The following is a 56,209-nucleotide window of genomic DNA, read 5'->3' as shown; positions in this document are numbered from 1 at the left end:
CGGGCCGAGGCCGCGCGCGAGGAGGCCGAACGGCCCACCGGGCAGCTGATCACCGTGTTCTCGACGAAGGGCGGGGTGGGCAAGAGCCTGATGGCTGCCAACATCGCCGTGTCTCTGGCCGACCAGGAGAACTCGGTGTGCATCGTCGATCTCGACGTGAACAACGGCGACATAGCGATCATGCTCCAGCTCACACCGATGCGAACGTTGAACGACCTGGCGGCCTTCCATGGCGAGATCGACGTCGATGCCGTCGAGACGCTGGTGACGCCCTACTCCAAGACGCTGGCTGTGGTCGCTGCTCCGGTCCACCTCGACGCCCCCGACCAGGCCACCAACGACGACATCGGCAAGCTCCTAGACCTCCTCGTGCGTTTGTACGACTACGTCGTGGTGGACACGTCGGGAGTGTTCGACGACCACGCGCTGACCGCGCTCGACCGCACGGACACGCTCGTCCTCGTCGGGACGCTCGACATCCCGGCGCTCAAGGGCCTCAAGCTCGCGACCCAGACTCTGGACCTGCTGAACTTCCCCCGAGAGAAGTGGCGCTTCGTGCTCAATCGCGCCGACGCCAAGGTGGGGCTGTCCGCCAACGAGTACGAGTCCACGCTAGGCCTCAAAGCCGACTGCACGCTCGTGTCCAGCCGCGAGGTGCTCACCGCGGTAAACCGCGGCGAGCCCCTGGTCCGTGCCTACGCAAGCCACCCCAACAGCAAGGCCATCAAGGGTTTTGCCAGCTCGATCGCGGGCGCGGCCCGCGCCGCCCAGGCGGAGCCGGACGCGGACGACAAGTCCCGTTCCTCCGCCAGCCGTTTCCGACTGAGGAAGGCCTGACATGGGTCTCACCGACCGACTGGCGGCTGCCCAGCGGGCCCGCTCCGAGAGCCACGAGCCCACCACGACGGAGAAGGTGCCGGCCACCGCCAGCGCCGCGCCCGCCAAGCCGACGAAGGCGAGCGTCCGCGACCCCTTCGACGACGTCAAGCGAGCCGTGCACGCCCAGCTGGTCGCGTCGCTCGGTCCGAAGCTCTACGACGTGCACATGACGCAGAGCGAGCTGGAGAGCAACGTACGACTGGCGCTCCAGGGAGCGGTGGCGGCGACCGACGTGGTCATGTCAGGGGCCGACCGCACACGGATCACTCAAGAGATCTCCGACGACATCCTCGGCTACGGCCCGCTCGAGCCGCTGCTGCGCGACTCCGAGCTCTCCGAGGTCATGGTCAATGCCTACGACAGCATCTACATCGAGCGCAGCGGCAAGCTTGTCAAGACGGGCACGAGCTTCTCCGACGAGGCGCACCTGCGCCGCACGATCGACAAGATCGTCGGCAAGATCGGCCGACGAGTCGACGAGGCGAGCCCCATGGTGGATGCTCGCCTCCCCGACGGCTCGCGTGTCAACGCGATCATTCCGCCCCTGGCGCTCGACGGGTCGAAGCTCACCATCCGCAAGTTCTCCGAGGACCCGTACACGGTCCAGGACCTCATCAACTTCGGCAGCCTCACCCAGTCCTCGGCCAACCTCCTCGAGGGGTGCGTCAAAGGACGCCTGAACATCCTGGTCTCCGGCGGCACCGGCGCAGGCAAGACGACGACGCTCAACGTGCTGTCCTCCTTCATCCCGGACGATGAGCGCATCGTCACCATCGAGGACGCGGCCGAGCTCCGGCTGGGCCAGGACCACGTGCTGCGACTGGAGTCACGCCCTCCGAACATCGAGGGCAAGGGCGCGGTGCTCATCCGCGACCTGGTCAAGAACTCCCTGCGAATGCGCCCCGACCGCATCGTCGTCGGTGAGATCCGTGACGCGGCCGCCCTGGACATGCTGCAAGCGATGAACACCGGTCACGACGGCTCCATCTCAACGCTGCACGCCAACACGCCGCGCGACGCGCTGGCCCGTCTCGAGACCATGGTGCTGATGGCAGGGATGGATCTCCCGGTGCGCGCCATTCGCGAGCAGGTGTCCAGCGCCGTCGACCTCATCATCCAGCAGACGCGCCTGAAGGACGGCACGCGCCGCATCACCGCGATCACCGAGATCGTCGGCATGGAGGGCGACATCATCACGACGCAGGACGTGTTCCTCTTCGACTACTCAGCCGGCGTGAATGACCAAGGCAAATTCCAGGGAGAGCTGGTCTCCACCGGGCTGCGCCCCCGCTTCCTGGAGCGCCTGTCCGACCACGGCGTCCACGTCGACCCGGCCGTCTTCGCCACCCGTGGTGGCGTGCTATGAGGTTCCTTCCAGTGATCACGAGCGGCGCCCTGGTCCTCGGGTTCGTCGCATTTGGGACGGCTGCAGCCGCCGCCGACGAGATCGCCATCGACCACGTCCAGTCAGAGGACGCCAAGGTCTCGCTCCTGCTCGGCGTGGACGGTGTTCCGGTGGGCGCCGTGCCTGACCTCGACAGCGTGAGGGCATCAATCGACGGCGAGGAGCTGGACGCCTCGGCGGAGACGATCCAGGGCGGACAGGTCGAGCGCACCACCGTGCTGGTGCTGGATGCCAGCAATAGCATGAAGGGGAAGAAGATTGCTTCCGCGACGAGCGCGATCGACGCCTTTCTGACGGCCGCTCCCGCGGACGTTCAGATCGGCCTCGTGACCTTCGCGGGCGCCGTCCAGCAGACCATCTCCCCCACCACCGACCATCAGTCGATCGTCGACGAGCTGGCCGGTGTCGAGCTCAAGCCCGGCACCAAGATGTACGACGCCGTCGCGGCAGGCGCGGAGCTCGCCGGCGACGAGGGAGCGCGCTCGCTCCTCGTGCTCTCCGACGGTGCGGACACCGGCAGCACCACCGCGATCGACGAGCTCACGACCGCGGCGAGCGACGCGGGTGTCGTCATCGACGTCGTCGCCCTCGGGCAGTCGCCCGAGCAGCAGGCGACTCTGGACGGGCTCGCCTCCGCGGCGGGCGGTCAGGTCATCCCTGCAGACGCCTCGGCGCTGAGCTCCGTCTTCTCTGCCCAGGCCGAGGCGTTGGCCTCGCAGGTGCTGGTCACGTTCGACCTCCCGGAGGGGGTCTCGGGCGAGCAGACCGTGCAGGTATCGCTGACGGCCGACGGTGCGACGTACACGGACTCCGCCTTCGTCTCCCTGGCGGCGAGCTCGACCTCGGGCTCGGACTCGGCCGGGTCTCCCCAGGTGGTCGCGTCCGGGACCCCACTCATCGGACCCAGGGGATTTCTGATGGGGGCGCTCGCCTTCGGGCTGGGCCTGGCGGGCGTGCTCGCCTTCGCCCTTGGCGGAGGAGCGAGCAAGTCGCGCAGTGAGCAGCGCCTGGGGAGCTACTTCGCCCAGGGCGGCGGCGTCAACGCCACGTCCGGGGGCGGTCGTCGCCACCAGGCAAAGGCCGAGGGAAGCATCAAGGACGCCGCCGTCGACCTCGCCGGGCAGATGGTCAAGGGCGACTTCGAGGACCGGCTCTCCAAGCGTCTTGCGGGCGCGGGATCCTCCCTGAAGCCGGCCGAGTGGCTCCTGCTGCACGCGGCCATCGCGCTGGGCGCCGCGTTCGTCGGCCTGGTGCTCAAGGGTGGAGCCCTGATGGTCATCCTCTTCGTGGCCGGCGTGCTGGTCCCGTGGTGGTGGCTCAAGCGCAAGCACTCCAAGCGGCTGGCTGCCTTCAACGCCCAGCTCGCCGAGACGTTGACGCTCATGGCGGGAGGCCTGTCAGCCGGGCTCTCGCTCCCGCAGTCCATCGACACCGTCGTGCGTGAGGGACACCAGCCGATGGCCGGCGAGCTCGGACGCGCACTCGTCGAGCAGCGCTTGGGCATCCCGATCGAGGAGACGCTCGAGAACGTCGCCGAGCGCATGGAGTCCGAGGACTTCTCATGGGTCGTGATGGCCATCCGCATCCAGCGTGAGGTCGGCGGAAACCTGGCCGAGCTGCTCAACACGGTCTCGGACACCCTCCGGGACCGTGAGTACCTGCGCCGACAGGTGCGGGTCCTCAGCGCGGAGGGCCGGTTCTCGGGCTACGTCCTCACGGGGCTCCCGATCGCACTGTTCTGCTACATGCTCGTGTTCAAGCGCGACTTCATCGATCCCATGCTGACCACGGGGACCGGGTACATCATGCTCGGTATCGCCGTGTGCATGCTCGTCGGTGGCGGCTTCGTGATGTCCCGACTCACCAAGATCAAGGTGTGACCAACATGCTGTTGCTGCTGGGAGCGGGTCTCCTCTTCGCCGCGCTGGTGCTGTGCTTCTCCATCATGGGGGTCCTCACCAACGAACGACGCGCAGTCGCGCGGTCGGTCGCCGCCGTGAACGCCATGAACGCAGCGCCGAGCGTCATCACGGCTGAGCTCGAGCGACCGTTCACCGAACGAGTCATCGCGCCCCTCGGGGGACGTCTCGTCGGAATCGGTCGTAAGATCACGCGCGCCGACACGGCCGTCAAGATCGCCCACCGCCTCGACATCGCGGGCAACCCGCCCGCCTGGGACGTGAACCGCATCATCGGCCTCAAGGTCCTCGGCATCGGCGCCCTGGGTGGGCTCGGGTTCTTGTTCTGCCTCTCCCGCGACTACTCGTTAAGCCGGGTCGCGCTCCTCACCGCCGGCTTCGCCGCGTTCGGCTACGTCCTTCCCAACCTCCTGCTCAAGAACGCTGGCGACAAGCGCGAGTCGCTCATGCGCAACGCCCTTCCCGACGCCATCGACCTGCTGACCATCTCCGTGGAGGCCGGCCTGGGCTTCGACGCAGCCGTGGCCCGGGTCGCCAAGAACACCACGGGACCCCTCGCCGGTGAGTTCGCCCGTCTGCTCCAGGAGATGCAGCTGGGCATGGGCCGCGCGGCGGCCATGCGGGCCATGGGCGAGCGCACCAGCTTGCCCGACCTCAAGTCCTTCTGCCTAGCCATGGTGCAGGCCGACAGCCTCGGCATCCCGATCGCGCGTGTCCTTCGCATCCAGAGCCACGAGATGCGCACCAAGCGACGCCAACGCGCTGAGGAGGCCGCTCAGAAGGTCCCCGTCAAGATCCTCTTTCCCGTCATCTTCTTCATCCTTCCAACCATCTTCATCGTCGTCATCGGACCCGTGTTCCTGTCGATGGGCGACCTGTTCGGCAGCCAGTGATCCTCGACATGATCGCCTCGGCCGAGCCCACCCGCTCGGCACAGCGCACGTGGCGTATTACGACGGCAGTCCGAGTCTTCGCCATAGCGTTGGTCATGGGGCGCGCCCTGTCCGTCGGGGGGCTCGGTCGCGTCGCGGTCCTGCTCATGGTGCTCAGCCTGCTCGCCACGCTTGCCAGCGTGGTGGAAGCAATGAGCGCCGACGGCGTGCAGGGGTGGGTTCCGGTCATCGAGGCGCTGCTGGTTGGCGCCGTCGTGGCGGCGGACCCTTCCCGGGACGAGTCGATCCTTCTCTACTTGGCCGTGCCTCCCCTGGTGGCCGGCATCCGGCACGGGTGGTTGTCCACGGCCAACTCCTTCCTCGCGTCGGCCGCCGCCGTGCTCGTCGGGAGCTGGCTCTCCCAGGTTCCGCCGTCGCGCGACATGCTGCAGTCCGCCGGCTTCTGGCTCGTCACCGGGCTCGGCATCGGCATCCTCGCTGGTGTCCAGACCCGCAGCATCCGTACCCTCGAGCAGAGCCAGGCGCCCTACGTCGCCACGCACCAGCTCATGAGCCAGCTCCACGATCTCACGAGCCGGGGCGAAGTCGGTCTCGACAGTGTGAAGCTCTCCACCGAGCTCGTGGGCAGACTTCAGGAGGGAACCGGCGCCTCCGGCGTGGCGGTCTACGGGCACGCGTGGGGCCAGCCCCTCGTGCAGCTCGCCAGTAACGGCGACACGACGTGCCTGGCCAGCCACGCCCTCGGCGCCAATCACCAGAGGGTCGCGGACGTGCTCGTGGTGGGCATGCGAGGCGCCGGGCACCAGCTCGGCAGTGTCGTCCTGCGTCGACCCGATGGCTGGACCGCGGACTCCCGGTCCGTCGCCCAGTCCGTGGCCGACGAGTTCGCCCTCCGCCTGGACACCGCAGTCCTCTTCGACGAGGTACGACGGCTCGCCACCGCCGAGGAACGCAAGCGCATCGCCCGCGAGATGCATGACGGTGTCGCGCAGGAGCTCGTGGCGCTCGGCTACCTCGTGGACGAGATCACGTCGGTCTCCAGCGAGGACGAGACGCTCGCCCTGGCCGCTGGCCTACGGGAGGAGATCAGCCGCATCGTCGCCGAGATCCGCTACTCGATCCTGGACCTCCGCCACCATGTCGCGGAGCACCGGCTCTCCGGAGCGCTGGCTGACTACGTCCACCAGGTCACGCAGGACATGGAGCTGCGAGTCAACCTGGTGCTCGACGAGTCGGGTCCTGCGCTCCCTCCGCGCACCGAAACCGAGCTCCTGCGTGTGGCCCAGGAGGCCATCGGCAACGTCCGCAAGCATGCACGAGCCGACAACCTGTGGGTGACCCTCGTTTCGGACGGCTCGACGCTCCTCCTGGAGGTCGAGGATGACGGGGTGGGCAACGCCAGGCCCAAGGATCGGCACTGGGGACTCCAGAGCATGCAGGAACGGGCCTCCGACATCGACGCGTCCCTCGAGGTCACGTCACGAGAGGGCGGCGGAACCATCGTCCGTCTGCAGTCCCCGCCACTGATGACCGCAACGAAGGAGCTCGCATGACCACACGGGTACTGCTCATAGACGACCACGAGCTGATCAGGCAAGGCCTTGCCCGAGCGTTCGAGCGCGATGCCGAGATGACGGTGGTCGGCCAGGCCGGCTCGGTAGCCGACGGCGTCACGAGCTTCCGAGAGCTCGACCCCGACGTTGTCGTGACCGACCTTGAGCTCCCTGACGGTCACGGGCTCGAAGTGGTGCGACAGGTGCGGGAGGTGCGCGATACCACCGGTGTCGTCGTACTCACCATGCATGCGGGCGACGACCAGATCTTCGCTGCGATGGAGGCAGGCGCGTCCGCTTTCGTCGGGAAGGACAGTAAGGCGACGGACGTGGTGAGTGCTGCTCGCCACGCGGCCGTGGCGCCGCGCACCTTCCTGTGCTCGGGCCTGAGCGCGGCGATGATGCGCCGGGCCACTGCTCCCCCTCCGCCCAAGCTCTCCGGTCGCGAGGAGCAGGTTCTCACGCTGCTGGCTGACGGCCTGGGCACCGGCGAGATCGCCGGAAACCTCTACATGAGCGAATCGACCGCCAAGACGCACATCACGCACATCTACCAGAAGCTGGGCGCCGTCAACCGTGCCCAGGCGCTGGTCTCCGCGATGCGTCTGGGCCTGCTCGACCACGCCTCCCCCCACCGGTTCTGAGCAGGTGCCAACCAGGCCATCCAGAGGTTCGGCGAGGTGGCTGGGAGATAGTCACAAGGGACTATGCATCGCGAGCCGATCACCCGATTCGACAACACGCGGATCTTGGCAGAGTTCTCATCGACGGGTCCTTGTGGGGGCTCGGAACCAAAGACTCATCACACAGACAAAGGGGAATCCCATGCTTGAGAAGTTCGTCGCATTCCAGCTGTTCATGATGACGCCGCGCAAGGATGAGAAGGGCGCCACCGCCACCGAGTACGGCCTGCTGGTCGGCCTCATCGCCCTCATCATCGTCATCGGTGTCGGCCTGTTCGGAAAGTCGCTCAACACGTTCTTCAGCGGTCTCAGCACCACCGTTGGCGGCTGGACCACGAACTGACCCATCCTGGGCGTCAAGAAGGCCGGCCATCCCGACCGGGATGGCCGGCCTTCTGCAACCCGAAAGGCGAACTCCATGGATACAGGAACCATCACCCGGCCTCGTGACGAGCGGGGCGCAACCGCCACCGAGTACGGCCTTCTCGTCGGTTTCATCGCCATTGTGATCGTTGTCGGCGTCGGCCTCTTCGGCAGCTCCCTCAACACCTACTTCAGCGGCCTGGCCACCTGGCTCGACGCCGTCATCTGACATCAGCTTCAGGGCCCGAGCGGCCTTGTACTCGGGACGAGGTACCGTGCCGATCCAAGCACCCACCACAACCGAAGACACCCCAGTGGGGATCAAGCCAACCTCGGTCATACCGGGTTGGCTTCCTACTGCGTTGATGGGGCTCTTCCTCGTGGCCGTGGCACGTCAAGGTGCCCGGGCCGTCTCCGACCCGGATGCCTTCTGGCACCTACGGCTCGGGCACGACATCGTGCGCGCCCACTCGGTGACGACCGTCACCGCTCAGTGGAGCGACCTCTCCGATCAGCACTGGGTGCCCACCCAGTGGCTTACCGAGGTGGTTCTCGCCGCTGCGGAGTCAGTGGGCGGGCTTCCCGCCGTCGCATGGTTGTTCACCCTCAGCCTCCTTGCTCTGGTCCTGGTCCTCCACCGCATCGCCCGTCACGTGGCCGATCCGATTCCTGCCGCCTTTGCCACAGGACTCGCCGTGGCCGCCATGGGGGCGAGCCTGTCCCCGCGCCCGCACATGGTGACGTACCTGTTCCTGGCCTTGACCGTTCTTGCCTGGCACGACACCGCGGACGACCTCCGCCCTCGCTGGTGGCTCGTCCCCCTGACCTGGGTGTGGGCGATGAGCCACGGGATGTGGTTCATCTCACCCGTTGTGGGTCTGGCGGTCTTGGCGGGCCTCGGACTCGACGGTCGCCTAAATCGCGTCGTCGGGCTGCGACTGGCCGCTGTCCCCGTTGGCAGCCTGCTCGTGGCCGCCCTCACACCCGTAGGACCTGCACTCCTCCAGGCGCCATTCGCAGTCGCGGGCATCGGCGCCTTCATCACTGAGTGGCAGCCACCATCGTTCCGCTCCCCGGCCCCTGCGGCGGCCGCTCTGATGGTGGCCATCGTGGTGGTGACCTGGGCGCGGTCCACGCGCCGGGTGCCGTGGAGTTACATCGCTCTCCTCGTTCTGGCCACGGGCTGGATCCTGCTCGCTACGCGCACGGTGGCGATCGGCGCTGTGATGGTCACCCCGCTGCTCGCTGCCGCTCTGCAAGGCGCACTGCGCCGGGATGCGCAGCCCGAGCTCCGTCGCGAGAGGTGGACCCTCCGGCTCGCTGCCCTCGCTGCCGCCGTGGGAGTGGGTCTCGTTGTGCCGTACACGGCCGCGGAGCCGGCCGAAGTCCCGAGGGGACTGGACGCGTCGCTGGACTCCCTAGGTCCCACCGTGGTCTTCAACTCGTACGAGGTCGGCGGCTGGCTCCGTTGGCAGCACCCTGACCTGGAGCCGGTGGTGGACGGGATGACGGAGGCCTACCCCGTGCAGCACCTGCAGGCGTACGCCGTCGTGCAAGCAGCCGCACCTGGCTGGGACGAGGCGTTCGAGGAGTGGTCGCCCGGAGCGGCGCTCCTTCCCGAGGCATCGCCGCTCGCCCTTGCGCTCCGTGAACAATGGGGGTGGGTGGAGCTCGACAAGGACGCCGGCTACCAGCTGCTCGTCCCGCCTGGCGCCGCGTCGTGACTGTGTAGTGCTAGTCACAACGACCCATGCGTTACGTCCGGATGCCGGATGCGACGGAGACCGAGATGTGGGGAGGATCATCCAGGTCTCGGACGATTCTGATCTAAGGGGATTTCCATGCTCGAGAAGCTCATCACGTTCATGATCACCGGCCGCGAGGACGACAAAGGCGCCACAGCCACGGAGTACGGACTGCTGGTGGGGCTGATCGCCCTTATCATCGTCATTGGCGTCGGACTGTTCGGCAACTCACTCAACACCTTCTTCGCAGGCTTGGCGACGTCGGTCGGCAGCTGGAACTGACGGTTCGGCAGGCGAGGGTGTGTGACCGCGAACCTGTCCAAGCACCATCCGCTCCACTCGGAAGGCAACCGGTTCCCCGGTTGCCTTCCGCTCGTTCCGGGGCCTCACCTGACCAGGTCGCGCAAGCGGTTCCGCCACGCTCGGGTGAGAAGCTCGCGCGACAGCGCCGACCTACTGAGCGCACTGCCGACGGACTCACCTCCGGCGACCGCGTCGTGAACGGACGTCAGCGCCCGCTCCCCCCGTCGCTCGGCTATGACCCGGCACGCCAGCCAGGCGAGCTCGTAGCTCGCCTGGAGGTCGTGGGCCCGGGTGTCGAAGTCCGCAGCGCCCGGCAAGGCCTCCGGTACGCCGTCGCGCCTGGCTGCCGCGATGGCACGTCCCAGGGTGACGCGGTCCGGCAGGCGCGTGCCGCGGAGCGCGACGTAGTCCGCGAAGCCCTCGAGCAGCCACGGCTCGACCGGCTTGCGCACCGCACGGGTCGCGACATGGACCAGCTCGTGGCTCATGACCACCTGCGCTCCTACGTGCCTCATCCCGTCCGTGACGTCAGGATTCACGAACACGTGTACGGGACCGTCGCCGTCCGAGGCTCGTCCGACCGCGGCCGTCACCGCGGCGATCCCGGCGTACGTCCCTGGTCGTGCGCCCAGGGTCTCGTCGAGCGCGGCTGCGGTGGCGGGCACCTCCACCACCACGGGCGAGCTCCATTCCGGCAGGACGCGTCGTACGACGTCGATGCCCCGCGCCGTGCGTGCCGCCGTGGCCTCGGCGACGCTCGAGGAGCCGTCCGCCATCACGAGGACGCCGTCCGACCGGGAGACCGCGAGGCGGCCACGGAGCCACAGCGGCAGGCGAGCCCCCGCTGCTTCGGACGACGCGAACTCCACGATGCCCAGTCCCCCGCCACTCGGCGCGAAGCTCACGACCACGTCGGTGCGCGCCGGCGCCGCGTCGAAGCCGCGCACGCGCCACGTCAGCTCGGCCACGCCGCTCCACGAGCCGTCGGGGGCGACAGCGCCCAGCTGGTCGACGTAGCGCGCGTCCACGGCCGCGAGGTCGAGCGAGCGGACGTTGGCCGCGATGCCCGACAACAGCTCGTCCGCTGCCGGCACCTGGGGGGGCGCCAGCCGCGCCAGGGCCTGCCCGTCACGTTCCTCGACGGCCTCGACGAACGCGGTCAGCGCGGCCGCCGCCTCCGCCGGACTCGCCCGCGGCGCCTCGGTCGGCTGAGGGGGCGCCACCTCCTGCCGGCCGTCCATGGTGAGGACGACGACCAGGACCACCACGAGGAACAGCGAAAGGCCGGCCGCCCACAGGAGTGGACGACCGGCCTTCGATGTCTGCTGGTCAGCCAGGGCGGACCGCGCCGACGAAGGGCATCGAGTAGAGGCCCGAGACGGCGACGCCCGTGCCGGGGTTGGCAGCGTGGACGATCATGCCGTTGCCGATGTACATGCCGACGTGGCTGATCGGGCTGTAATAGAAGACCAGGTCGCCGGGCTGCAGGTCGCTGGCGGCGATGCGCGGGCCGGAGCTGAACTGGGCGCTGGACGAGTGCGGGAGCGACACGCCGGCCTGGGCCCAGGCGCGCATGGTCAGGCCGCTGCAGTCGAAGGCGTTCTCGCCCATGGCGCCGTAGACGTAGGCGTCGCCCACCTGTGCCATCGCGTACTGCACGGCCGCGGCGGCACGGCCGGACGCGGGGACTGAGACCGAGCTGGGCGCGCGGGTCGTGGTGCCGCGCGAGGCGAGCACGCGCTCGCGCTCCTCGGCCTCGAGGTCGGCGAGCAGGTCCTTGGCCTCGGCGAGCTTGTCGTCGACCGTGTCCTTCTCGTCGCTCAGCTGCTCGGTGATCTCAGCGATCTCCTTGGTGCGGGACGCGGTGGCCTCGCGACGGATCTCGAGGGCCTCGAGCTCGGTGTCGTAGTCGGAGAGCAGCGACGCCTGGAGGTCGTTGAACGACGACATCGTCGAGAGCGAGTCGAGGAACGCCCCCGGGTCGTCGGAGACGACGATCTGACCGACGGTCGAAATGCCCTCTCCCTCGAGCTGGCGCACGACGGCGTCGGAGACCTGGTCGCGCACGGCGCCGAGGCGCTCGTCCTGGCGATCCTGGTCGGCCTTCAGACCGTCGAGGTCGCTTCGCAGGTCGGCGAGGTCGAGCTTGGCGTCGTGGAGGCGCTCCTGCGCCGCCTCGGCCTCGTGGTAGAGGCGGTCGACGCGAACCTTGACGTCCTTGATGTCGGGGTCGGCCTGCGCGGGGGTTGCAGGCACGAAAGCGATGGCAGCGATCGCGGTGAGACCAAGAACGGTCGCGCCAACTCGCTTGCGGGTGTGAGCCACGAGCGGGGGAACTCCTCGGGGTGTCGTACGCCTACCAGGTGAGCTGACGGGTTCGGCACGACTGGCCTACTCCTGCTCCTCGTGCCGCTCGCGCAGCACGCCTCACAGGCGATTCACCCCAGGGGGAAGTGTGGTTCCCCGGCTCGTCGACCACGGATGATGCGGGGGTGTGGTCCACGACTCGGCGCGACGTCCGCGCGGGCCTGGTGACCCACTGCCACGGACGTCAGCCCACACCCTAAACCGCTCGAGGAGCCGTCGCCAATCTTCGGCACAAGATCTCGCGATTTGCCCCAGCCGTGTCGCACCGACCGCCGGGCGCTAGTCGCCGAATCGCCTGCACAGCTCTCCAGCGCGGCGATACGGTGCCCGCACGTCCGACAGGTCTGGAGCTATGACACAACCCCTGCTAACCGCCGAGGGCACCGACCGGATGGTCGCTCCCATGCGGTGGTTCGCGCGCACGTACGCGCTGGCCGTCATCGCTCACCTCATCGGAAACCCGGTGGGCTGGCGCGGCGACCTGTACGGCGGGACGCCGTCGCTGACGATCGTCTCGGCACTGCTCGGGGCATCCGCGCTCGTGCTGCTCGTCCGTCCCGCCGCGAGGCTGCTCGGGGCAACCGCCGCACTGACAGTCGTGTCGTTGTGGCTGGAGCTGCCGATGACGGGCAACCACTGGCTACTCATGGGATTCGTAGCGTTGGCGGTGCTCGTGGCCCTCACCCGGCCCGATCCCTGGGCTTGGCTCGCCGTCACCGGCCGGTGGATCCTGCTCGGCTTCTACGGCTTCGCCGCGTTCGCCAAGCTCAACAGCGGCTTCCTCGATCCCGCGGTGTCGTGCGGAGTCTTCTACGCCAACCAGTCCCTCAGCTCGTTCGGGCTACCGACCTTCGTGAGCGACGGACCCCTCGCTCCATTCACCATCGCCGGTCCCGTGCTGGCCGAGCTGTCAGTGCCCGTGCTGCTGGCCTTCACCAAGACCCGGCGCGTCGGCGTTCTGCTCGCGATGGTCTTCCACACGCTCATCTCGATCGACCTCGACCAACACTTCTACGACTTCACCTCCGTCCTGATCGTGCTGCTCTGCCTGTTCCTGCCGGACGCGACCACGTCGGACCTGGAGGCTCGCGCCACCCGACCGTCGCGAGCCCGGACGGCGGCCCTCGGCCTCGCTCCCGTCCTCGTGGTGTCGTCTTTGCTGCCCCCGACGCTGGTGACTGCGGTGGTGCTCAAGCTGATCCCATTCTTGGTGTGGGTGCCGCTCGCCACGTGGCTGATCGTGCGCACAACTGGGCATGGGCTGGGCCCAGCTCCTCGTCCGATGCGGTTGCCCGGCGTCGCCGCCGTCTTGCTTGTGGCCCTCGTCGTCGGCAACGCGCTCACGCCGTACCTGGAGGTGAAGACGAGCACGAGCTTCAACATGTACGCCAACCTCGTCACGGTCGCCGGGCAGAGCAACCATCTGATCGTCCCGAGGACGCTGCACCTGAGCCACGTCCAGGACGACCTCGTCGAGGTCGTCGGCTCGGAGGACGAGGGGCTCGCGCTGTACGCGACCGAGGGCTACCTCGTCCCGGAGCTCAACCTCCTCGACTACCTCGAACGGCACCCGGACGCCACAGTCGTGGTGCGGGACGGTGACGGCGAGCGCACGCTGGACGGCAGCGACGGCATCCGCATGCCGCTCGTGGTCAGGAAGCTGCTCGCCTTCCGCGCCGTCGACACACAACGCCCGTCGCGGTGCCAGTCGCGGTGGTTCCCCGCGCTCTGAGCGATACCGTCAGGCCGACTCGATGACCGGACCGTTCACCGGCTCCACGAGCCGTAGAGGCGGCACCAGGCCACCTGAGGCCAGCACGTCGAGCGCGGCCATCTCGTCGTCGTCGATGGTCAGCTCGGGTGGTGGGCCGAGGAGCACCGTCACCACGCAGTCGTGGCAGTGCAGCCCACGCACCACGCAGGTGTCGCAATCGATCCGTGTCGTCATGTCCCGAACGGTGACAGGGGCCACCGACAACGCCTCCGCGGCGTGTCGCGCGCCGGCGTGTCGCGCTAGTAGCCGGCGATCACGCCGATCAGCGCCGCCACGGGAACGGTTCTCGCTCCGTCACGTGCCACGTCGCGCGCGACTGCTTGGTCTCCGGTCACCACGACGACCACTCTCCCCCGTGGCTCGGCAGCCACCAGCTGACGGATCACGTCGTCGGCGATGACGCCCTCCGGGCTGAACACCACGCGGACGCCGCGGGGCGCCGGCATCGCCGTGCGCACCGTGGACTCCGCTGCGTCGAACACCACGGTCGTCTCCGCCCCCGTCCTCGCCACCAGCGGCCCCAGTGCAGCGACCAGTCGGCTGCGCTGCGCCTCGAGGCTCGCGCTGGGCCAGCGTTGCTTGGTGACGTTGTATCCGTCGATCACGAGTCGGGCCCGCGGCAGCGCGAGGGTCTGCTCGAGCAGCGCGGGTGTGGCCGGTGCGCTGGAGGAGGGCGCTGCCTCGACACCTGCCAGGGCGGCCTCCACGGCGTCGCCGGGAGCACCACTGACAGCGGGGAGGGCGAGCTCGCGCCGCAGTCCCGTCGCGGCGTCGACGACCGCGTCGAGCAGGAGCCGCGCCCGGATGCTGGCGGCGTCGCGCTCGGACCGCGTCTCGCGTCGGCTGGCGGCGAGGCCGGCCTCGGCCTCCTCCAGCTGGGCGCGCAGTCGTCGTACGTCTGCCTCGGCGGTGCGGGTCGCAGCCGCCGCCGCAGCCAGGGCCTCGTCCCGCGCGGCGTGGGCCTCGTCCCTCGACTGCTCGGCGGCACGCAGCACACCGCGCGCCTCGCCCAGCCTCTGGCGCAGCACCTTGTGGTCGGCCTTCGCACGCTCGAGCTCCCCGCGGTGCTCCGCGCGTACGGCACCGAGCTCGGCCTGCAGCGCTGCCACCTGCGCGGTCAGGCGGGCGTGCTCGGCGTTGGCCTGCTCGTCGCGCTCCTCGTGCTCGCCCAGGGAGCCGGCGACCTCCGCGACGACGGCCTCCCAGCCCTCGTCCCTGGCCAGCCAGGCGCGAGCGGCGGCGTCGACCGGGTCGTCCGCGGAGGCCGGCACGACCGCGACCTGCACCGCCGCGTGCTCGCGGAACGCGGCGTCGTCGAGGGCGGCCCAGATCGCCGAGCCGCCGAGCCGGGCACGGCGTGCCGGCGCGAAGCCGGCGACCTTGCGGAGGGACGGCGGCATCGGTGCGACCGACGGCAGGACCGCCGAGACCAGTGCGACCACCCGCAGGCGCAGCCGCTCCGGGAGGGCCGCTGGGTCGGTCACCGACGTCCCGTCATCCGGCGGCCGGGTCGGCGGACGTGTCCGCCGAGGCGCGATCCACGACCTCGATGGCGTCGTTGCGTCCGCACCAGCGGCAGGAGACCGACTCGACCGCCTCGGAGCGCACCGTCTCCTCCTCGACCTGGTGCTCGCCCGCGAGGTCGAAGTGCCAGTACTCCGTCGTACGACGGGTGCGGGTGACGTCGAAGCGGGTGAGGTTGCCGCAGCCGGCACAACGCCACCGCTCGCCGTCGCCGGGAACGCGGAGGTCGCTGGTCTGCTCGGGCACGGAGGTCTCCTCGGTCGTCGGGCCGCCGCCACTGGTGGGCGGGCGCGGTCAGCGTAGTCCGCGCGCCGCGGCCCCGATGTCGGATCCCACGTCTAGCGTCGTCGGACATGAGCACCACCGCCCACCGTCCGACGCGGGAGAGGTCCCGCTGGGAGGCGCAGCGCAGCTTCGACGAGCTGGGGCGGCCGCTGCGGGACCTGACCTTCTGTGTGGTCGACCTCGAGACGACGGGCGGTTCCGCTGCGGCCGGATCGATGATCACGGAGATCGGCGCGGTGAAGGTCCGGGGCGGCGAGGTGCTCGGTGAGTTCCAGACGCTGGTCGACCCCCACACGGAGATCCCGGCGTTCATCGCGGTGCTGACCGGCATCAGCAACTCCATGGTCCGCGACGCCCCACCGATCGAGACCGCGTTGCCCGCGTTCCTGGACTTCGCGGCGGGGTGCGTCCTCGTCGCGCACAACGCGCCGTTCGACGTCGGGTTCCTCCAGCACTTCGCGCGCGAGCAGGGACGCCCGTGGCCGAAGTTCGAGGTGCTCGACACGGCCAAGCTCGCACGGCGCGTGATCACCCGCGACGAAGCCCCCAACTGCAAGCTGTCGTCGCTGGCCAAGGTGTTCAGCTCGACCACGACGCCCAACCACCGTGCGCTCTCGGACGCCCGGGCCACGGTGGACGTCCTGCACGGCCTGATGGAACGGCTCGGCGGCCTCGGCGTCCACACCCTCGAGGAGCTCCAGACGTTCTCGGCCCGGGTCAGCACCGCCCAGCGCCGCAAGCGCCACCTCGCCGAGGGCCTGCCCCACTCCCCCGGCGTCTACCTCTTCCGCGACGACCGGGCGCGCGTCCTCTACGTCGGGACCTCCAAGGACCTCCGCACCCGCGTGCGCACCTACTTCACGTCCTCGGAGACCCGGACCCGGATGGGCGAGATGGTCGGCCTCGCGGAGTCCGTGACGGGCATCGAGTGCGCGACGCCGCTCGAGGCCGAGGTGCGGGAGCTGCGGCTGATCGCTGAGCACAAGCCGAAGTACAACCGCCGTTCCCGCTTCCCCGAGAAGGTGCACTTCCTCAAGCTCACCCGCGAGGCCTGGCCGCGTCTCTCCCTCGTGCGCAAGGTGCTCGACGACGACGCGGACTACCTCGGTCCGTTCTCCTCGAAGAAGACGGCCGAGAAGTGCCTGGCCGCCCTCCACGAGACCTTCCCCGTCCGGCAGTGCAGCGGACGGCTTCCCCTGGCGCCCTCCCGGTCGGCCTGCGTCCTCGCCGAGATGGGACGGTGCCTGTCTCCCTGCGACGGCTCCACCGACGCCTCGACCTACGCAGCGATCGTCCGTCAACTGCGCGACACGCTGCTGCGCAGCCCCCACGAGGTCGTCGAGGCCATCAACCAGCGCATGACCGCACTGGCCGATCGCGAGCGCTTCGAGGAGGCCGGCATCCACCGAGACCGTCTGGCCACCTTCGTCCGCGCCGCCGCCCGCACCCAGCGGCTGTCGGCGCTCACCGGCTGCCAGGAGATCGTCGCCGCCCGGCGGGAGGACAGCGGCCGCTGGTCGGTGCACGTCGTGCGCCACGGACGCCTCGCCGCGGCCGGTGTGATCCCGCCGGGTGCCGACGCCCACCAGTACGTCCGCGAGCTCACCGCGAGCGCGGAGACCGTCAGCGGGGCGCCCGGTCCGGTGCCGGCCGCAACCGCGGAGGAGTCGGAGAAGATCCTGCGCTGGCTGGAGTCACCGGGCGTGCGCCTCGTCGACGTCGACGGCGAGTGGGTCTGTCCCCTCGGCGGCGCGGCACGCCACCTCGCGGTCTACGACGCCGCCAACCAGTCCCGTCTCTCGCTGGTGCCGTTCGACGAGCAGCGCCTGCCGTCGCCGGTGCACCGGCCCATCCGCTGAACGACACAGCACGATCTTCGCGTTACGGCGGTGTGACGCGGGGCTGCCCCGTACGATCGCGGCTCGTCTTCACCACGATCGCAACGCGCGCGAAAGCGAGTCATGCCCTCCAATCGCCTCCTTGAGCGCCGCTGGGTCCTCACGCCTCTGCTGATCTTCGTGGTGTCGCGACTGGTCTCCGGTGTCATGCTGGCGATCGGGGCAGGTCGACAGGCTGCCATCGGCGCCGGCACCGCCGGCTACCACGTCACGACCCCGACACCATCGTCGCCGGGATACCTCGGCGTCGTCTCGAACTGGGACGGCCAGTGGTATCGCGGCATCGCGGAGCAGGGCTATCCATCGGTCCTGCCGCAGGTCGACGGAGACGTCGTGCCCAACGAGTGGGCGTTCTCGGCCGGGTACCCGTTCGTCGTCAGGTTCTTCATGGCGGTGCTCAGGATCGACTTCCCACTCGCAGCCACGATCGTGAGCCTGGCGTGCGCCGCAGCCGCCGTGGTCCTCCTCTACGCACTCGTCCGTGACCGAATGGATGAATACGCGGCGGTGACGTTGACTCTGGCCCTGTGCTGCTTCCCCTCGGCCCCTGTGCTGCAGGTCGCGTACACCGAGTCGATGTCCCTGCTCCTCGTCGTACTGGCCCTGCGCGCGCTCTCGCACCGCTCTTACGGGTGGCTGCTCGTCTGGGCGGCCCTCCTGTCGGTCACGCGCCCGGTGTCGCTGCCCCTTGCGCTGCTCTGCTCAGTCGTGTGGCTCATTCGGTGGCGCAACCGCGACGACGAGGAGTTCCCGGTCCGCGAGCGGTGGGTCGCCGCGGCGTCTGCCGCCGCCTGCTTCGCCATGGTGGGGATCTGGCCGGCGATCGCAGCCGTCGCCACCCGCAACCCGACGGCGTTCACGGAGACCATGGCTGCGTGGCCGGTCAACAAGTCCCTCGGCGGACCTGCGGTCAACTGGCTGACGCTGGCCGCCATGCACACACTGGCCGTAGGCGCCTTCGTGTTCCCTGTGCTTGCCCTGGTCCTCTACAGCGCGATCAGAAGGCCCACGCGCCTCCTCCCCGCGGCGTGGCGCTGGTGGGCACCCGTCTACATGGTCTACATACTGGCCGCGACCAAGCCCAGTGCCGGCATCCTGCGCTACGTGCTTATCGCGGTCTTTCCCCTGGTGCCCCTGCTCGAACCGCGCTCGAGCACCACCAGCCGCGCCGACGCGATGATGCAGTGGCTGGTCCCGTGCCTCTTCGCGCTGGCCGGCCTGGTGGGCCAGTACTACTGGGTGACCAAGATCTTCACGATCGACGAGGCACCGACGCTGCAACCTTTTCCCTGAGTCTAGGACGGGTCGTCCCGAGCCCAGGAGCGCTCAGTCGAGCCCGATGCTGAAGGCCGACTCGAGGTCGTGCTGCGAGTACGTCCGGAACGCGATGTGCGTCTCCGTCTCCGTCACGCCCTCGACCTTGTTCAGCCGGTCAGCCACGACCGACGCGACGTCCTCGTGCTCACGTACCCGGACGAGCGCGATGAGGTCGATCTGGCCGGTCACCGAGTAGACCTCGCTGACTCCGTCAAGCGACGCGATGGCTTCGGCCACCTCGGGGATGCGCGCAACGTCGGCCTTCACGAACACGATGGCGGTGATCATGTGGTCACCGTAGCGCCACGTGTGCCCCGTTCCCCACCCACGCAGCCTGCTGCGGCCGGCGACCGATCAGTCGGACTGCCTAGTCATTTGTGACCAGACACGGATGTTTCGGCAGCGGCCCTCGTCTGACCCGACCTAGCGTGAGCCGTCACTTACACACGAGGGGAAGTTGTCGGGATGTCGCACGGTCACTCTCGGCGCGGAGGCTGGCGCCTCGGCTCCGTTGCCTACGCTGGTCTCATCGCAGGTCTCGTCGCCGCTCTGCTCACAGTGGGCCTGGCCGGAGTCGCCTCAGCTACGCCTCCCGATACCCCCGGCAACCTCAAGGCCAGCCGGGGCAACAACACGACCGTCACCTTGATGTGGGACAAGGTGTCCGGAGCAGCGGCGTACGACGTCGTAGTCGGCTCGGAGTCCGTCCGCACCGTCAACACCTCCTACGTCCCTATCAAGACGCTGCCCAACTCGGTACAGACTTGGACCGTCCGGGCCATCGGCGCCACCAACGAGACCTCGGGCTGGGCCCAGGCGCAGCTGTCGCCGGGGAACGTGGCCGGTCCGCAGTTGCTGTCCCCCGCTGGCGGCGCCCCCCTTCAGCAGCCCGACGACCCGCCGCTGCTGGCGTGGGAGCCCGTCTCGGGCGCCGTGGCCTACACGGTGACCATCGATGCCGACGACGACTTCGTCGGAGCAACCGAGTTGCGCACGCGCTCGTCCTCCCTCGTCGTGCCCAACGTGCTGACCGCCGGCGACTGGTACTGGAAGGTGGCAGCCGACCTCGGCAACGGCATCTCGTCCGCATCCAGCGACGAGCGCCGCTTCGACGTGCTTCCCCTCGCGGACCCCGCGATGGTCGGCCCCCAAGGCAACGTCGAGGTCCAGGACGTGGTCCTGGACTGGAACCCCGTGGTCGGGGCCAAGTACTACGAGGTGCAGGTCGCACGCAACAACGACTTCACCAACATCATCGAGAGCCGCACGGGCATCCAGGGAACCAACTACTCCCCCGTGGTGACCTATGACAACGCGCAGTACTTCTGGCGGGTCCGCTCCATTGACGTCAACGAGCAGTCAACTCCGTGGAGCGCCGCACGCTCGGTGTTCACGCGCACCTACCCCGACGCCCCGGCGCTTCGGCACCCGGCCAGCGGCTCCATCGTGGGCGCGCCGCTCTACCTCCAGTGGGACCCGGTCCCGCACGCGTCCGAGTACGAGCTCCAGATGGGCAGCAACGAAAACTTTTCAAACGGCACTTTCAAGATCTGTCGCATCGCTGGCACCACCTACGTGCCGTTCGAGTTCGCGATCAACCCGTCGGCGCAGTACACCAGCATCAGGAGCAACGAGGCCTGTCGCCCGGCCGTCAACCAGACGACGTACTGGCGGGTCCGCCCGTTGGACCGGCCCTACAGCAAGCCGGGTGACAACCCGGGCGTCCAGGGCCAGTACTCACCCACCCGGTCCTTCACCTACCGACCGCTGAACATCACCGGGATGCAACCCACGGCCGGAGCTACTGTCGACGTGCCGACGATGTCGTGGAACCCCATGCGCGGCGCCGACACCTACACGCTGCAGATCACGGGCCCCAGCACGAGCTTCAGCGTGACCACGGCCGCCACGTCGTTCACCCCGAGCCGCCGCCTCGCCGAGGGGTCCTACACGTGGACCATCCGCGGGACGACGGTGGACGGCCAGACGTCGATCATCTATCCCAACTCGTTCGTCGTGTCCGGCTCGACCCCGGCCGTCGCGGGCACGCCGCTGACGCCCTTGTCCGGGCGCGCCACCGACCCCGAGACGCCAAGCGCCCCCAACCTGACGTGGGTCCCGCTCACGACGGCCGACCACTACCGCATCTACATCGGTGCGGCGGGGCAGTACACCGAGGACGGCCAGCCCGTCTTCTACGAGCCGACCTTCGCCGACTACTCCTACAACAACCTGGACTACCCGGCCTTCGCCGAGACCAATCCGCGCTACCTGCGTCCGGGGGACTACCACTGGATCGTCATGGCCTATGACGCGAGCAACACCCCGATCGCACAGGGTCCGTTGACGACGTTCTCCGTGTCCGACATCAATACCGTCACCGGTCAGTCGCTCGCCATCGACGGCTCGATCCTCGTGGCAGGCGGCGGCTGCACCGCCCACCTGACCGACGGCGTCAACGGGCCACGGTGCGAGGGCGTCCCCACCACACCGGTCCTCTCCTGGGACCCGGTGCCGGGGGCCAACTTATACATGGTCTACGTCAGCCGGGACCGGTCGTTCACGAACCTCCTCGAGCCGACCAGCTCGATTCCGGCGACGAGCAACACGATGTATGCGCCTACGCTCGACAACGACGCCCACACCTATCCCGACGTCGAGGGTGACCGCCCGCTCTACTGGTTCATTCGTCCGTGCCGCACTGTGGGTGAGTGTGGACCCTCGCCGGTGTCGACCTCCGGGTTGGCCACGAACGCTTTCGTCAAGACGTCCCCCGCCGTGGACCAGCTGCAGAGCGGCGACCGCTCGATGAGCGAGCTCAACTTCTCCTGGCGCGACTATCACCTCACCAACCAAGCCACGACATGGCCGTCGACCGGTGAAAAGAGCACGCAGAGCGCCATGCAGTACCGCATCCAGATCGACACCGACACCGCCTTCCAGGCGCCGTTCGTAGACCAGCAGATCGTGGACCAGGCCACCTACACCGCCTTCGACCGGATCTACCCCGAGGGCGAGCTCTACTGGCGGGTGCAGGCGATTGACTCCGACAACAACGGACTCACGTGGTCCAAGGCGGTGGCGATCGACAAGTCCAGCACCCCGGTCGAGATCGTGTCTCCTGCCGCGGACGGCACCGTCGACGGGACGGCTCCGCTGCGCTGGAAGGCGCAGGCGTTCCTCGGGTCGTACGACGTCGAGGTCTACCGCGGCGACGACTCCAACTTTTCCTCGGGCAACCGTGTCATCAGCGCCACTCGGGTCAAGACCAACGCCTACGTCACCGAAGCGCCGCTGACTCCCTCCTCGTCGGCATACCGCTGGCGCGTGCGGCGCCGGGACGCCACCGACAACGCAGGCCCGTGGACGACCGGGCGCTTCTTCGTGCGTTCCAGGGTGCCGGCCCTGCTCCTGCCGGCGCCCGGGGCAAGCCAGCCCGCCAACGCTCCGACGATGTCGTGGGAGCCAACCCTCGGTGCGGCGAGCTACCAGATGAGCGTTGTCTCATCGACCGGCCGTAGCCTCGCGCAGGTGGAGACCGTGGCGACGTCGTACGCCGTGCCCTCGTCCGCACCGACCGGTCTCTACACATGGGAGGTGACGGCCCTCGACAACGACCGCAAGATCATCGGCGTCGCGCGCTCGACCTTCACCGTCGACGCGGGGATCAAGGTGGTGCGACCGGTCGAGATCCAGGCACCCTCGGGCACCGGTGTCGGTGCGACGGTGACCAGCACCGCACCGCTGTGGGACCCCTCGGATGCCACGATGACCTACCAGTGGCTGCGCGGCGGGACACCGATCTATGGCGCCAACGAAGCGTCGTACGTGCTCACGGCGACGGACTTCGGCGCCGGCATCTCGCTCCGCGTTACCGCCAAGCGCTCCGGCTTCGACGACGCCACGAGCGTGAGCAACATCATCGGGACCACGGCGGGCGGGGCGCTCCAGCCCATGGTCCCGCCCAGCTTGAACGGGGAGCCGGTGCCCGGCTCCACGCTCATCGCGAGCGGCGGGACGTGGAGCCAGCCGGGTCCGACCCTCAAGTACCAGTGGCTCAGGACCGGGACCCCCATCCCGGGAGCGACGAGCAGCTTCTACACGCTCACCCCCGAAGACGCCGGGAAGGACGTCGCCGTCACGGTGCTCGCGTCCAAGCTCGGCTTTACCGACGGCTCCTCGACGACGCCATCGGTCTCGGTGGCCAAGCTCGTGTCAACGACGACGTCCACCCTTTCCGCCACCCGGATCAAGAAGGGCAAGACCGTCAAGGTCGGCGTCACCGTCGCCGTCCAGGGAGTGGCGGCGCCATCGGGCACCGTGAAGATCCAGGACGGCATAAAGACGCTCAAGACCTTCACAGTCGACCCCTTCCGCAAGGGCGTCATGACGGTGAAGCTGTCGAGCAAGAAGCTCAAGGCCGGCCGACACAAGATCAAGCTCGTATACGTCGGCAATGCCTCGACCGCGTCCTCGCACGCCAAGGTGATCCGACTAATCGTCTTCACCAAAGGACGATCCGGCGGGAAGTCGCGGCGGGGGATAGTTTCCTCGCCGTGACCTGGCTCGCCGACCACTGGCTCGACGTCCTAGGGTGGGGCGGGAGCGCCCTGCTCGTCTACTCCCTGTTGCAGGCGAGCGTCCTCCGGCTGCGCGTGCTCAACGCGATCGCGTGCGTGATCCTGATCGTGTTCAACGCCGCGCTCGAGGTCTGGCCGATGGTCGGCATGAACACCGTGCTCGTCGCCATCAACGCCTGGTTCATCGTCCGGCTCCTGCGTGACCGTCACGACGAGACCGCCTTCGAGGTGCTCGAGGTCGGCCCCGCCGACGAGTACCTGCGCCACACCCTCCGCGTGCACGGAGCGGACATCCTGAAGTTCAACCCGACGTTCGTCCACGACCCCTCTGACGACCAGGACGCGTTCCTCGTGCAGAAGGGCGACGAGACCGTGGGGGTCGTGCTCCTGCGCGAGACCGGGGAGACGGCGGACGTGCTGCTCGACTACGTCACGCCCCGGTACCGCGACTTCTCCCCCGGCGAGTTCGTGTGGCGCAAGAGCGGACTGCTCGCCGACCGTGGGATCCGGCTCGTGGTGACGCCGCCCGGCATGGTCGGCGCCTACTACGACCGGCTCGGCTTCCGGCGCGAGGGCGACTCGTACGTCCTCGAGATCGCCTGACGCACCTTTTGTCGTTCCCCTTCACGGAGCGCTGCCCGCCACTAGATTGGCGGCCATATCCGATCGAAGGAGCTAGCCGTGCGCACGATCGCCCTGATGTGCCTCGCCGCGCTGGTGAGTGTGGGAGGCAACCCCGCCCAGGCCGACACCCCTGGCTGCGTGTCACGCCACGAGTTCAACCGTGTGGTCAAGGGAATGACGATGACCAGGGCGCACCGGATCTTCGACATCGAGGGCGTCGTCACCGGCCTCGGCACCCCCAATGAGTTGCGCTACTACGGGACGTGCACCGGTCGGGGAATGGTCCAGGTCGTCTTCAGCCCGCGCGACCGCGTGGTCAGCAAGGACGCCCGCTTCTTCTGAGCCAGGCCTAGGCCGAGGTCGCCGCCACCCACCGCTCGAGCGCGGCCTTCGCCGCACCGGAGTCGATCGCGTCCGCCGCCTTCGACACCCCGGCGGCGAGCGAGGAGTCGACATCGGAGTCCGGCGAGTCGTAGACGGCCAGGGCGGCGCCCGCGTTGAGCAGCACGGCGTCCCGGACCGGGCCCTGCTCCCCCGCCAGGAGACGTCGTACGACGTCGGCGTTGTGCGCGGCGTCGCCGCCACGCAGGTCCTCGGTGGTCGCCCGGGCGATGCCGAGGGACGCCGGGTCGAGCGACGACTCGGTGACCTCGCCCTCGTGGACGCGCCAGAGGGTCGAGGTGGTGGTGGTCGTGAGCTCGTCGAGGCCGTCGTCGCCGCGGAAGACCCAGGCGTCGACGCCGCGACCCGCGAGCACGCCGGCCATCACCGGGGCCATCCGGATGTCGGCGCAACCGATGGCCTGCGCCTGCGGCCGCGCGGGGTTGGTGAGCGGACCGAGGATGTTGAACGTCGTGGCGATGCCGAGCTCACGCCGCGGCACGGCCGCGTGGCGCATCGCAGGGTGGAACGCGGCGGAGAAGCAGAACGTGATGCCGGCCTCGTCGGCTACCTCGGCGACGCGCGCCGGCGGCAGGTCCAGCCGGATGCCGAGCGCCTCGAGCACGTCGGCGGACCCGGACTTCGAGGACGCCGAGCGGTTGCCGTGCTTGACGACGCGCGCGCCGGCGCCCGCGGCGACGATCGCGGACATCGTGGAGATGTTGACCGACATGGACCGGTCGCCGCCCGTTCCGACGACGTCGAGCAGTCGGCCGGGCACCGAGATCGGGTTGGCCGCGGCGAGCATCGCGTCGGCGATGCCCGTGACCTCGTCCACCGTCTCGCCCTTGGCACGCAGCGCCACGACGAGTCCGGTCAGCTGGACGGGTGTCGCGGCGCCCGCGAAGACCTCGTCCATGGCCCATCGCGCCTGCTCGGTCGTCAGGTCGTCACCGGCGACCAGCGTGGAGAGGACGTCGGGCCAGGTGTGGGACATGGGGATCAGGCTAGTGCCGCGGCCGTCCCGCGCCCGAGGGGTGTCAGGAGGTGGCCGGCACCGACGGTCGGAGCAGGCCGATGACGGCCTCGGCGAGCTGGATCGGGTCGATGGGGTGTGGGACGGCAGCCTCGGCGCGCGACCAGGTCGCGAGCCAGGCGTCCTGCGGCCGGCCGGTCAGCACCACGACGGGCGGGCACTGGTAGATCTCGTCCTTGAGCTGCTTGGCGATGCCCATGCCGCCGGCGGGGACCGCCTCGCCGTCGAGGATGGCGAGGGCGATGTCGCCGCGGTCCATGTTCTGAAGGACGACCGGCTCCGTGGCCACCTCGACGTACTCGAGCTCGGGGAGGTCGGGATGCGGACGGCGGCCAAGCGCGAGGATGACCTGCTGGCGGGTGTTCACGTCGTCGCTGTAGACGAGGACCTTCAGGGCACGGTCGGGGGCGGCATCAGTCACGAGAGGCATCGTAACCGTCGTCATCGGCGCCGCGTGCCGAGGCATGCGTCACAGCACCGGGCGGCCGCGTACGCCGCTCCGCAAGGTCCAGTCGCCGGTCCTCCCGGGCAGCTTCCTTCATCGACGAGCGCACCCACTGGATGAAGATGACCCCGAAGAACAGCACGCCGATGAGGTCGCCGCTGGCCCAGAGGATCCCGCCGGCCAGGTGCTGGTCCTCGAGCATTGGCGGCAGCCAGACGCCCATCGGTCCCTCCCGCAGCTCGAGGTAGTGCTCCTCGCCGATGAGCGTCGTCTGGCCCATGATCGTGACGCCCAGGAACGCGTGGAAGGGGAGCGTCATGAGCGTGAGGAGCACGCGGAACGGGGGGCTCACCCGGCCGGGCACCGGGTCGACGCCCACCAGGGGCCAGAAGAACAGCGTCCCGACCACCACCAGGTGGATGTGCATCATCTGGTGGACGAACGAGGAGCCCAGGCTGGCGTCGTACCAGGGGCTGAAGTAGAGCGCCCACGGGGAGGCGACGTAGAGGGCGAAGGCCAGGGGCGGGAAGGACAGCACCTTCGCCACCCGGGAGTGGAGCACCACCAACAGCCACCGCCGCGGCGTCGCCGGCAGCGTCCGGAGGGCGAGCGTGACCGGCGCGCCGAGCGCCAGGGCGAGCGGCACGACCATCGACAGCACCATGTGCTGGACCATGTGGACGCTCAGCAGCGTCGTGTCGTAGATGCCCAGCCCCGACATGGTGGCAAAGGCGAACGAGCCCATCCCCAGCACCACGAACGACAGCGTCCGGCCGATGGGCCAGCGGTCGCCGCGGCGGTGCAGGACGGCCACCCCGAGGCTGTAGAGCCCGACCGCCCAGACGGTGACCACGAAGGGGATCGGGTCGATCCCCCAGTCCGTGAGCACGCGTCCGGGCGTGAATCTCGGGAGGACCTCGGCGGCGTCCGCGGAGAGGGCGAGGAGGGCGTTGTGCACGCTGTGAACTTTATGACGGGACAACACAGGGGGTCGGGGTGCCCCTCGTCCCCACCAACGGCCATAATGGCTCCGTGGCGACAGCAACTGCGACGATTCCGGCCTCCCGTCTGCACGGGCACCACGACCGACCCAGCATGGTCAGCGTGGGCACGATCATCTGGCTCTCGAGCGAGCTGATGTTCTTCGCGGCGCTGTTCGCGTCCTACTTCACCATCCGGGCGGTGAGCCCCGAGCTGTGGGCGCAGGAGACCGCCAAGCTCAACGTCCCCTTCTCCACCGCCAACACCGCGATCCTGGTCGCGTCGTCCTTCGCCTGCCAGTGGGGCGTCTTCGCCGCCGAGCGCGGCCAGGTCGGGCGCACCGGGGGCCTGCTCAACTTCGCCAAGTGGGGCCTGCGCGAGTGGTTCATCCTCACCTACGTCATGGGCGCCGTGTTCATCGGCGGCCAGGCCCTGGAGTACGCCGAGCTGATCGAGCACGGCGTGACCATCCCGAGCTCCGCCTACGGCTCGATGTTCTACCTGACCACCGGCTTCCACGGCATCCACGTGGCCGGCGGACTGATCGCCTTCCTGTTCGTCCTGGGCCGCACCTACCTGGCCCGACGCTTCACCCACGAGCAAGCCGTCACCGCGATCGTCGTGTCCTACTACTGGCACTTCGTCGACGTGGTCTGGATCGGCCTGTTCTTCACGATCTACGTCATCCAGTAAGCACCGCCCAGACAGCCAACACCGTCGCAACCGGCAAGGACTCATCGTGCGTTTGCTCAACCGAACCGCTGGACGCCTCTCCCGGCACCGTCGGGGACCGCTTGCGGGTCTCGCCGTGCTGCTGCTGGGACTGTTGATCAGCGGCTCCCTCTACGCGGTCTTCTCCCCCGCCCAGGCTGACTCGCAGGCGAGCGAGACCGAGCAGGTCGCGAAGGGCAAGGAGCTCTTCATCGCCAGCTGCTCGTTCTGCCACGGCCAGAACGGCGAGGGCGTGCCCACCGTCCGCGACGGCTACCAGCTCGGCCCGTCGCTCGTGGGCGTGGGCGCCGCTGCCGTCGACTTCCAGGTCGGCACCGGCCGCATGCCGATGGCGAGCCCCGGCCAGCAGGCGCCGCGCAAGCAGGTCGCGTTCAACGACGAAGAGGTCGCCGCGCTCGCCGCCTACGTCGCATCGCTGGGCCCCGGCCCGGCCATCCCCAACGAGGCCGACTACTCGGTCGACGACCTGTCGGAGGAGGAGCGCCAGGAGGCGATCTCCCGCGGCGGCCAGATCTTCCTCACCAACTGCACCGCGTGCCACAACTTCAACGGCGCCGGCGGCGCGATGCCCCGTGGCGGCTACGCCCCCACGCTCCACGGCGTCGAGCCGAAGTACATCTTCGAGGCGATGCTCACCGGCCCCCAGCAGATGCCCAACTTCAGCAACGGCAACCTCTCCCCCGAGGAGAAGCGGGACGTCATTGCCTACCTCGGTAGCCTCGAGGAGACCCCCGAGTACGCCGGCTTCACCCTGGGCGGGCTGGGCCCGGTCTCCGAGGGTCTGTTCGCCTGGGTCATCGGCATCGGCGGTCTGGTGGGCGCAGCGGTCTGGATCGCCTCGCACACGACCCGCAGCAAGAAGAGCAAGGTGAACGCGTGAGCAACGACAACTCCTCGACCCCGGAGCACCCAGTCAACGCGCCTGACGGCACTCCCGTGCCCTACGCGACGCACGTGCCCACGCACCGCGACGCCGAGCCGATCTCCGACCCGGGGCTGCCGGCCCACACCTGGCGTCCCACCGACGTCGACCCCAAGGCCGAGAAGCGCGCCGAGCGCCAGATCGCGGCCATGTTCATCGCCGCGATGCTCTTCGCCGTCCTCTTCGTGGTCGCCTACTTCTCCTTCGAGGTCGGCGACAACTGGGACACCTTCGCCGGCCTCGGCGCGTCGACGATCACCCTGGGTCTCACCCTCGGCCTCAGCCTGCTGCTCATCGGCACCGGCATCATCCACCTGGCCCGCAAGCTGATGGCCGACCACGAGATGGTCGAGATGCGCCACCCGGCCGCGTCGCCGCAGGAGGACCGCGACCTCACCGTCCAGGCCCTCAACGACGGGCTCGCGGAGGCCGGCATCGGCCGCCGCCCGCTGGTGCGCAACACCATGCTCGGCGCCATCGGCGTGCTCGGCCTGCCCACGATCGTGCTGCTGCGCGACCTGGCCCCCGGCAACGCGCTCGACGTCGACAAGCTCGGGCAGACCATCTGGGAGCCGGGCATGCGCCTGGTGCGTGACGTCGTCGGCACGCCCATCCTCGCCAGCGAGATCGAGATGGGCGACCTGATCAACGCCGCCCCCGAGGCGATGTTCCCGACCGAGGAGAACGGCTACCCCGAGCTGCACGGCGCGGAGGAGCAGGCCGAGAAGGCCAAGGGCGCCATCATCATCGTCCGGATGGACCCCGACGACATCATCCCGCTCCCGGGCCGCGAGAAGTGGACCGTCGACGGGATCATCTCCTACTCGAAGATCTGCACCCACGTGGGTTGCCCGATCTCCCTCTACGAGCGCACCACCCACCACGTGCTGTGCCCGTGCCACCAGTCGACCTTCGACCTCGCGGACCACGCGAAGGTCATCTTCGGTCCGGCTGCCCGCCCCCTCCCCCAGCTGCCCATCGCGGTGGATGACGAGGGCTACCTGGTCGCTCAGAGCGACTTCAACGAGCCCATCGGGGCTAGCTTTTGGGAGCGTGAGAAGCTGTGAGCGTCGACACCAGCAAGGTCGCGACGAGCAATCGCACGGACGCCGCAACCGCATCGAAGCCCGGCCCTGCCGGCTCGCTGGCCTCCTGGGCCGACGACCGCCTGGGTCTGGCCACGGCGATGAAGAAGAACCTGCGCAAGGTCTTCCCCGACCACTGGTCGTTCATGCTGGGCGAGATCGCCCTGTGGAGCTTCGTGGTCCTGCTGCTCACGGGTGTCTTCCTGACCCTGTGGTTCAACCCCTCCATGGGTCACATCACCTACGAGGGCTCCTACGACCAGCTGCGCGGCGTCGGGATGTCGGAGTCGATGGCCTCGACCCTGCACATCTCCTTCGACGTGCGCGGCGGCCTGCTGATGCGCCAGATGCACCACTGGGCGGCCGCGATCTTCATCGCCTCGATGATGGTCCACCTGCTCCGTGTCGCCTTCACCGGCGCCTACCGCAAGCCGCGCGAGCTCAACTGGGTCATCGGCTGCCTCCTGCTGCTCCTCGGCACGCTCGAGGGCTTCACCGGCTACTCGCTCCCCGACGACCTGCTCTCGGGCACCGGCGTCCGGGCGGCTGACGGCTTCCTCAAGGCGACCCCGGTCGCCGGCAGCTACATGTCGTTCCTGCTCTTCGGCGGCGAGTTCCCCGGCGAGTCGATCATCCCGCGCCTCTACATCATCCACGTGCTGCTGATCCCGGGCATCCTGCTCGCCCTGATCGCGGCCCACATGCTGCTGCTCGTCTACCACAAGCACACGCAGTGGCCCGGCCCCGGCCGCACCGAGCAGAACGTCGTCGGCTTCCCGATGCTCCCGGTGTACGCCGCCAAGGCCGGTGGCTTCTTCTTCATGGTCTTCGGTGTCATCGCCATCATGGGCGGCCTGCTGTCGATCAACCCGGTGTGGAAGTTCGGCCCCTACGACCCGACCAAGGTGACGGCCGGCTCGCAGCCCGACTGGTACATGGGCTGGCCCGACGGCCTCCTGCGCATCATCCCGACCGGCTGGGAGTCGGTGATCTTCGGCTACACGATCTCGTGGAACGTGATGCTGCCGATCCTCATCGTGCCCCCGATGATGCTGGTCATCCTGATGCTCCTGCCGTTCATCGAAGGCTGGATCACCGGCGACAAGCGGGACCACCACCTGCTCCAGCGTCCGCGCAACGCGCCGACGCGCACGGCGGTCATGGTGTCCCTGATGACCTTCTACGGCCTCGCCTGGGCCGCGGGCGGCAACGACATCATCGCCATCAAGCTGCACCTCAGCATCAACCAGATCACCTACTTCATGCGGGTCGCGATCTTCCTCGGTCCGCTCCTGGCGTTCTGGATCACCCGCCGCTGGTGCATCTCGCTGCAGCGTCACGACAACGAGAAGCTGCTGCACGGCTACGAGACGGGCATCATCACCCGCTCCCCGGAGGGGCAGTACGCCGAGCGGCACCTGCCGATCAACGAGACGTCCGCCTACACCCTCACCGCGCGCGACCGCGACGAGGTCTACACGGTCGGGAGCGACACCGACGCCTCCGGCGTGGCCGCACCCAACTCGCGCTCGGAGAAGCTGCGGGCCAGGCTCTCGTCGTGGATGTACAGCCACAACGTGCAGAAACCCACCCGGACCGAGCTCGAGGAGGCGCACCACCACGCCGAGCACGAGGCCGAGCTCCAGGCGGGCCTCGACCACCCGGTCGACGGTCACCAGTTCGACGACCACCGCCTGCGCGACACCGACGACGTGCCGCTTCGCGACCACTGATCGTCGTACGACATGCACGAGGGCCCGCCGGGATGACTCCCGGCGGGCCCTCTGCTCGTCCGCGGTGGCTCAGCCGGCGGCCGCGCCCGTGGCTCAGTCTCCCTTGACGTTGACCAGCTGCCGCAGCACGTGGCGCACCTCCACCAGGTCGGCCGCGTCGGCCATCACCCGGTCGATGTCCTTGTAGGCCGCCGGGATCTCGTCGATGAACGCGTCGGTGTCGCGGTACTCGATCCCCGCCATCGCCGCCCGCAGGTCGTCGCCGGTGAAGGTCTTCCGCGCCCGGGTCCGGGAGTACTCCCGGCCGGCCCCGTGGGGTGCGGAGCAGAGCGATGCCGGGTCGCCCTTCCCGACGACGACGTAGGACGCCGTACCCATCGACCCCGGGATCAGGCCGGGCCGGCCCGCCTCGGCGTTGATCGCGCCCTTGCGGGACAGCCACACGTCGCGGCCGTAGTGGTGCTCGGGCTCGGTGTAGTTGTGGTGGCAGTTGATCTCCTCCACCCGCTCCACGTCACCGTCCACCCACTCGCCGAACTGGCGCACGACCCGGTCCATCATCTCCTCACGGTTGAGCAGCGCGTAGGTCTGCGCCCACCGCATCTCGCGGATGTAGGCATCGAACTGCTCCGTGCCCTCGGTGAGGTGGGCCAGGTCACGGTCGGGCAGGTACTCGCCGGCGCAGAGCTCGCGGGCGACCGCGATGTGCTTCTGCGCGATCCGGTTGCCGACCCCTCGCGATCCCGAGTGCAGGAACAGCCACACTCCCCCGGTCTCGTCGGCGGTGACCTCGATGAAGTGGTTGCCCGACCCGAGGGTGCCCAGCTGCAGGTCCCACCGCTTGGCGTACGACGCCGGGTCGAAACCAGCCTCGGCCGCCAGGGCCCGCAGCTGCTCGAGCCGCTGCTCGGTGTGCTCGCGGCTGACCGTGCGGTTCGCGGCACCGGCGTTGAGCGGGACGGCCCGCTCGATCGCCTGGCGCACCGGCTTGCGGTCGCTGGGCAGGTCGCCGGTGGCGTACTGGGTCCGCACGGCGATCATGCCGCAGCCGATGTCCACGCCGACGGCGGCGGGGATGATCGCACCGAGGGTCGGGATGACCGACCCGACGGTGGCACCCAGGCCGAGGTGTGCGTCAGGCATCAGCGCGACGTGCGGGTGGATGAACGGCATCGTGGCCGTCCGCTCCGCCTGCGCGCGCGTGTTGTCCTCGAGGATCGACGCCCAGCTGATGAGCGTCGGGGTCAGGTTCTCCATCGTCCTTCCTTCTCTGGGAGGGTCCCGCACATTGCGGGCCGACCCAGGACCGTACGCACCCGGAAACGGCTTGCACCGTCCATTTCCGGTGCCGTAGGGGCGACGGCGGAGAGGTGGCGTCAGCTGAGCGCGGAGCCCTGCTTCCAGGCGGCCGGAGCGAGGTTCCAGTCGCCGTAGCCGTTCTCGAGCGTCATCGGACGGTCGGTGCCGGTGTACTCCACGACGTCGCCACGCCGGGTCATGGCGTAGAGCCAGCCGGCGTCGGCGGTCGACATGCCCGTGCAGCCGTGGGAGACGTTGGCGTAGCCCTGGGAGCCGACCGACCACGGTGCGGCGTGGATGAACTCGCCCGAGTAGGTGACCCGCATCGCCCAGCGCACGTCGTCGATGTCGTAGGCCTCGGGGCTGTTGCGGTTGATGCCGACCGTCTCGGAGTTCATCCGGCGGGTCTCGAACTTCTCCATGATCACCTTGACCCCGGAGCGGGTGGTGAAGCCCGGCTTGCCGGTGGTGATCGGCAGCGTGCGGAGCAGCTCGCCGTTGCTGAAGACCTGCATCTGGTGGGTCTGGGCGTTGACCTTGTAGACATGGGCGTCGCCGACGTGGAAGGACAGTTGACGGTCCTCCTGGCCGTAGATGCCGTTGCCGGCGGGCAGGCTGTTGAGGTCGAGGTCGACCGAGACGTCGGTGCCGGCCTTCCAGTAGCGGGCGGGGCGGAAGTGCGCCTCGCTGTCACTCAGCCAGTACCACGAGCCCTTCTGGGCGGGGGTGCTGGTGACGTTCATGTGCTTCTCGAACATCGCCCGGTCGGTGACCGGGATGTCGAACGTGACCACGACGGGCATGCCGACGCCGACGGTCTCGCCATCGAGCGGGGCGATCGAGGGGTAGGTCTGCTGGTCGAGGGTCAGGTCGATGGTGTGGAATGCACGGGTGCGCTCGACCGCCTCGCCGTCGGAGCGGGTCGCCGAGGCGGAGATCCGGTAGTCGGTGCCCGGCTCGAGCAGGGACGTGGAGGTCCACGTGCCGCCCTCGACGCGGCCCTGGACCGGTCCGGCCGCGGACGTGACGCGTACGTCGGACAGGTCGCCGCCGTCGGCCGACACGGTCACCGGCGCGTCGATCGGCACCGACCCGGGGTCGGCGAAGCTGGTGGTCAACCGGACGGGGTCGACCTGGGCGGCCTCCGAGGCACCCGGGGTGTCGCCGGGAGCGGCCGGGGAGCCGTCATCGGACGTGGGGCTGCTGCTGCACGCGGCGAGGCCGGCGGAGAGCATCAGCAGCGCCGCCGCGGCCGCCGTACGACGGTGCGCGGGACGCGTGGACCTGAGCGCGCGAGTGCGCATGCGACGTGACCCCCATGGAGAGCCCGCCCCGGACGGGCGGGGCGGTGGAACAGAAGAACCCGTCCAGCGTACGTCGCGGACGGGCTCTTCCAGAATTCCCACTCAGGGGCGCGGCTCAGTGGGCGTGCTCGCCCCGGTAGTACTCGAAGACGAAGCCACACGTGACGACGGCACCGGTGGTGAAGCCGATGATGACCAGCCACCAGGCCGACATCGCGACGCCGTAGACCATGACACCGAGGGCGAGGGCGCACCACAGCGGCCACCAGGAGTAGGGCGGGAAGAAGCCCAGCTCTCCGGCCCCGTCAGCGATCTCGCCCTCCTTGCGGTCCTCAGGCCGCGGGTCCATGCGCGAGGCGTGGAACCCGAGGTAGAGGGTGATCATCGCGGTGAGGAGGGCGGTCATCACCAGCGCGGACGTGCCGGTCCAGTCCCCGGAGAGGAACCAGTAGCCGGGAGCCACCACCGCCACGAACACGGTGGTGATCCCGAAGATCCATGCCTCGGCCTTCATCGGTCCCTCTCCTCGTGGGTGCCGTCGACCGGAAGGTCGGCGCGGTCGCGCAACATCTCCTCGCGGCCGTGCACCTCGGGCGCGTCAGCCACCTGGCCGTCGCGCTCGGCGTCGTTGTCGGCCAGCTCGAGCAGCGCGATCTCCGGGTGGTGCAGGTCGAAGGCGGGCGACTCGGAACGGATGCGCGGCAGCGTGTGGAAGTTGTGGCGCGGCGGCGGGCAGCTGGTCGCCCACTCGAGCGAGCGGCCCCAGCCCCACGGGTCGTCCACCACCACCTTCGGCGCCTTGGCCGAGAGGTAGACGTTGAGCAGGAAGGGCAGCGTCGAGGCGGCCAGCAGGAACGAGCCCACCGTGGAGATCTGGTTGAGCGTCGTGAAGCCGTCCTGCGGGAGGTAGTCGGCGTAGCGACGCGGCATGCCCTCGACACCCAACCAGTGCTGGACCAGGAACGTGGTGTGGAAGCCGACGAACAGGATCCAGAAGTGCAGCTTGCCGAGACGCTCGTCGAGCATCCGGCCGGTCATCTTGGGCCACCAGAAGTAGAAGCCGGCGAACATGGCGAACACCACCGTGCCGAAGACGACGTAGTGGAAGTGCGCCACCACGAAGTAGGAGTCGGACACGTGGAAGTCCAGCGGCGGGCTGGCCAGGATGACGCCGGTGAGGCCACCGAAGAGGAAGGTCACCAGGAAGCCGATCGACCACAGCATCGGGGTGTCGAAGGACAGAGATCCCCCCCACATCGTGCCGATCCAGTTGAAGAACTTCACTCCTGTCGGGACCGCGATCAGGAAGGTCATGCCGGAGAAGAACGGCAGGTCCACGGCGCCGGTGACGAACATGTGGTGCGCCCACACCGCCACCGACAGCATCGCGATGCCGAGGGTCGCGGCGACCAGGCCGACATAGCCGAAGATCGGCTTGCGGCTGAAGACCGGGAGGATCTCCGACACGATGCCGAAGAACGGCAACGCGATGATGTAGACCTCCGGGTGGCCGAAGAACCAGAACAGGTGCTGCCACAGGATCGGACCGCCGTGCGACGGGTCGAACACGTGGGCGCCGAGGATCCGGTCGGCCTCCAGCGAGAGCAGCGCCCCCGCGAGGATCGGGAACACCATGATCACGAGCATGCTGGTGATCAGCGTGTTCCACACGAAGATCGGCATCCGGAACATCGTCATGCCGGGCGCGCGCATGCAGATGATGGTGGTGATGAAGTTGACGCCACCGAGGATCGAGCCGAGACCGGCCATCCAGAGGCCCATGATCCAGAGGTCGCCACCCACGCCCGGACTGCGTACGGCGTCGGAGAGCGGCGTGTAGGCGAACCAGCCGAAGTCGGCGGCGCCCGAGGGCGTGAGGAAGCCGGACGCGGCGATGAGGCCACCGAACAGGAACAGCCAGTAGCTGAACATGTTGAGGCGCGGGAACGCCACGTCGGGCGCACCGATCTGCAGCGGCATGATCACGTTGGCGAAGCCGAAGAACAGCGGCGTCGCGAACAGCAGCAGCATGATCGTGCCGTGCATCGTGAACAGCTGGTTGTAGAGCTGGTCGTTGACGATCTGCTGGCCCGGGTAGGCGAGCTCGGAACGGATCAGCATGGCCATCAGGCCGGCGACGAGGAACCACCCGAACGAGGTGATCAGGTACATCTTGCCGATCAGCTTGTGATCGGTCGTCGTCAGCAGGCGCACCGCCTGCTCACCGAGCGGCTTCTTGCGCTCCGGCGGAGGTGCCGCGGCGTGCGGGGTGGCTGTGGTTGCAGCGCTCACTGGCTGTGTCCTTCCGAGTCGTCGTCGAGACCCGCCTGTTCCCGGACGAAGTCGCCACCGAGCACGGGCTGCTCGGCGGTGTTGCCGGCGTCGGCCAGCTCGAGGAGGTACGCGTCGTACTCCTCCTGGCCGACGACCTCGACGTTGAAGAGCATCCGCGAGTGGGAGACACCGCAGAGCTCGTAGCACTTGCCGGCGTAGGTGCCCTCGACGGTCGGGGTGACCTGGAGCCTGTTGACCCGGCCGGGGATGACGTCCATCTTCACGAGGAACGACGGGACGCCGAAGTCGTGGATGACGTCAGGAGAGTGGAGGTTGAACTGGATGGTCTGGTCGACCGGCAGCACGAGCGTCGGGATGTCGGCGCCGGTGCCGGACGTGTACACGTAGGAGCCGTAGGCGAAGTCGCCGTCCTCGGCCGTGGCGGACGGGTTCTGCTCGCCGACGCCGTAGTTGAACGTCCACGACCACTGCTGGCCGAGCACCTCGACGGTCATGTCGGGGTTGGCGTCGAGGTTGAGCACCTCGTCCTGGACCCGCACGGTGTGGAAGAAGAACACGACGCACATGAGGACCGGGGCGATCGTGTAGAAGACCTCGAGCGGCAGGTTGTAGCGCGTCTGCCGCGGCACCTCGTCGTCGCTCCGACGACGGAACTTCACCACGGCGTAGAGGATGAGGCCCCAGACGATGACGCCGGTCACCATGGCGGCGACCCAGGCCCACTTCCAGAGCTCGTAGGTGTAGGGACCCTCGGCGGTGGCCCGGTCGGGCATGGCCAGGTTGCGGATCTGGTGCGTGTCGGCCTCGGAACATCCGGCCAGCACCAGCATCGTCACGCCCAGGAGCGCGACCCTCAGGGTGCGCTTCAGGGGCGCGCCTGAAAGGTTGGGGACTTGCAGACCCACTGACGAGCCTCTCTCTCGGTCCTTCACGACACACAGAGAGTATCCCCATCTGACCGCGTCGTGCGGGGCAGGGTCGGGTGTCGGCCGATCTGCGCAGGTCACGGTCCGTCCGCCCGCGCGCAGGCGGCTGCGCGTGGCATAAGTTGCCCGTGTGACTGCCCCTCCGGCCCGGTCCGTCGACCTCGACAGCGCGTCCTCGGCGCCGCTGCACCCGGCGGCACGCGAGGTGCTCCTGGCCGCCCTCGACCGGGGGTACGCCGACCCGCGCCGGCTGCACCGCACCGGCCGCGACGCACGGCTGCTGCTCGACAACGCGCGTGAGGCCACGGCAGGCGCGCTGGGCGTGCGGCCCGACGAGGTCACCTTCACCCCCAGCGGCACCCACGCCGTCCACCTGGGGCTGCTCGGGCTGCTGCGGGGCTCACGGCGCGGGAGCGCGGTCGTGCACTCGGCCGTCGAGCACTCGGCCGTGCGCCACGCGGTGGCGTGGGGGGCCGACGGCGACCGGGAAGTGCGCGTCGACCGGTCGGGGGTCGTCGACCGGGACGGCCTCGTCGAGGACGCCCGCTCCCCCGGCGTCGGCGTCGTCGCCCTCCAGACCGCCAACCACGAGGTGGGCACCCTCCAGCCGGTCGGCGGGCTCGACCTGCCCGACGACGTCCCGCTCTTCACCGACGCGTGCGCGTCGATGGGTCGACTGCCCCTGCTCGACGGCTGGGCGGCGGCCGCGGGGTCGGCCCACAAGTGGGGTGGCCCGGCGGGCGTCGGCGTGCTGCTCGTCCGCAAACGGGCACGGTGGCGCAACCCCTTCCCCGCCGACGACCGCGCCGACGAGCGGTCGACCGGCTTCGAGAACGTCCCCGCGGTCCTCGCTGCGGCGGCCGCGCTGCAGGCGGTGGTGGCCGAGCGCGACGAGGTCAACGCGCGCCAGCACGAGCTCGTTGACGTCGTACGCCGCCGGGTGGCCGCGGAGGTGCCCGACGTGGAGGTCGTCGGCGACCCCGACAGCCGTCTCCCCCACCTGGTGACGTTCTCCTGCCTCTACGTCGACGGCGAGGCCCTGGTGACCGAGCTCGACCGGCGCGGCTTCGGCATCGCGAGCGGCTCGGCGTGCACCGCGTCGACCCTGACCCCGAGCCACGTGCTGGAGGCGATGGGCGTGCTGACGCACGGCAACGTCCGGCTCTCGCTCCAGCGCGAGACCAACCGCGCCGACGTCGACGCCTTCTGCGACGCGCTGCCCGGTGTCGTCGCCGAGATCCGGTCGCGGGTCGGCCTGTGACGCCCCCTCCCGGTGGACGCCTCCACGTCGCCCTCGAGCTCGACTGCCGAGAGGTGCCGTGCCCGATGCCGGTCATCGAGCTCGCGCGCCACCTCGGCGACGTGGAGGTCGGCGAGCTGCTGGCGGTGGTTGCCCACGACCCCGCGGCTGCGGTCGACGTACCTGCCTGGTGCCGGATGAAGGCGCAGGACTACGTCGGCGCGGACGCCGCCGACGACGGTGCACCGCGCTACGTCGTACGACGCCTCACCTGAGGGTCGAGGGGCCTAGGCCCTCAGGGACGGATCGTGCGCAGGTGCGGCTCGAAGTCGGCCGAGGCTTCGTCGCCGTAGGTCGCCGCGCAGCGCTCGAGGAAGGCGGTGCGGGAGATCTCGTACTCCTGCGTTCCGACCTGCTCGACGACGTAGACCGCGAGCAGGCAGCCGAGCTGGGCGGCGCGCTCGTGGCCTAGGCCCCAGCTGAGGGCGGCCATGAAGCCGGCCCGGAACGCGTCGCCGACCCCGGTCGGCTCGACCTTCTCGATCTCCGGGACGGCCGGCACGACGACCGACTCCTCGCCCTTCCGGTCGATCCGGACGCCGGCCGGGCCGAGCGTGACGACCCAGGTGCCGACGCGGTCGAGCACCTCCGCGGCGCTCCAGCCGGTCTTCTGGGTGATCAGGCTGGCCTCGTACTCGTTGGAGAACAGGATCTCGGCGCCGTCGATGAGCGGACGGATCAGGTCGCCGTCGCCGAAGGCGAGCTGCTGGGAGGGGTCGGCCAGGAACCGGTAGCCGCGCTGGCGGCACTCCTCGGTGTGACGGAGCATCCCCTGCGGGTCGTCGGGGCCGATGATGACGTAGTCGGGCTCGCCCACGCGGTCGACGATCGGCTTGAGCTCGATCTCGCGGGACTCGCTCATCGCGCCGGCGTAGAAGCTGGCGATCTGCGCGTGGGCGGTGTCGTTGGTGCACACGAAGCGGGCGGTGTGGCGGGTCTCGGAGACGTGCACCGAGTCGCAGTCGACGTTGTGCCGTTCGAGCCACGCGCGGTACTCGGCGAAGTCCTCGCCGACCGCCCCGACCAGCACCGGGCGCAGGCCCAGGTTGCCGAGCCCGAAGCAGATGTTGGCCGCGCAGCCACCCCGTCGTACCTCGAGGTCCTCGACGAGGAACGAGACCGAGAGCTTGTCGAGCTGGTCGACCACCAGGCTGTCGGCGAACTTCCCCGGGAAGGACATCAGGTGGTCGGTCGCGATCGATCCGGCTACGAGGAGGGACACGCCGCGGACACTACCCCGCGGTACGGCTCGGGATACGCATCAGTAGCCAATACCGTCGACCCCATGACGACGTCCCGACGCCCCGCGCCCCTCTTCAGCGACGAGCTGGGCACCCCCGCCGAGATGGCCGCCGACGGCCGGGAGACCAGCCGCAACCTCGGTCTGCAGAGCCGCCTCGAGCGCGCCGCGCAGGCCGCTGTCGCCCCCGCGCCGAGCCTGCACTTCGACGACTACCCGGCCGAGGTCGCCAAGCGCGAGATCCGGGTCTCCGACGCCGCGGCCCGCATCGCCAACGCGCTCCACCTGCACCTGGACTGAGGTGACGCGTGGGGCTGAGCTTGCGAAGCCCCGGTCAGCGGCCGGAGAAGCAGCCAGAGCCACCGACGTACGACGAAGGCCCCCGCCAATGGCGGGGGCCTTCGTGAGGTCTCAGATCAGTGGAACGAGTCGCCGCAGGCGCAGGAGCCGGTGGCGTTGGGGTTGTCGATCGTGAAGCCCTGCTTCTCGATGGTGTCGACGAAGTCGATCTCGGCACCGTTGAGGTAGGGGACGCTCATCCGGTCGACGACCACGGTCACGCCGTCGAAGTCGGTGGTCACGTCGCCGTCGAGGGTGCGCTCGTCGAAGAAGAGCTGGTAGCGGAGGCCCGAGCAGCCACCGGGCTGCACGGAGATCCGCAGGGCCAGGTCGTCGCGACCCTCCTGCTCGAGGAGGCTGTTGATCTTGCTGGCGGCGACGGCGGAAAGGTTGATCTGATCGGTGCGGCGCTCAGTGGTCTCGACCTGCTCGGTCATCTCATCACTCCAGAAGTCTCGGGTACTGCTTGCCTCAATGGTCGCACACCGAGGGTTATTCCCCGAGGTCGTGGGCGACAGTGGTGCCCGACCGTGGAGGGTGGCGGCAGGTTGCACGTGTTCGGGCCAGCGGTGGCCCGTCTGCCGCCACCGTCCGTACGCCATCCCGCGAGGTGGCGGCGGATCACACGCTGCCAAGGCGAACAAGGGCGATCTGCCGCCACCTTCAGGCGGTACGCCGCCGGGGTGGCGCCACGGGGATCCGCTTGAGAAGGGCGAGCCTCCCTGCGGGGGTGAACAGCGAGTCACGGAGAAGCCGGTGCCATCCCCGTATGCGAGTGGGGTCGTGGTCCCTCCCCAGCGACCGGTCGGCATCCTCCAGGATCGTCACCGCCCGATGGATGACGTCTCCCCCGGTGTACCCGCGGCGCACGAATCCCTCTCGATCGACCCGGCGGTCCCGTCGCCGGTCACCGACCCTGCGCGGCGCCTTCTCGTGCTCGTCCCCGTCGAACTCATGAAGAGCAGTCGTCCCGACGACCCATAGATCGGCCTGAGCCACCAGCACTCCGTCGGCATCCACCAGCTCCCACTGTGGCTCCACCTCGATGCCGCACACGACGTGCAGCAGCCGGAGCAGCGACTCCCACAGGGACTGGGCGCGACCGTCCACCAGAGGCAGCGCCGCTCGCAGCCGCCGGCCACCCGGTCGTCGGGTCCTCGCGATCACCTCCAGCTCCTCCAGCGAGACCAGCTCGAGGAAGATTGCCGCGTCGATCAGCGCGACGATGTCGACGACGCCGAGCCACCGCGCCGCCGCCGTGAGCGCCTCAGGGACCGTCGCGACACGCAGGCCACGCACGACGACGTGCTCCACTGGTCGGATGTGGCGGCTCGTGTGCACGCCGCTGCGCATGGGCCGCGGGTCGTCCTTGGCCAACGCGACGAAGACAGGGCATTCCTCGGGCAACGGAGGCAGGGGAACCCCGTGGACCTCGAGGGCCGTGAGCCCGGTGAAGCAGCCGACGTCGGTCATCAGGAGCTGCCACCCGGACAGGTCGTCCTCAGCCCAGGCCGGCGGATGCTCCGCCGACTGCGAGGCACCCGCCGCCTGCTTGTGCACGCCGTACGTCACGCGCGCCCACGTCGCTCCGCGTCGATGCCCACGCACCGCTTCCAGCTCTTCCATGCCTCGAGGGTCATGGCACCCCCTCCGGCCGTCACAGGACCGCGACCGAGCCTGTGGACAACGATCTCGAGGTCCTTGCTGTGGACAGCTGCGGGCCCGGGGTCGGCCCGTCAGGGGTGGCGGAGGGATGGTGGCGGCACCTTGCGCCCGGGGACGGCGCCGGCTCGCGATCTGCCGCCACCCTGCCGGGGCTGGACTGCGTCAGCGCGACCAGGTGCGCGCGACCCGGGCGGCGAGGTCGGCGAGGGCGTCGGCGGGTGCGCTGAACGCGCGCTCCTCCCCCACGAGGTCGACGAGGGAGTACGCAGACTCGATGCCGAGGGCGCGCATCTCGCGCGAGCCGACGAGCACCTGGCCGGCGAGGGCGATGCAGGGACGGAGGGCCTCCGAGGCGACGGCGGCCACGCCGTAGGGCACCTTGCCGGCGCGGCTGGAGAAGTCGAAGGCGCCCTCGCCGGTCACGACCAGGTCGGACGCGCGGGCCCGGTCGGCCAGGGACACCGCGGACGCGACCAGGCCGATGCCCGGCTCCCGGGACGCGCCGAGGACGAGGAGGGCGTAGCCGATGCCGCCCGCGGCGCCGGCGCCCTTCTCCAGCGACGTACGCCGGTCGGTGGCGGCGGCGAAGGCCTCGAGCCACCCGTCCACCTCGGCGATCCGGTCCTCGGCGACGCCCTTCTGCGGCCCGAAGGTCTTGGTGGCCCCGAAGAGCCCGGTCAGGGGGTTGTCCACGTCGCTGGCGGCGACGAGCGTGACTCCGTCGAGCCTGGAGCGTGCCGCGGACAGGTCCACCGTCGTCACGGTCCCCAGCGGGGCTGCCCCGCCGTCGAGCACGCCGTCGGCGTGCGCGCCGAGGGCGGCCAGGACACCCGCGCCGCCGTCGTTGGTGCCGGTCCCACCCAGACCGACCACGACGGTCGTCGCGCCACCGGCCACCGCGGCCAGCACCAGCTCACCCACCCCCGCGCTCGAGGCGGTCTCGACCGGACCCGAGGACAGGTGCAGGCCGGCGGCCTGTGCGCTCTCGACGTAAGCCGTCGTGCCCACCCGCAGCACCACCGCGGGCACCGGGTCGCCGTGCGGCCCGCTGACCGTCACGGCGTCGAGGGATCCGCCGAGGGCGGCGTGCAGGACGTCGACGAAACCGGGGCCGCCGTCGGCCATGGGAGCGAGGTCGAGCTCGTCGTCCGGCGCGTGCCGGCGCCAGCCGGCGGCGACCGCCTCCGCGGCCTGGACCGCGGTGAGGGTGCCGGCGAACTTGTCCGGGGCGATCAGCACGCGCATGGCTGCATCCTTGCAGTGGGTGCGTCGGGCATGCTTACCTGCATGAGCCTCGACCCCATCGTCGCCGAGATCACGGTCCCGACGAGCATCACCGAGGCCTTCGTCGGCTTCACGGCCCAGATGGGCGAGTGGTGGGATCCCCTGCTCAGCCCCGAGCCGCCCACCTTCAACGGCATCGCCATCGACCCCGACGGGCCGGTCGCGTCGGTGCACGGCGAGGAGCAGTACGTCTGGGGCCGGGTGATGAAGTGGGACCCGATCGGCCACTACACGCAGGAGTTCTGGCTCGGGCACCCCGAGGAGGAGGCGACCGTGCTCGACGTCCGCTTCACCGAGGCACCCGAAGGCACGCTGGTGCGGCTCGTCCACAGCGGCTGGACCCCCGCCACCGAGGAGGTGCGCGAGAAGTACACGCACTGGGGCGACCTCCTGCAGAGGTACGCCACCCACGTGTCGTGAGCACGCCGCTCGTCCGGCCGATGCGCGTGGAGGACCTCGAGGCGTTCGCCGAGATCACCGCGACCTCCTACCACGAGGTCGACACCCGCACCCACCAGCGCGCCTGGCCCGACCCCGTACGACGCCCCGCCGCCCGCAACAGCCACTGGATCCGACGGACCGGGCAGGCGCTGGTGACCGACCCGGGCGGCTGCTGGGTGGCCGAGGTCGACGGCGAGGTGGTCGGCGGCGCGGTCTCGCGGGTCCGCGAGCTGATGTGGATCCTCGCGTCCTTCGCCGTCCGGCCCGAGCACCAGGGTCGCGGCATCGGCACCGAGCTGATGGCGGCGGCGATGCACCACGGCCGCGGGTGCCTGCGCGGCATGTTCGCCGCCAGCGCCGACCCCGGCGCCGTACGCCGCTACCGGCTGGCCGGCTTCGACCTGCACCCGCAGATGATGCTCACCGGGGTGGTCGACCGGAGCGCGATCCCGATGGTGGACCGGGTCCGCGAGGGCACGGCCGGCGACGTGGACCTGATGGACTCCGTCGACCGCCGCACGCGCGGCGCGGCCCACCTCGGTGACCACGAGCTGCTGCTCGCCCAGTTCAGGCTGGTGGTGACCGACCACTCGACCGGATCGGGCTACGCCTACGTCGACGACGACGGCTCGCCGGTGCTGGTGGCGGCCACCAACCGGCGTACGGCGTCGGGGCTCATGTGGGAGGCGCTGGCGTCCTCGTCGGCGGGCACGCAGGTGTCGGTCCACCACGTCACGGCGGCCAACGCGTGGGCGCTCGACGTGGGGCTGGCAGCGCGGATGGCGATCTACACCAACGGCTACCTGTGCCTGCGGCGGATGAAGCCGCCGGCGCCCTACCTGCACCACGGCTCGCTGCTCTAGCCCGACGACCCGTCGGGCGGCGCCTCAGGTCGCCGAGCCCGGCTCCAGGCGAGCGCCTGCGGCCACGGTGCCGGAGACCCGGGAGTCGCGGCCAACGAGCACGAGGTCGTCGTCGTGGGCCAGGCGCCGCGACGGCTCCGCTCCGACCCGTGCCTTCGCGAGCACCTCGGAGCGCTCGTCGAGGACGGAGGTGCGCACCACCGATCCCGCGCGGATGACGCAGTCCTCCATCACCACGCTGTCGTGGATCTCCGCGCCCTTCTCCACCACGACGCCGGGACCCAGCACGCTGCCCGTGACGAGGCCGGCGACGTCCGCCCCCGGGGACAGCATCGAGTCGCGGCACTCCCCCGACGCCCGCACGCGGGCGGCGGGACGGTCGGGCCAGTGCGAGATGACCGGCCGGCCGGGGTGGTCGAAGACGTCGACCCGTCCGGCGAGCAGGTCGCGGTGGGACTGCAGGTAGAGGCTCGGCTGGCCGACGTCACGCCAGTAGCCGGTCAGCGGGACCGCGACGGTCTTCCCGGTCTCCACGAGCCGCGGGAGCAGGTGCTCGCCGAAGTCGCCGATGCCGCTGTCGCCGCCGTCGGCCTCCGCCGACAGCTCGCGACGCAGGTCGCGCAGCGTCTCCAGCAGCGCCTCGGTGTCGTAGAGGAAGATCTCGGTCGCGACGGTGCCCGCCGAGGGCCGGGACGGCTTGTTCTCGACGCCGGTGACGGTGCCGTCGCGGCCTGCGATCACGACGACGTTGTCCGAGGCGTCCTTCTTGGTGACCTCGCTGGTCAGCACGGTGGCCACGCGACCGGCGGCGACGTGCTCCTCGACCACGGGCGCGAGGTCCATGTTGAAGACGTGGTCGGCGCTGCACACGGCGAGCGTGCGCGCACCGAACGCCTCGATGTCGGCCGACATCCGCAGCAGCAGGTCGCCGTTGCCGTGGGCGAAGCCGCTCTCGGTCGCGGGTCCGGTGCCGGTCTGCGGGACGATGCGGCGGAAGCCGCCGCGGTTGCGGTCCAGGCTCCACGGGCGACCCCCGGAGAGGTAGTCGTCGATCGAGGTCACCTGGTACTCCAGGGACACCCACACGTCGGCGAGGTCGGCGTGAACGAGCCCCGAGAGGGCGAAGTCGACCAGCCGGTGCACCCCGCCGTACGGCAGTGCGGGCTTGGCCCGTTCGCGCGTCAGCACGTCCATCCGGGACCCCTGGCCCCCGGCCTGCACCAGGGCAAGCACCTCACCGCGTCGTGACATGGCCGAAGCATGGCACCCGGGGTGAGCTGTCCGCGCCCCCTCATAGGATGAAGGAATGAGCCTCGTCGACCTGCCGCTCCTCCCCCTCGGCAAGGGCCGCGACCTCGACGCCGAGCGCGGCGTGGAGTGTCCCGGCGACCTGCCCGCGGCGTCCGACCCCGACCTGGTCGCCCGGGCGCGCGCGGCCAAGGAGGCGCTGGGCGAGCGGGTCTTCGTCCTCGGTCACCACTACCAGCGCGACGAGGTCATCCAGTTCGCCGACGTCACCGGCGACTCCTTCAAGCTGGCCCGCGACGCGGCCGCACGCCCGGCCGCGGAGTTCATCGTCTTCTGCGGCGTCCACTTCATGGCCGAGTCCGCCGACATCCTCACCTCGCCGAGCCAGCAGGTGGTCCTCCCCGACCTCGCCGCCGGTTGCTCGATGGCCGACATGGCCCGTCTGCGCCAGGTCGAGGACGCCTGGGACGCGATGGCCGACGCGGGCATCCAGGACGCCGTCGTCCCGGTGACCTACATGAACTCCAGCGCCGACATCAAGGCGTTCTGCGGGCGCAACGGCGGAGTCGTCTGCACCTCGTCCAACGCCGACGTCGCGCTGGACTGGGCGTTCGCCCAGAAAGCCGATCTCGGCGAGGGCGCCAAGGTGCTCTTCCTGCCCGACCAGCACCTCGGTCGCAACACCGCGGTGCTCCAGATGGGCATCGGCCTCGACGAGTGCGTCGTGTGGGACCCGTTGCAGCCCGGCGGCGGCCTGACCACGGAGGAGCTCCGGAAGGCGCGGATGATCCTCTGGAAGGGTCACTGCTCGGTGCACGGCAGGTTCTCCGAGGACGTCGTCGACGAGCTGCGCGTCAAGCACCCCGGCATCAACGTGCTGGTCCACCCGGAGTGCAAGCACGAGGTCGTGCTCAAGGCCGACCTGGTCGGCTCCACCGAGTTCATCATCAAGACCATCGAGGCCGCCGAGCCCGGCACGGTGTGGGCCATCGGCACCGAGCTCAACCTGGTCAAGCGTCTCGCCGACGCCCACCCCGACAAGACGATCGTCTTCCTCGACCGCAACGTCTGCTACTGCTCGACGATGAACCGCATCGACCTCCCGCACCTCGTCTGGGCCCTCGAGAGCCTGGTCGCCGGCACCGTGGTCAACCGGATCACCGTCGACCCCGACACCGAGGCCGACGCGCTCGTGGCGCTCCAGCGGATGCTCGACCTGCCCGGCAAGTCGCACCGCGACTGAGCGACCGGGCGCGACGACGATGGCACGACGGCGGATCAGCGACTCCGAGCGCCGCAGCCGGATCGCCGTACGACACGCGCTGGCGCCGGCGCACCGGCTGACCGACGTCGCCGAGGTGACCCGCGCGATGACGGTCCTGCACGCGACCGAGGCGGCCACCGTGCACCTCGCGGTCGCCGCCCGCGCCGAGGGCGTCAAGCCCGAGGACGTCGACGCGGAGCTGTACGACGCCCGGTCGGTGGTGAAGCAGCTCGCGATGCGACGGACGCTGTTCGTCTTCCCACGTGAGCTGCTGCCCGCGGCATGGGGCAGCGCCTCGGCACGGGTGGCGACCTCGGAGCGCAAGCGGATCGCCAAGGCCATCGCCGCCGGCGGCATCGCCCGCGACGGGGAGGCGTGGCTGGACGCCGCCCGCGACGCGACGCTCGCCCGCCTGGCGGCGGGGCCGGCGACCACCGCCGAGCTGCGGGCCGAGGTCCCGGAGCTGGCCGGGATGGTCGGCGGCACCACCGACAAGACGTGGGACCGACCCGTGTCGGTCGCCCCCTGGGTGCTCACCCACCTCGGCCTCGAGGGGAAGGCCCTGCGCGGGCGCAACGCCGGGCACTGGCGCCTCAACAAGCCGACCTGGACGACCGCCGACGACTGGCTGGGGGTCGTGGACGAGCCGCTCGGGCAGGACCCCGGCTACGCCGCGCTGGTGGACCGGTGGCTGACCACCTTCGGACCCGGCACCGCGGCCGACATCCAGTGGTGGCTGGGGTCGACCAAGACCGCCGTCACCCGGGCGCTGGCCGACCTGGGCGCCGTCGAGGTCGACCTCGACCACGGCACGACGGGCTGGGTCCATCCCGCCGACGAGGACACCGGACCCGTCGAGCCGTGGGCGGCACTCCTGCCGACGCTCGACCCCACGGTGATGGGCTGGAAGTCGCGCGACTTCTACCTCGCCCCGGAGCATGTCCCCTACCTCTTCGACACCAACGGCAACGCCGGCACCACGGCGTGGTGGGACGGCCGCATCGTGGGCTGCTGGGTCCAGGACGAGGAGGGGGTGGTGCGGCTGTCCCTGCTGGAGGACGTCGGACCCGACGGGCTCGCCGCCCTCGAGCTCGAGGCGCAGCGGCTCACCGCCTGGCTCGACGGCACCGTCATCGGCAACGTCTACGCCTCGCGGCAGATGAAGCAGGCCAAGCTGCCCTGACCCCGGGCGCGACCTGCGCGGGACGGGCTCAGGCGTCGGCGCGGGGCAGCTCGAACCAGAACACGGCTCCGCCGCCCTCGCGGTCCTCGACGCCCATCTGGCCGCCATGGGCCTCGACGATCCGACGGCACGTCGCCAGCCCGATGCCCGAGCCCTCGACGGTCTTGTCGAGGCGCGCCAGCGGCGCGAACACCCGCTCGCGCTTCTCGTCCGGGATCCCGCGGCCCCGGTCGCGCACCTCGACGCGATGGTGCCCGTCGACCGGCATCGAGTCGACCTCGACGTCGGGCTGCTCGCCCGCGACGGTGAACTTCGCCGCGTTGTCGACGAGGTTCATCAGCACCGACCGCAGCTGGCCGGCGTCACCGCGCACCAGCGGTAGCTCGCCCACGCCCACCTGCTCGCGGGGGATCCGCCCGGTCAGGTCGTCGAGCGCCGACTGCATCTCCACGGCGAGGTCGACGACGTCCTCACCCGGGGCCTGGCCCTGCTGCGCGAACTCCAGCAGGTTGTTGATCAGGTCGGTCATCCGGTCCACGCCGCGGCGCGCGCGGGCCAGGGTGTCGAGCTGGTCGGGCTCCTCGATGTCGAGCTCGAGCGTCTCGAGCGACAGCGAGATGGACGTCAGCGGGTTCTTCAGGTCGTGGCTGACCTGCCCGGCGAACTGGGCAAGGCGCTCGTTGGAGGTGCTGAGGCGGGCGTTGGCCACGCTGAGGCGGCGCGAGGCGAGCTCGAGCTCGAGGACGTCCACCACGCGGTCGGCGAGCTGGGCCAGGCCTCGGGCCGCCTGGGGCGTCACCTCGTGGGACCGGTCGTCGAAGACGCAGAGGGTGCCGATGGTGACGCCGGCGGGTGTCGTGAGCGGGTGGGAGCCGTAGTACTTCACGTCGGCGAGCTCGCCGGTCGTCCACGGGTTGTGGGCGAAGCGCACGTCGTCACCGGCGTCCTCGAGCATGATCGGCGTGCCGCTCTCCACCACGAGCCGGCACATCGAGTGGTCGATCGGCGAGTCCGCGCCGTCGAAGCCGGCCGTCGCGACCTGGTGCTGCGAGTGGGAGCTCAGCAGGTTGACGGCGGCGAAGGGCACGCCGGCGACCTGGGCGGCGAGCTGCACGAGGGAGTCGAGCTCGCGGCGTGGCTCCCCGTCGAGGACGTCGTACGCCGCGATCGAGCGGTCGCGTGCCTCCGCGTCCGTCACAGCCCCGGGGCCTTCCAGACCGCAAGCCACCGCTGCAGGTCCGGCTCCATGGGGAGCTCGGCTCCCAGCAGGTCGCGCACGGACAGCTCCAGCAGCGTGTCGCGGGTCTGCTCGCCCGAGGGCGCGAAGGGGTAGAACGTGCCCTGCTTGTAGAGGTAGGTGAGGCCGAAGCGCTGACCCGACGCGTTGGCGAACGGGACCATCGAGCACAGCAGGCCGGACTCGAACCCGTTGAGCTCGAGCGTGGTGTTGACGGCGTGGAGGTCGGTGCACAGCCCGGGCACGTCGTCCTTGTCACCGGCGACCACGAGCCAGGTGAACCCGAAGTCGTCCTGGGTGATCTCGACCTCGGGCGCCTCGGCGTCGTCACGGATCAGGGCCAGCACATCGGCCTGGGTCTGCGCGAAGGCCGCCCCGGCCGCCGAGCGGTAGCAGACCGATCCCGCGCCGGTGGGCTCGAACCCCAGCGCGGTCTGGAGCGTGATCGCAGCGCTCGGCACGTGGAAGAGCGCGTCGAGGTTGTTGCGCTTGGGCTGCGTCCGCGCGCGCATCGCCTCCCAGAGTCCCATCGCCGTCCCCTCAGTCGTTCGGCCGGCTCAGCTCGGCCTGGATCCGGGCGAGCTGCTCGAGCCGTTGCTGGAGGGGCGGGTGGGTGGCCATCAGGCCGCTCAGGCCACCGGCGAACGCCGGGACGATGCACAGCGCGCTCGCCGAGTTGGCCGTGCGCAGGTCCTTCGTCGGGGTGGCCGCGGCCGACTCGCCGCTGATCTTCTGCAGGGCCGAGGCGAGGGCTGCCGGCTTCATCGTCAGGTAGGCGCCCGACCGGTCGGCGCAGAGCTCGCGGTAGCGCGAGAGGACGCGCAGCATCACGAAGCTGACGGCGTACACGAACAGGCTGACGAGCAGCACGACCAGGGCGACCGGCAGGGCGCTGTTGTTGTTGCCGCGCGAGCGGCCCATGCCGCCGAACTGCGTGAAGCGCATCAGCAGGCCCGCCGCGATGCCGGCCGACGAGGCGATCGTCATCACCAGCACGTCGCGGTGGGCGACGTGGCTCAGCTCGTGGGCCAGGACCGCCTCGAGCTCCTCGGCATCGAGCTTCTGGAGGATGCCGGTCGTCACGCAGACCACCGCACGGTCGGGCGAGCGACCGGTCGCGAACGCGTTGGCGACCGGCAGGTCGGAGACACCGACCCGCGGCTTGGGCATGTCGGCGAGGGCGCAGAGCCGGTCGATCATGCCGTGCAGCTCGGGCGCCTCCTCCGGGCTCACCTCGCGGGCGCGCATCGCCCGCATCGCGACCTTGTCGGAGCTCCACCACTGCCAGAAGGCGATGCCGATCGCGATGGCTGCGACCGCGATGGCCCCGCCGGCGCTGTTGACGTAGGCGATGACCAGCGAGACGAGGCCCACGAACAGCGCCCCGAGCAGGAACATGGTGAGGGTCATCCGGGCGGTCAGCCCGGAGTCCTTGATGAAGCGGGAGGTGGCCACGAGTCGGGCGACCTCAGCCAGGGATGAGGCCGTCGTCGCCCAAGAGCTCACGGACCTCGTCGATGGTCGCGTCCGGCGGCGGCAGGATCAGGTCGGACTCGTCGAGCGAGTCGAGCTCGTGGTGCGAGCCGCTCGCGCGGACGGCGGACAGCAGGCCGTGCAGGGCGGTGCGGAACATCGCCTCGTCACCCGAGTCGACGGCCTGCTCGATCTGGTTGTCGAGGCCGTTGAGGGCGTCGAGCGCGTGGTCGTCGAGGTCGTACTGACCCTCGCCGAGGATGCGTACGATCATGCGCGCCCGCCCTCGTTGGTCTCGCCCTCGGCGCGCACGGTCTCGGGCTCCTCGGCGAGGATGTCGCCACCCGTCTCGGAGGACTCGATGGCCTGCGGGGCGCTCGAAGCCTTGAGCCGCGCCAGCTCGGCCTCGACGTCGGAGCCCGAGCTGAGGGCGTCGAGCTCACGCGTGATGTCGTCGCCGGCGTTGAGCTGGGAGGCGTCGTCGAGGGCGCCGGAGGCGATCAGCTCGTCGATGGCCTGGCCGCGCGCCTGCATCTGGGCGGTCTTGTCCTCGGCACGCTGGATGGCGAGGCCGACGTCGCCCATCTCCTCGCCGATGCCCGACATCGCCTCGCCGATGCGCGTCTGCGCCTCGGCGGCGGTGTAGGTGGCCTTGATGGTCTCCTTGCGGGTGCGGAAGGCCTCGACCTTGGCCTGCAGCCGCTGCTGCGCCAGGACGAGCTTCTCCTCCTCGCCCTGGAGCGTCGCCTGCTGCTCCTTGAGGGCGGTGATCTGCGAGGCGAGCCCCGACTTGCGGGTCAGCGCCTCGCGGGCGAGGTCCTCGCGACCGGCGCCGATGGCCTTCTCGGCCTGTCCCTGCAGCTTGGCCGCCTGCTGGTCGAGCTGGTTGACCTGCAGCTCGACGCGCTTGCGGCTGGTGGCCACGTCGGCGACACCGCGGCGGACCTTGGAGAGGAGCTCGAGCTGCCGCTGGTAGCTGTAGTCGAGGGTCTCGCGGGGGTCCTCCGCCTTGTCCAGGGCCTTGTTGGCCTTGGAGCGGAAGATCAGGCTGATGCGCTTCATGAGACTCATCGGGGTGGAGACCCTCTCTTGGTCATGCGGGGGTGGTGGCTGGAACGACTGGACTGTCGTTCTCACCCTAGAACCAAACCCAAGGCGGAGGTAGGGCATCCCGCGACGCCGCGCCCGGCGGGTCGCGACGATAGGCTGGTCATACCGTCACGATCCGTCCATCCGTTCCTCTCGTAGCCATGTGAAGGCAGCACGCGTGTTCCGTCGTACCAACTCCGAGCCGGAGACCCCCACCACCGACCTGAAGGCGGGCGGCAAGGGTCGACCCACGCCGACGCGCAAGGAGGCCGAGGCAGCCGCCCGGGCCCGCGCGAAGGTGCCCCGCACGCGCAAGGAGCAGGCCGCCGCCCAGCGCGCCGCGCGCGGCGACACGTCCCGCAAGATGCGCCAGGCGATGAAGACCGGTGACGAGAAGTACCTGCCCGCCCGCGACCGCGGTCCCGTGCGCCGCTTCATCCGCGACTTCGTCGACTCGCGGTTCTCCTTCATCGAGCTGATGGTCCCGCTGCTGATCGTGTCGATGGTGCTGGGCTACTCCGGCAGCTCGACGATGGTCCAGCTCGGCAACACGGTCCTGTTCACCACCCTGCTGGTGATCGTCCTCGACATCGTGATGCTCCGGCTCCGGCTGCGGCGCGAGCTCGCCCGCCGCTTCCCCGAGGAGCCGGTCAAGGGCACCACGCTCTACGCCGCGATGCGGTCCCTGCAGATGAAGTTCCTCCGGCTGCCCAAGCCGCAGGTCAAGATCGGCGAGAAGCTCCCCGAGACCTATCGATGAGCCCGCGCTGATGTCCCACAGCCACTCCCCCGCAGGCGGGGGACCCAGTGCCGACGTGTCCGTGCGGGTCGCCTGGGCCGACGACGCGCCGGCGATCGCCGCCGTGCAGGTCCGGGCGTGGCCCGAGCTCTACGCCGGCCTGCTGCCGGCCGAGGTGCTGCCGACCGACGTCGACGCCGTCGCCGAGCAGTGGCGCCAGGTGCTCGCGCGTCCGGCCGACGCCCGCAACCGGGTGCTCGTCGCCCTCGAGCGCAACCGGGTGGTGGGCTTCGCCCTGACCTCGGCAGCCGCTGACCCCGACTGCGACCCCGTCGCCGACGGAGAGCTGGCCGAGGTGACCCTCGACCCCTCGGAGCGGGCGAAGGGCCACGGCTCGCGGCTGCTCCAGGCGGCCGTCGACACCCTCGCCGCCGACCGCTTCACCCGCGCCGTCAGCTGGGTCAACGCCGGCGACGACGCCCTGCGGACGTTCCTCACCGACGCCGGCTGGGCACCGGACACGGCCCACCGCGAGCTCGACCTCGACGGGACCGGCACGACCACCGTCAAGCAGGTACGCCTCCACACGGCGATCGCCTGACCTCGTCTCTCGCGGCATGACCCGATCGGGGTAATTCACCCCTGGGGCGCTTGCATTTCGCGTCACGCGCGTCACCATGGACTGACCGGCCGCTCGCCGGTCCACCACGGGGGTCCAGATGCTAGGTCCGCTTCCCGCTCTGCACAGGTACGTGCTCGTCCTCGCCGCGCTCGTCGTCTGCGTCGGCATCGGCCTCTGGTTCGGCGCCGTGCCGCAGCTCCCGCTCAACCTGCGGGTGGGGCTGGTCGCCGGCGCCGCAGCGGGGGTCGCCGCGGCGTTCGTGCTCGTCCACGACTTCCACCAGCAGCAGGGCCGCGCCGCCCGCGCACGCCGTCGCCACTGAGCTGCGGGTCGGGACGGGCTCCGGGCCCGCCCGGCAGATGACCTAGCCTCGGGGCGTGTCCGAAGCCGCCATCAGTCCCACTGAGCGGTCGGCGATCGTCCGCGACAGCCTGGCGGTCGGCCTGGCCACCGGGGCGTACGGCTTCGGCTTCGGCGCCGTGTCGGTCGCCTCCGGCCTGAGCATCGCCCAGACGTGCGTCCTGTCGCTGCTGATGTTCACCGGTGCCAGCCAGTTCGCCCTCGTGGGAGTCGTGGCCGCGGGAGGCGCCCCGGTGTCGGGTGCGGCGACGGCGCTGCTGCTCGGCACCCGCAACACCCTCTACGGCCTCCGGATGGCGCCGCTGCTGCGCTGGCGCGGCTGGCGGCGCGTGGCGGCCGCCCACGTGCTGATCGACGAGTCGACGGCGATGGGGGTCACCCGCGACACCACCGAGGGCACCCGCCTGGGCTTCCTCACCACCGGTGTCTCCGTCTTCGTCCTGTGGAACCTCGCGACCGCCGTCGGGGCGGTCGCCGGCGAGGCCGTCGGCGACCCCCGCACGTTCGGTCTCGACGCCGCCGTGGGCGCCGCGTTCCTCGCCCTGCTGTGGCCGCGGCTCCGCGACCGGCGCAACGTCCTCGTGGGCGTCCTCGCCGCGGCCGTCGCGCTCGCGGCGGTGCCGGTGACGGCGGCCGGGGTGCCGGTGCTCGCGGCCGGCGGAGTGGCTCTGCTCGTCGGGGTGCTGGGCAAGCGCCAGGACCCCACCGAGGTCCCCGGGCCCGACGACGTGGCAGGGAGGCACCACTGATGTGGACCGCCGTGCTGCTGGCCGGCGTCGGGTGCTACCTGCTCAAGCTGGCGGGGCTGTCGCTGCCGGAGCGGGTGCTGGCGCACCCGACGGTCGAGCGGGTCGCGGACCTGATCCCGGTGGCGCTGCTGTCGGCACTGGTCGCCGTGCAGGTCTTCTCGACAGGCCCCGAGCTGGTGCTCGACGCACGCGCGCTGGGACTCGCCTTCGCCGTGGTGGCCCTGCTGCTGCGCATGCCGTTCCTCGTCGTGGTCGTGGGGGCGTCGGTCGTGGCGGCCGTGGCTCGCCTCGTCTGACGCCCCCACTCCCCATGTGGGTCGGCTGGGGTGGTCAGCCGACCGAGACGGCGCTCCAGGCCGCGGCCACAGCGGTGTGCTGGGCCGAGCCGGCGCCGTACAGGTCCCGCGCCGCGTCGAGCGTCGCGGTGCGCGCACCGGCGTACGTGGTGCCGGAGGTCATGTAGACCGTCAGCGCGCGGTACCAGATCCTCGCTGCCGCGTCCCGGCCGATGCCGGTGACCGACGAGCCGTTGCAGGTCGTCGAGCTGTGGCTCACGCCGCCGATCGTCCTGGTCCCGCTGCCCTCGGCGAGCAGGTAGAAGAAGTGGTTGCCGATGCCGGAGGAGTAGTGCACGTCGACGTCCTTGGCGGTGCTGCTCCAGCAGTCGAGCGAGCTGCCGTCGGACGACGGGCGGTCCATCCGGCGGAACCCGGCGTGCTCCTTGAGGTCGAACTCCTCGCCGATGAGGTAGTCGGCCGGGTCGTTGGCGTTGCCCGCGTGGAACTCGACGAGGGTGCCGAAAATGTCGGAGGTCGCCTCGTTGAGGCCGCCGGACTCGCCGGAGTAGGTCAGGTTCGCGGAGTTCTCGGTCACGCCGTGGGTCATCTCGTGGCCGGCGACGTCGAGCGAGACCAGCGGCCCGAAGTCGACGCCGTCGCCGTCGCCGTACGTCATCTTGCTGCCGTCCCAGAACGCGTTGACGTAGCCGTTGCCGTAGTGGACCCGGTTGTAGGAGCCGCGGCCGTCGTTCCAGATGCCGTTGCGCCCGTGCACGGCCTTGAAGTAGTCCCACGTGACGTCGGAGCCGTACTGCGCGTCGGCTCCGGCGCTCGCCCGGTTGCTGGGCTGGCCGTTGCCGAAGGTCGTCGACGTCGAGGTGAACGTCGTGCCCGTGGAGCACCCGGTGCCGAAGATCTGGCAGAAGATCGAGTCCTCGGCGTTCTTCATGTCGGTCGTGTAGGTGCCGCCGCGCGTGGCGTCCTTGAGCGTGTACGACGTCCCGGAGCCGCTGACCTGCAGCGGGATCGTGCCGCTGTAGAGCGTCTGGCCCTGTCCGTCGACGTTGACGACCTGCTCCTCGCTCCGGATCACCGTGCCGGTGCGTGCGTCGACGTACGTCGCCAGGCGCGAGGGGGTGCCGTCGGCCTGCGTGCCGCCGGTGACGACCTCCCACGCCAGGCGCGGCGTGGCCCTTGTGGCGTCGACGACGAGCTCACGCGCCTCGGCACGGTCGTCGCCGCGGACGCCGGCGGTGCGGGCGTTGCGCGCCAGGACGGTGCGCGTGGCCGCGGTCCTCGGGATCGCGGCGTCGGTGCCGACGGTCAGCGGCGCGGCCACCGTCTGGCTGACGCCGTCCCAGCCGCCGGAGGCGTCACGGTGGACGACGAGGTCGCCGCCGACCACGCGGAGGCCGTCCAGGGTGCGGTCGAACCGCACGTGCGTGCTGCCGTCCGGGTCGACGAGGGTGGTGCCGGCGACGAAGGCCTGGCCGTCGGTGCTGCGCGCCGCGCCCGGGTGGCGCTGCAGCGCGGCGAGGGCGTCGGACACGACGTCGGCCCGGACCGCCGCGGGCGCGCCCTGCG

General features: G+C 70.1%; 57 protein-coding genes and 1 riboswitch (1 of these 58 cut by a window edge). Of the genes, 32 read left to right on the top strand and 25 right to left on the bottom strand.

All coding sequences use genetic code 11. From position 1 onward, the window contains the following. The 10 genes from ACXJKB_RS03270 to ACXJKB_RS03225 form a co-directional block, all read left to right on the top strand. Nucleotides 1-837: the 3' portion of an AAA family ATPase gene (locus tag ACXJKB_RS03270; RefSeq protein ID WP_457185373.1), read on the top strand. 345 nt of this gene lie to the left of the window's left edge; the window shows 837 of its 1,182 coding nt (coding positions 346-1,182); its start codon lies off the left edge, out of view; its stop codon occupies nt 835-837. A 1-nt stretch (nt 838) separates the two neighbouring features. Further along, nucleotides 839-2,245 (top strand): CpaF family protein, encoded by a 1,407-nt coding sequence (locus ACXJKB_RS03265; protein ID WP_457185371.1) that lies wholly within the window; start codon nt 839-841, stop codon nt 2,243-2,245. 11 nt (nt 2,246-2,256) lie between these two features. Then, complete coding sequence (locus ACXJKB_RS03260; protein WP_457185369.1) at nt 2,257-4,164, top strand: type II secretion system F family protein; 1,908 nt, start codon at nt 2,257-2,259, stop codon at nt 4,162-4,164. A gap of 5 nt (nt 4,165-4,169) precedes the next feature. Further along, entirely contained in the window at nt 4,170-5,096 is a 927-nt protein-coding gene (locus tag ACXJKB_RS03255) for a type II secretion system F family protein (protein WP_457185616.1), read from the top strand. A 95-nt stretch (nt 5,097-5,191) separates the two neighbouring features. Beyond that, nucleotides 5,192-6,649, top strand: a complete 1,458-nt coding sequence (locus tag ACXJKB_RS03250; RefSeq protein WP_457185367.1) for a sensor histidine kinase — start codon at nt 5,192-5,194, stop codon at nt 6,647-6,649. Then, nucleotides 6,646-7,293 (top strand): response regulator, encoded by a 648-nt coding sequence (locus ACXJKB_RS03245; RefSeq protein ID WP_457185365.1) that lies wholly within the window; start codon nt 6,646-6,648, stop codon nt 7,291-7,293. The genes ACXJKB_RS03250 and ACXJKB_RS03245 overlap by 4 nt, the downstream gene beginning before the upstream one ends. Nucleotides 7,294-7,474: 181 nt before the next feature. Further along, a complete protein-coding gene (locus ACXJKB_RS03240) occupies nt 7,475-7,675 on the top strand; it encodes a Flp family type IVb pilin (protein WP_457185363.1) in 201 nt (66 codons plus the stop codon). Between the two features lie 75 nt (nt 7,676-7,750). Beyond that, entirely contained in the window at nt 7,751-7,924 is a 174-nt protein-coding gene (locus tag ACXJKB_RS03235) for a Flp family type IVb pilin (RefSeq protein ID WP_457185361.1), read from the top strand. A 136-nt stretch (nt 7,925-8,060) separates the two neighbouring features. Continuing rightward, nucleotides 8,061-9,419 (top strand): hypothetical protein, encoded by a 1,359-nt coding sequence (locus tag ACXJKB_RS03230; RefSeq protein ID WP_457185359.1) that lies wholly within the window; start codon nt 8,061-8,063, stop codon nt 9,417-9,419. 117 nt (nt 9,420-9,536) lie between these two features. After that, nucleotides 9,537-9,722, top strand: coding sequence for a Flp family type IVb pilin (locus ACXJKB_RS03225; protein WP_457185357.1), 186 nt, complete (start codon nt 9,537-9,539; stop codon nt 9,720-9,722). A gap of 104 nt (nt 9,723-9,826) precedes the next feature. Here the strand turns inward: ACXJKB_RS03225 and ACXJKB_RS03220 are convergent, their stop codons facing one another. Beyond that, nucleotides 9,827-11,011, bottom strand: coding sequence for a hypothetical protein (locus tag ACXJKB_RS03220; protein ID WP_457185355.1), 1,185 nt, complete (start codon nt 11,009-11,011; stop codon nt 9,827-9,829). 61 nt (nt 11,012-11,072) lie between these two features. Then, nucleotides 11,073-11,999 (bottom strand): NlpC/P60 family protein, encoded by a 927-nt coding sequence (locus ACXJKB_RS03215; protein WP_457185353.1) that lies wholly within the window; start codon nt 11,997-11,999, stop codon nt 11,073-11,075. 82 nt (nt 12,000-12,081) lie between these two features. Further along, nucleotides 12,082-12,245, bottom strand: a riboswitch (cyclic di-AMP (ydaO/yuaA leader). 268 nt (nt 12,246-12,513) lie between these two features. Between ACXJKB_RS03215 and ACXJKB_RS03210 the strand changes: the two genes are divergently transcribed. Further along, nucleotides 12,514-13,842: a hypothetical protein gene (locus ACXJKB_RS03210; RefSeq protein WP_457185351.1), complete on the top strand. Its 1,329-nt coding sequence runs from the start codon at nt 12,514-12,516 to the stop codon at nt 13,840-13,842. A 9-nt stretch (nt 13,843-13,851) separates the two neighbouring features. On the opposite strand, the gene ACXJKB_RS03205 is transcribed toward ACXJKB_RS03210, so the two are convergent. The 3 genes from ACXJKB_RS03205 to ACXJKB_RS03195 form a co-directional block, all read right to left on the bottom strand. Beyond that, entirely contained in the window at nt 13,852-14,058 is a 207-nt protein-coding gene (locus ACXJKB_RS03205; protein WP_300045510.1) for a hypothetical protein, read from the bottom strand. Nucleotides 14,059-14,123: 65 nt separating this feature from the next. Beyond that, nucleotides 14,124-15,368, bottom strand: coding sequence for an NYN domain-containing protein (locus ACXJKB_RS03200; protein ID WP_457185349.1), 1,245 nt, complete (start codon nt 15,366-15,368; stop codon nt 14,124-14,126). A 10-nt stretch (nt 15,369-15,378) separates the two neighbouring features. Further along, complete coding sequence (locus ACXJKB_RS03195) at nt 15,379-15,654, bottom strand: hypothetical protein (protein WP_457185347.1); 276 nt, start codon at nt 15,652-15,654, stop codon at nt 15,379-15,381. Nucleotides 15,655-15,761: 107 nt separating this feature from the next. On the opposite strand from ACXJKB_RS03195, the gene ACXJKB_RS03190 reads away from it, so the two are divergent. Both ACXJKB_RS03190 and ACXJKB_RS03185 read left to right on the top strand, forming a co-directional pair. Further along, the gene (locus ACXJKB_RS03190; RefSeq protein ID WP_457185345.1) at nt 15,762-17,552 is read left to right on the top strand and encodes a DEDD exonuclease domain-containing protein; all 1,791 of its coding nucleotides are present in this window, start codon (nt 15,762-15,764) and stop codon (nt 17,550-17,552) included. Nucleotides 17,553-17,654: 102 nt separating this feature from the next. Beyond that, nucleotides 17,655-18,884 (top strand): hypothetical protein, encoded by a 1,230-nt coding sequence (locus tag ACXJKB_RS03185; protein ID WP_457185343.1) that lies wholly within the window; start codon nt 17,655-17,657, stop codon nt 18,882-18,884. A gap of 33 nt (nt 18,885-18,917) precedes the next feature. Here the strand turns inward: ACXJKB_RS03185 and ACXJKB_RS03180 are convergent, their stop codons facing one another. Continuing rightward, on the bottom strand, nt 18,918-19,196 hold the full coding sequence (locus tag ACXJKB_RS03180) for an Lrp/AsnC family transcriptional regulator (protein ID WP_129428558.1): 279 nt from the start codon (nt 19,194-19,196) through the stop codon (nt 18,918-18,920). 360 nt (nt 19,197-19,556) lie between these two features. On the opposite strand from ACXJKB_RS03180, the gene ACXJKB_RS03175 reads away from it, so the two are divergent. From ACXJKB_RS03175 to ACXJKB_RS03165, 3 genes are all read left to right on the top strand, one after another. Continuing rightward, nucleotides 19,557-23,468, top strand: a complete 3,912-nt coding sequence (locus tag ACXJKB_RS03175; protein ID WP_457185341.1) for an Ig-like domain repeat protein — start codon at nt 19,557-19,559, stop codon at nt 23,466-23,468. Beyond that, nucleotides 23,465-24,091 (top strand): hypothetical protein, encoded by a 627-nt coding sequence (locus ACXJKB_RS03170; protein WP_457185339.1) that lies wholly within the window; start codon nt 23,465-23,467, stop codon nt 24,089-24,091. The genes ACXJKB_RS03175 and ACXJKB_RS03170 overlap by 4 nt, the downstream gene beginning before the upstream one ends. A gap of 78 nt (nt 24,092-24,169) precedes the next feature. Then, nucleotides 24,170-24,454 (top strand): hypothetical protein, encoded by a 285-nt coding sequence (locus ACXJKB_RS03165; RefSeq protein ID WP_457185337.1) that lies wholly within the window; start codon nt 24,170-24,172, stop codon nt 24,452-24,454. A gap of 7 nt (nt 24,455-24,461) precedes the next feature. On the opposite strand, the gene trpD is transcribed toward ACXJKB_RS03165, so the two are convergent. Genes trpD through ACXJKB_RS03150 form a run of 3 tightly spaced genes read right to left on the bottom strand, consistent with a single transcriptional unit; the run spans nt 24,462 to nt 26,932 of the window. Beyond that, the gene (gene trpD / locus ACXJKB_RS03160) at nt 24,462-25,490 is read right to left on the bottom strand and encodes an anthranilate phosphoribosyltransferase (protein ID WP_457185335.1); all 1,029 of its coding nucleotides are present in this window, start codon (nt 25,488-25,490) and stop codon (nt 24,462-24,464) included. 43 nt (nt 25,491-25,533) lie between these two features. Next, nucleotides 25,534-25,950 carry an Rv3143 family two-component system response regulator gene (locus ACXJKB_RS03155; protein ID WP_457185333.1) on the bottom strand — a complete coding sequence of 139 codons (417 nt, stop codon included), beginning with the start codon at nt 25,948-25,950 and terminating at the stop codon, nt 25,534-25,536. Then, nucleotides 25,943-26,932: a cytochrome c oxidase assembly protein gene (locus ACXJKB_RS03150; RefSeq protein WP_457185331.1), complete on the bottom strand. Its 990-nt coding sequence runs from the start codon at nt 26,930-26,932 to the stop codon at nt 25,943-25,945. The genes ACXJKB_RS03155 and ACXJKB_RS03150 overlap by 8 nt, the downstream gene beginning before the upstream one ends. Before the next feature lie 137 nt (nt 26,933-27,069). Here ACXJKB_RS03150 and ctaE point away from each other — a divergent pair, with 137 nt between their 5' ends. Genes ctaE through qcrB form a run of 4 tightly spaced genes read left to right on the top strand, consistent with a single transcriptional unit; the run spans nt 27,070 to nt 31,427 of the window. After that, on the top strand, nt 27,070-27,648 hold the full coding sequence (gene ctaE / locus ACXJKB_RS03145; RefSeq protein WP_457185614.1) for an aa3-type cytochrome oxidase subunit III: 579 nt from the start codon (nt 27,070-27,072) through the stop codon (nt 27,646-27,648). Between the two features lie 46 nt (nt 27,649-27,694). After that, complete coding sequence (gene qcrC, locus ACXJKB_RS03140) at nt 27,695-28,567, top strand: cytochrome bc1 complex diheme cytochrome c subunit (protein ID WP_457185329.1); 873 nt, start codon at nt 27,695-27,697, stop codon at nt 28,565-28,567. Next, nucleotides 28,564-29,676: a cytochrome bc1 complex Rieske iron-sulfur subunit gene (gene qcrA / locus ACXJKB_RS03135; RefSeq protein ID WP_457185327.1), complete on the top strand. Its 1,113-nt coding sequence runs from the start codon at nt 28,564-28,566 to the stop codon at nt 29,674-29,676. Before qcrC ends, qcrA begins: the two co-directional genes overlap by 4 nt. Further along, nucleotides 29,673-31,427 (top strand): cytochrome bc1 complex cytochrome b subunit, encoded by a 1,755-nt coding sequence (gene qcrB / locus ACXJKB_RS03130; protein WP_457185325.1) that lies wholly within the window; start codon nt 29,673-29,675, stop codon nt 31,425-31,427. Before qcrA ends, qcrB begins: the two co-directional genes overlap by 4 nt. A gap of 93 nt (nt 31,428-31,520) precedes the next feature. Here qcrB and ACXJKB_RS03125 read toward each other — a convergent pair whose 3' ends face one another. The 5 genes from ACXJKB_RS03125 to ctaC all read right to left on the bottom strand — a co-directional run bounded on the left by ACXJKB_RS03125 (nt 31,521) and on the right by ctaC (nt 37,230). After that, on the bottom strand, nt 31,521-32,684 hold the full coding sequence (locus ACXJKB_RS03125) for an RtcB family protein (protein WP_457185323.1): 1,164 nt from the start codon (nt 32,682-32,684) through the stop codon (nt 31,521-31,523). 119 nt (nt 32,685-32,803) lie between these two features. After that, entirely contained in the window at nt 32,804-34,030 is a 1,227-nt protein-coding gene (locus tag ACXJKB_RS03120; protein WP_457185321.1) for an Ig-like domain-containing protein, read from the bottom strand. A 115-nt stretch (nt 34,031-34,145) separates the two neighbouring features. Continuing rightward, a complete protein-coding gene (locus ACXJKB_RS03115) occupies nt 34,146-34,544 on the bottom strand; it encodes a cytochrome c oxidase subunit 4 (RefSeq protein ID WP_457185319.1) in 399 nt (132 codons plus the stop codon). After that, nucleotides 34,541-36,322, bottom strand: coding sequence for an aa3-type cytochrome oxidase subunit I (gene ctaD, locus ACXJKB_RS03110; RefSeq protein WP_457185317.1), 1,782 nt, complete (start codon nt 36,320-36,322; stop codon nt 34,541-34,543). The genes ACXJKB_RS03115 and ctaD overlap by 4 nt, the downstream gene beginning before the upstream one ends. Beyond that, on the bottom strand, nt 36,319-37,230 hold the full coding sequence (gene ctaC, locus ACXJKB_RS03105; RefSeq protein ID WP_457185315.1) for an aa3-type cytochrome oxidase subunit II: 912 nt from the start codon (nt 37,228-37,230) through the stop codon (nt 36,319-36,321). Before ctaC ends, ctaD begins: the two co-directional genes overlap by 4 nt. Before the next feature lie 151 nt (nt 37,231-37,381). Here ctaC and ACXJKB_RS03100 point away from each other — a divergent pair, with 151 nt between their 5' ends. Together ACXJKB_RS03100 and ACXJKB_RS03095 are read left to right on the top strand one after the other, a co-directional pair. After that, nucleotides 37,382-38,512 carry a cysteine desulfurase family protein gene (locus ACXJKB_RS03100; protein WP_457185313.1) on the top strand — a complete coding sequence of 377 codons (1,131 nt, stop codon included), beginning with the start codon at nt 37,382-37,384 and terminating at the stop codon, nt 38,510-38,512. Next, a complete protein-coding gene (locus tag ACXJKB_RS03095) occupies nt 38,509-38,766 on the top strand; it encodes a sulfurtransferase TusA family protein (RefSeq protein WP_457185311.1) in 258 nt (85 codons plus the stop codon). The genes ACXJKB_RS03100 and ACXJKB_RS03095 overlap by 4 nt, the downstream gene beginning before the upstream one ends. A gap of 20 nt (nt 38,767-38,786) precedes the next feature. On the opposite strand, the gene ACXJKB_RS03090 is transcribed toward ACXJKB_RS03095, so the two are convergent. Beyond that, the gene (locus ACXJKB_RS03090; protein ID WP_457185309.1) at nt 38,787-39,773 is read right to left on the bottom strand and encodes a carbohydrate kinase family protein; all 987 of its coding nucleotides are present in this window, start codon (nt 39,771-39,773) and stop codon (nt 38,787-38,789) included. A gap of 63 nt (nt 39,774-39,836) precedes the next feature. Here ACXJKB_RS03090 and ACXJKB_RS03085 point away from each other — a divergent pair, with 63 nt between their 5' ends. Further along, entirely contained in the window at nt 39,837-40,091 is a 255-nt protein-coding gene (locus tag ACXJKB_RS03085; RefSeq protein WP_457185307.1) for a hypothetical protein, read from the top strand. Between the two features lie 116 nt (nt 40,092-40,207). On the opposite strand, the gene erpA is transcribed toward ACXJKB_RS03085, so the two are convergent. The 3 genes from erpA to ACXJKB_RS03070 form a co-directional block, all read right to left on the bottom strand. Further along, nucleotides 40,208-40,567, bottom strand: coding sequence for an iron-sulfur cluster insertion protein ErpA (gene erpA, locus ACXJKB_RS03080; protein ID WP_191196820.1), 360 nt, complete (start codon nt 40,565-40,567; stop codon nt 40,208-40,210). A gap of 226 nt (nt 40,568-40,793) precedes the next feature. Further along, nucleotides 40,794-41,756: a hypothetical protein gene (locus ACXJKB_RS03075; RefSeq protein ID WP_457185305.1), complete on the bottom strand. Its 963-nt coding sequence runs from the start codon at nt 41,754-41,756 to the stop codon at nt 40,794-40,796. 201 nt (nt 41,757-41,957) lie between these two features. Next, nucleotides 41,958-43,040, bottom strand: a complete 1,083-nt coding sequence (locus ACXJKB_RS03070; RefSeq protein WP_457185304.1) for a glycerate kinase family protein — start codon at nt 43,038-43,040, stop codon at nt 41,958-41,960. Nucleotides 43,041-43,082: 42 nt separating this feature from the next. On the opposite strand from ACXJKB_RS03070, the gene ACXJKB_RS03065 reads away from it, so the two are divergent. Continuing rightward, nucleotides 43,083-43,499, top strand: coding sequence for an SRPBCC domain-containing protein (locus ACXJKB_RS03065; protein WP_457185302.1), 417 nt, complete (start codon nt 43,083-43,085; stop codon nt 43,497-43,499). Further along, the gene (locus tag ACXJKB_RS03060) at nt 43,496-44,383 is read left to right on the top strand and encodes a GNAT family N-acetyltransferase (RefSeq protein ID WP_457185300.1); all 888 of its coding nucleotides are present in this window, start codon (nt 43,496-43,498) and stop codon (nt 44,381-44,383) included. Before ACXJKB_RS03065 ends, ACXJKB_RS03060 begins: the two co-directional genes overlap by 4 nt. Before the next feature lie 24 nt (nt 44,384-44,407). Here the strand turns inward: ACXJKB_RS03060 and ACXJKB_RS03055 are convergent, their stop codons facing one another. Then, the gene (locus ACXJKB_RS03055; RefSeq protein WP_457185298.1) at nt 44,408-45,634 is read right to left on the bottom strand and encodes a glucose-1-phosphate adenylyltransferase family protein; all 1,227 of its coding nucleotides are present in this window, start codon (nt 45,632-45,634) and stop codon (nt 44,408-44,410) included. 55 nt (nt 45,635-45,689) lie between these two features. Here ACXJKB_RS03055 and nadA point away from each other — a divergent pair, with 55 nt between their 5' ends. Then, a complete protein-coding gene (gene nadA, locus ACXJKB_RS03050) occupies nt 45,690-46,874 on the top strand; it encodes a quinolinate synthase NadA (protein ID WP_457185296.1) in 1,185 nt (394 codons plus the stop codon). Nucleotides 46,875-46,893: 19 nt separating this feature from the next. Next, nucleotides 46,894-48,078 (top strand): winged helix DNA-binding domain-containing protein, encoded by a 1,185-nt coding sequence (locus ACXJKB_RS03045; RefSeq protein WP_457185294.1) that lies wholly within the window; start codon nt 46,894-46,896, stop codon nt 48,076-48,078. Nucleotides 48,079-48,106: 28 nt separating this feature from the next. Here the strand turns inward: ACXJKB_RS03045 and ACXJKB_RS03040 are convergent, their stop codons facing one another. Genes ACXJKB_RS03040 through ACXJKB_RS03020 form a run of 5 tightly spaced genes read right to left on the bottom strand, consistent with a single transcriptional unit; the run spans nt 48,107 to nt 51,859 of the window. Then, entirely contained in the window at nt 48,107-49,276 is a 1,170-nt protein-coding gene (locus ACXJKB_RS03040; RefSeq protein ID WP_457185292.1) for an ATP-binding protein, read from the bottom strand. After that, a complete protein-coding gene (gene pspAB / locus ACXJKB_RS03035; RefSeq protein ID WP_457185290.1) occupies nt 49,273-49,845 on the bottom strand; it encodes a PspA-associated protein PspAB in 573 nt (190 codons plus the stop codon). Before pspAB ends, ACXJKB_RS03040 begins: the two co-directional genes overlap by 4 nt. A 10-nt stretch (nt 49,846-49,855) precedes the next feature. Beyond that, entirely contained in the window at nt 49,856-50,770 is a 915-nt protein-coding gene (gene htpX, locus ACXJKB_RS03030; RefSeq protein WP_457185288.1) for a zinc metalloprotease HtpX, read from the bottom strand. A gap of 13 nt (nt 50,771-50,783) precedes the next feature. Then, nucleotides 50,784-51,062 (bottom strand): PspA-associated protein PspAA, encoded by a 279-nt coding sequence (pspAA, locus tag ACXJKB_RS03025; protein ID WP_457185286.1) that lies wholly within the window; start codon nt 51,060-51,062, stop codon nt 50,784-50,786. Then, on the bottom strand, nt 51,059-51,859 hold the full coding sequence (locus ACXJKB_RS03020; RefSeq protein WP_457185284.1) for a PspA/IM30 family protein: 801 nt from the start codon (nt 51,857-51,859) through the stop codon (nt 51,059-51,061). The genes pspAA and ACXJKB_RS03020 overlap by 4 nt, the downstream gene beginning before the upstream one ends. Before the next feature lie 181 nt (nt 51,860-52,040). On the opposite strand from ACXJKB_RS03020, the gene ACXJKB_RS03015 reads away from it, so the two are divergent. The 5 genes from ACXJKB_RS03015 to ACXJKB_RS02995 all read left to right on the top strand — a co-directional run bounded on the left by ACXJKB_RS03015 (nt 52,041) and on the right by ACXJKB_RS02995 (nt 54,643). Further along, complete coding sequence (locus ACXJKB_RS03015; RefSeq protein WP_457185282.1) at nt 52,041-52,637, top strand: DUF3043 domain-containing protein; 597 nt, start codon at nt 52,041-52,043, stop codon at nt 52,635-52,637. A 55-nt stretch (nt 52,638-52,692) separates the two neighbouring features. Beyond that, the gene (locus ACXJKB_RS03010; protein ID WP_457185280.1) at nt 52,693-53,217 is read left to right on the top strand and encodes an N-acetyltransferase family protein; all 525 of its coding nucleotides are present in this window, start codon (nt 52,693-52,695) and stop codon (nt 53,215-53,217) included. Nucleotides 53,218-53,335: 118 nt separating this feature from the next. Next, nucleotides 53,336-53,560, top strand: coding sequence for a hypothetical protein (locus tag ACXJKB_RS03005; protein WP_457185278.1), 225 nt, complete (start codon nt 53,336-53,338; stop codon nt 53,558-53,560). 55 nt (nt 53,561-53,615) lie between these two features. Further along, on the top strand, nt 53,616-54,347 hold the full coding sequence (locus ACXJKB_RS03000) for an AzlC family ABC transporter permease (RefSeq protein ID WP_457185276.1): 732 nt from the start codon (nt 53,616-53,618) through the stop codon (nt 54,345-54,347). Then, nucleotides 54,347-54,643, top strand: coding sequence for an AzlD domain-containing protein (locus ACXJKB_RS02995; protein ID WP_191196805.1), 297 nt, complete (start codon nt 54,347-54,349; stop codon nt 54,641-54,643). Before ACXJKB_RS03000 ends, ACXJKB_RS02995 begins: the two co-directional genes overlap by 1 nt. A 34-nt stretch (nt 54,644-54,677) precedes the next feature. On the opposite strand, the gene ACXJKB_RS02990 is transcribed toward ACXJKB_RS02995, so the two are convergent. Further along, a partial coding sequence (locus tag ACXJKB_RS02990) for a M4 family metallopeptidase (RefSeq protein ID WP_457185274.1) occupies nt 54,678-56,209 on the bottom strand: 1,532 nt, incomplete at its 5' end.

Source organism: Nocardioides sp. P5_E3 (assembly GCF_054049275.1).
The sequence above is the reverse complement of the archived record's forward strand: the minus strand, read 5'-3'. Positions and strand labels throughout refer to the sequence as shown.

Excerpts from the sequence above, each read along its gene's own strand:
- ACXJKB_RS03265 (WP_457185371.1), top strand. The coding sequence starts at position 839 with ATGGGTCTCACCGACCGACTGGCGGCTGCCCAGCGGGCCCGCTCCGAG.
- ACXJKB_RS03255 (WP_457185616.1), top strand. The coding sequence starts at position 4,170 with ATGCTGTTGCTGCTGGGAGCGGGTCTCCTCTTCGCCGCGCTGGTGCTG.
- ACXJKB_RS03250 (WP_457185367.1), top strand. The coding sequence starts at position 5,192 with ATGGGGCGCGCCCTGTCCGTCGGGGGGCTCGGTCGCGTCGCGGTCCTG.
- ACXJKB_RS03245 (WP_457185365.1), top strand. The coding sequence starts at position 6,646 with ATGACCACACGGGTACTGCTCATAGACGACCACGAGCTGATCAGGCAA.
- ACXJKB_RS03240 (WP_457185363.1), top strand. The coding sequence starts at position 7,475 with ATGCTTGAGAAGTTCGTCGCATTCCAGCTGTTCATGATGACGCCGCGC.
- ACXJKB_RS03235 (WP_457185361.1), top strand. The coding sequence starts at position 7,751 with ATGGATACAGGAACCATCACCCGGCCTCGTGACGAGCGGGGCGCAACC.
- ACXJKB_RS03230 (WP_457185359.1), top strand. The coding sequence starts at position 8,061 with ATGGGGCTCTTCCTCGTGGCCGTGGCACGTCAAGGTGCCCGGGCCGTC.
- ACXJKB_RS03225 (WP_457185357.1), top strand. The coding sequence starts at position 9,537 with ATGCTCGAGAAGCTCATCACGTTCATGATCACCGGCCGCGAGGACGAC.
- ACXJKB_RS03210 (WP_457185351.1), top strand. The coding sequence starts at position 12,514 with ATGCGGTGGTTCGCGCGCACGTACGCGCTGGCCGTCATCGCTCACCTC.
- ACXJKB_RS03205 (WP_300045510.1), bottom strand. The coding sequence starts at position 14,058 with ATGACGACACGGATCGATTGCGACACCTGCGTGGTGCGTGGGCTGCAC.
- ACXJKB_RS03190 (WP_457185345.1), top strand. The coding sequence starts at position 15,762 with ATGAGCACCACCGCCCACCGTCCGACGCGGGAGAGGTCCCGCTGGGAG.
- ACXJKB_RS03185 (WP_457185343.1), top strand. The coding sequence starts at position 17,655 with ATGCCCTCCAATCGCCTCCTTGAGCGCCGCTGGGTCCTCACGCCTCTG.
- ACXJKB_RS03180 (WP_129428558.1), bottom strand. The coding sequence starts at position 19,196 with ATGATCACCGCCATCGTGTTCGTGAAGGCCGACGTTGCGCGCATCCCC.
- ACXJKB_RS03175 (WP_457185341.1), top strand. The coding sequence starts at position 19,557 with ATGTGGGACAAGGTGTCCGGAGCAGCGGCGTACGACGTCGTAGTCGGC.
- trpD (WP_457185335.1), bottom strand. The coding sequence starts at position 25,490 with ATGTCCCACACCTGGCCCGACGTCCTCTCCACGCTGGTCGCCGGTGAC.
- ctaE (WP_457185614.1), top strand. The coding sequence starts at position 27,070 with ATGGTCAGCGTGGGCACGATCATCTGGCTCTCGAGCGAGCTGATGTTC.
- ACXJKB_RS03125 (WP_457185323.1), bottom strand. The coding sequence starts at position 32,684 with ATGGAGAACCTGACCCCGACGCTCATCAGCTGGGCGTCGATCCTCGAG.
- ACXJKB_RS03120 (WP_457185321.1), bottom strand. The coding sequence starts at position 34,030 with ATGCGCACTCGCGCGCTCAGGTCCACGCGTCCCGCGCACCGTCGTACG.
- ACXJKB_RS03115 (WP_457185319.1), bottom strand. The coding sequence starts at position 34,544 with ATGAAGGCCGAGGCATGGATCTTCGGGATCACCACCGTGTTCGTGGCG.
- ACXJKB_RS03085 (WP_457185307.1), top strand. The coding sequence starts at position 39,837 with ATGACGACGTCCCGACGCCCCGCGCCCCTCTTCAGCGACGAGCTGGGC.
- erpA (WP_191196820.1), bottom strand. The coding sequence starts at position 40,567 with ATGACCGAGCAGGTCGAGACCACTGAGCGCCGCACCGATCAGATCAAC.
- ACXJKB_RS03075 (WP_457185305.1), bottom strand. The coding sequence starts at position 41,756 with ATGGAAGAGCTGGAAGCGGTGCGTGGGCATCGACGCGGAGCGACGTGG.
- ACXJKB_RS03070 (WP_457185304.1), bottom strand. The coding sequence starts at position 43,040 with ATGCGCGTGCTGATCGCCCCGGACAAGTTCGCCGGCACCCTCACCGCG.
- ACXJKB_RS03065 (WP_457185302.1), top strand. The coding sequence starts at position 43,083 with ATGAGCCTCGACCCCATCGTCGCCGAGATCACGGTCCCGACGAGCATC.
- ACXJKB_RS03055 (WP_457185298.1), bottom strand. The coding sequence starts at position 45,634 with ATGTCACGACGCGGTGAGGTGCTTGCCCTGGTGCAGGCCGGGGGCCAG.
- nadA (WP_457185296.1), top strand. The coding sequence starts at position 45,690 with ATGAGCCTCGTCGACCTGCCGCTCCTCCCCCTCGGCAAGGGCCGCGAC.
- ACXJKB_RS03045 (WP_457185294.1), top strand. The coding sequence starts at position 46,894 with ATGGCACGACGGCGGATCAGCGACTCCGAGCGCCGCAGCCGGATCGCC.
- pspAB (WP_457185290.1), bottom strand. The coding sequence starts at position 49,845 with ATGGGACTCTGGGAGGCGATGCGCGCGCGGACGCAGCCCAAGCGCAAC.
- pspAA (WP_457185286.1), bottom strand. The coding sequence starts at position 51,062 with ATGATCGTACGCATCCTCGGCGAGGGTCAGTACGACCTCGACGACCAC.
- ACXJKB_RS03020 (WP_457185284.1), bottom strand. The coding sequence starts at position 51,859 with ATGAGTCTCATGAAGCGCATCAGCCTGATCTTCCGCTCCAAGGCCAAC.
- ACXJKB_RS03005 (WP_457185278.1), top strand. The coding sequence starts at position 53,336 with ATGCTAGGTCCGCTTCCCGCTCTGCACAGGTACGTGCTCGTCCTCGCC.
- ACXJKB_RS02995 (WP_191196805.1), top strand. The coding sequence starts at position 54,347 with ATGTGGACCGCCGTGCTGCTGGCCGGCGTCGGGTGCTACCTGCTCAAG.